The 54,128-nt window shown below is 73.1% G+C and carries 58 protein-coding genes (2 of these 58 running past the window's edge); 27 read left to right on the top strand and 31 right to left on the bottom strand.

Features of this window, described 5'->3' with window-relative positions:
• Together AB0424_RS24945 and AB0424_RS24950 are read left to right on the top strand one after the other, a co-directional pair.
• Window positions 1-368 carry the 3' portion of a GNAT family N-acetyltransferase gene (locus tag AB0424_RS24945; protein ID WP_366308750.1) on the top strand. The gene continues 166 nt to the left of window position 1, outside the view, so only the last 368 of its 534 coding nucleotides appear in the window; its start codon lies off the left edge, out of view; it ends in the stop codon at window positions 366-368.
• 85 nt (window positions 369-453) lie between these two features.
• Entirely contained in the window at window positions 454-1,320 is an 867-nt protein-coding gene (locus AB0424_RS24950; protein ID WP_366308751.1) for an AraC family transcriptional regulator, read from the top strand.
• Window positions 1,321-1,402: 82 nt separating this feature from the next.
• Here AB0424_RS24950 and mqnE read toward each other — a convergent pair whose 3' ends face one another.
• Entirely contained in the window at window positions 1,403-2,566 is a 1,164-nt protein-coding gene (gene mqnE, locus AB0424_RS24955; protein ID WP_366308752.1) for an aminofutalosine synthase MqnE, read from the bottom strand.
• Between the two features lie 90 nt (window positions 2,567-2,656).
• A complete protein-coding gene (locus tag AB0424_RS24960) occupies window positions 2,657-3,112 on the bottom strand; it encodes an Lrp/AsnC family transcriptional regulator (RefSeq protein WP_366308753.1) in 456 nt (151 codons plus the stop codon).
• A gap of 112 nt (window positions 3,113-3,224) precedes the next feature.
• Here AB0424_RS24960 and AB0424_RS24965 point away from each other — a divergent pair, with 112 nt between their 5' ends.
• Window positions 3,225-3,362, top strand: a complete 138-nt coding sequence (locus tag AB0424_RS24965; RefSeq protein ID WP_366308754.1) for a hypothetical protein — start codon at window positions 3,225-3,227, stop codon at window positions 3,360-3,362.
• On the opposite strand, the gene AB0424_RS24970 is transcribed toward AB0424_RS24965, so the two are convergent.
• A complete protein-coding gene (locus tag AB0424_RS24970; RefSeq protein WP_366308815.1) occupies window positions 3,363-4,055 on the bottom strand; it encodes a UbiX family flavin prenyltransferase in 693 nt (230 codons plus the stop codon).
• A 94-nt stretch (window positions 4,056-4,149) separates the two neighbouring features.
• Window positions 4,150-5,397 carry an ATP-grasp domain-containing protein gene (locus tag AB0424_RS24975; RefSeq protein ID WP_366308755.1) on the bottom strand — a complete coding sequence of 416 codons (1,248 nt, stop codon included), beginning with the start codon at window positions 5,395-5,397 and terminating at the stop codon, window positions 4,150-4,152.
• A gap of 499 nt (window positions 5,398-5,896) precedes the next feature.
• On the opposite strand from AB0424_RS24975, the gene AB0424_RS24980 reads away from it, so the two are divergent.
• From AB0424_RS24980 to AB0424_RS24995, 4 genes are read left to right on the top strand one after another with little or no spacing between them, the layout of a single operon-like run.
• Window positions 5,897-7,609, top strand: a complete 1,713-nt coding sequence (locus AB0424_RS24980) for a glycosyltransferase (RefSeq protein ID WP_366308756.1) — start codon at window positions 5,897-5,899, stop codon at window positions 7,607-7,609.
• Window positions 7,606-8,022, top strand: a complete 417-nt coding sequence (locus tag AB0424_RS24985; protein ID WP_366308757.1) for a hypothetical protein — start codon at window positions 7,606-7,608, stop codon at window positions 8,020-8,022. The genes AB0424_RS24980 and AB0424_RS24985 overlap by 4 nt, the downstream gene beginning before the upstream one ends.
• A 32-nt stretch (window positions 8,023-8,054) precedes the next feature.
• On the top strand, window positions 8,055-9,305 hold the full coding sequence (locus tag AB0424_RS24990) for an NAD(P)-binding domain-containing protein (protein ID WP_366308758.1): 1,251 nt from the start codon (window positions 8,055-8,057) through the stop codon (window positions 9,303-9,305).
• Window positions 9,302-10,168, top strand: coding sequence for a glycoside hydrolase family 16 protein (locus tag AB0424_RS24995; RefSeq protein WP_366308759.1), 867 nt, complete (start codon window positions 9,302-9,304; stop codon window positions 10,166-10,168). The genes AB0424_RS24990 and AB0424_RS24995 overlap by 4 nt, the downstream gene beginning before the upstream one ends.
• Window positions 10,169-10,205: 37 nt before the next feature.
• On the opposite strand, the gene AB0424_RS25000 is transcribed toward AB0424_RS24995, so the two are convergent.
• Genes AB0424_RS25000 through AB0424_RS25020 form a run of 5 tightly spaced genes read right to left on the bottom strand, consistent with a single transcriptional unit; the run spans window position 10,206 to window position 15,604 of the window.
• The gene (locus tag AB0424_RS25000) at window positions 10,206-11,033 is read right to left on the bottom strand and encodes a polysaccharide deacetylase family protein (protein ID WP_366308760.1); all 828 of its coding nucleotides are present in this window, start codon (window positions 11,031-11,033) and stop codon (window positions 10,206-10,208) included.
• Complete coding sequence (locus AB0424_RS25005) at window positions 11,030-12,034, bottom strand: glycosyltransferase family 2 protein (protein WP_366308761.1); 1,005 nt, start codon at window positions 12,032-12,034, stop codon at window positions 11,030-11,032. The genes AB0424_RS25000 and AB0424_RS25005 overlap by 4 nt, the downstream gene beginning before the upstream one ends.
• A complete protein-coding gene (locus AB0424_RS25010; protein WP_366308762.1) occupies window positions 12,031-13,416 on the bottom strand; it encodes a teichoic acid transporter in 1,386 nt (461 codons plus the stop codon). Before AB0424_RS25010 ends, AB0424_RS25005 begins: the two co-directional genes overlap by 4 nt.
• Before the next feature lie 29 nt (window positions 13,417-13,445).
• Entirely contained in the window at window positions 13,446-14,777 is a 1,332-nt protein-coding gene (locus AB0424_RS25015; RefSeq protein ID WP_366308763.1) for a glycosyltransferase, read from the bottom strand.
• Window positions 14,774-15,604 carry a glycosyltransferase family 2 protein gene (locus tag AB0424_RS25020; protein WP_366308764.1) on the bottom strand — a complete coding sequence of 277 codons (831 nt, stop codon included), beginning with the start codon at window positions 15,602-15,604 and terminating at the stop codon, window positions 14,774-14,776. The genes AB0424_RS25015 and AB0424_RS25020 overlap by 4 nt, the downstream gene beginning before the upstream one ends.
• 157 nt (window positions 15,605-15,761) lie before the next feature.
• Between AB0424_RS25020 and AB0424_RS25025 the strand changes: the two genes are divergently transcribed.
• Window positions 15,762-16,484, top strand: coding sequence for a TetR/AcrR family transcriptional regulator C-terminal domain-containing protein (locus AB0424_RS25025; protein ID WP_366308765.1), 723 nt, complete (start codon window positions 15,762-15,764; stop codon window positions 16,482-16,484).
• A gap of 19 nt (window positions 16,485-16,503) precedes the next feature.
• On the opposite strand, the gene mqnP is transcribed toward AB0424_RS25025, so the two are convergent.
• Together mqnP and AB0424_RS25035 are read right to left on the bottom strand one after the other, a co-directional pair.
• Window positions 16,504-17,406, bottom strand: coding sequence for a menaquinone biosynthesis prenyltransferase MqnP (mqnP, locus tag AB0424_RS25030; protein WP_366308766.1), 903 nt, complete (start codon window positions 17,404-17,406; stop codon window positions 16,504-16,506).
• Window positions 17,403-18,860, bottom strand: a complete 1,458-nt coding sequence (locus AB0424_RS25035; RefSeq protein ID WP_366308767.1) for a menaquinone biosynthesis decarboxylase — start codon at window positions 18,858-18,860, stop codon at window positions 17,403-17,405. The genes mqnP and AB0424_RS25035 overlap by 4 nt, the downstream gene beginning before the upstream one ends.
• An 89-nt stretch (window positions 18,861-18,949) precedes the next feature.
• On the opposite strand from AB0424_RS25035, the gene AB0424_RS25040 reads away from it, so the two are divergent.
• Together AB0424_RS25040 and AB0424_RS25045 are read left to right on the top strand one after the other, a co-directional pair.
• The gene (locus AB0424_RS25040) at window positions 18,950-19,360 is read left to right on the top strand and encodes a PLD nuclease N-terminal domain-containing protein (protein ID WP_366308768.1); all 411 of its coding nucleotides are present in this window, start codon (window positions 18,950-18,952) and stop codon (window positions 19,358-19,360) included.
• Window positions 19,360-20,244 (top strand): LysR family transcriptional regulator, encoded by an 885-nt coding sequence (locus AB0424_RS25045; RefSeq protein WP_366308769.1) that lies wholly within the window; start codon window positions 19,360-19,362, stop codon window positions 20,242-20,244. The genes AB0424_RS25040 and AB0424_RS25045 overlap by 1 nt, the downstream gene beginning before the upstream one ends.
• On the opposite strand, the gene AB0424_RS25050 is transcribed toward AB0424_RS25045, so the two are convergent.
• Window positions 20,147-21,076: a DMT family transporter gene (locus AB0424_RS25050; RefSeq protein WP_366308770.1), complete on the bottom strand. Its 930-nt coding sequence runs from the start codon at window positions 21,074-21,076 to the stop codon at window positions 20,147-20,149. The genes AB0424_RS25045 and AB0424_RS25050 overlap by 98 nt on opposite strands.
• A gap of 188 nt (window positions 21,077-21,264) precedes the next feature.
• Between AB0424_RS25050 and AB0424_RS25055 the strand changes: the two genes are divergently transcribed.
• Window positions 21,265-21,894 (top strand): NAD(P)H-dependent oxidoreductase, encoded by a 630-nt coding sequence (locus tag AB0424_RS25055; protein WP_366308771.1) that lies wholly within the window; start codon window positions 21,265-21,267, stop codon window positions 21,892-21,894.
• Window positions 21,895-21,954: 60 nt separating this feature from the next.
• Here AB0424_RS25055 and AB0424_RS25060 read toward each other — a convergent pair whose 3' ends face one another.
• From AB0424_RS25060 to AB0424_RS25070, 3 genes are all read right to left on the bottom strand, one after another.
• A complete protein-coding gene (locus AB0424_RS25060; RefSeq protein ID WP_366308772.1) occupies window positions 21,955-22,146 on the bottom strand; it encodes a hypothetical protein in 192 nt (63 codons plus the stop codon).
• 170 nt (window positions 22,147-22,316) lie between these two features.
• Window positions 22,317-22,652, bottom strand: coding sequence for a hypothetical protein (locus AB0424_RS25065; protein WP_366308773.1), 336 nt, complete (start codon window positions 22,650-22,652; stop codon window positions 22,317-22,319).
• A gap of 23 nt (window positions 22,653-22,675) precedes the next feature.
• Window positions 22,676-23,038: a hypothetical protein gene (locus AB0424_RS25070; RefSeq protein WP_366308774.1), complete on the bottom strand. Its 363-nt coding sequence runs from the start codon at window positions 23,036-23,038 to the stop codon at window positions 22,676-22,678.
• A 163-nt stretch (window positions 23,039-23,201) separates the two neighbouring features.
• Here AB0424_RS25070 and AB0424_RS25075 point away from each other — a divergent pair, with 163 nt between their 5' ends.
• The 4 genes from AB0424_RS25075 (at window position 23,202) to AB0424_RS25090 (ending at window position 27,713) form a co-directional block, all read left to right on the top strand.
• A complete protein-coding gene (locus AB0424_RS25075) occupies window positions 23,202-23,465 on the top strand; it encodes a winged helix-turn-helix domain-containing protein (protein ID WP_366308775.1) in 264 nt (87 codons plus the stop codon).
• Between the two features lie 31 nt (window positions 23,466-23,496).
• On the top strand, window positions 23,497-23,949 hold the full coding sequence (locus AB0424_RS25080; protein WP_366308776.1) for a nucleoside deaminase: 453 nt from the start codon (window positions 23,497-23,499) through the stop codon (window positions 23,947-23,949).
• A gap of 148 nt (window positions 23,950-24,097) precedes the next feature.
• Window positions 24,098-26,161: a hypothetical protein gene (locus AB0424_RS25085; protein ID WP_366308777.1), complete on the top strand. Its 2,064-nt coding sequence runs from the start codon at window positions 24,098-24,100 to the stop codon at window positions 26,159-26,161.
• Between the two features lie 4 nt (window positions 26,162-26,165).
• Entirely contained in the window at window positions 26,166-27,713 is a 1,548-nt protein-coding gene (locus tag AB0424_RS25090; RefSeq protein ID WP_366308778.1) for a hypothetical protein, read from the top strand.
• Between the two features lie 10 nt (window positions 27,714-27,723).
• Here the strand turns inward: AB0424_RS25090 and AB0424_RS25095 are convergent, their stop codons facing one another.
• The 8 genes from AB0424_RS25095 to hemL all read right to left on the bottom strand — a co-directional run bounded on the left by AB0424_RS25095 (window position 27,724) and on the right by hemL (window position 36,092).
• Entirely contained in the window at window positions 27,724-28,254 is a 531-nt protein-coding gene (locus AB0424_RS25095; RefSeq protein WP_366308779.1) for an SRPBCC domain-containing protein, read from the bottom strand.
• Between the two features lie 45 nt (window positions 28,255-28,299).
• The gene (gene ccsB / locus AB0424_RS25100; protein ID WP_366308780.1) at window positions 28,300-29,382 is read right to left on the bottom strand and encodes a c-type cytochrome biogenesis protein CcsB; all 1,083 of its coding nucleotides are present in this window, start codon (window positions 29,380-29,382) and stop codon (window positions 28,300-28,302) included.
• A complete protein-coding gene (locus tag AB0424_RS25105) occupies window positions 29,379-31,121 on the bottom strand; it encodes a cytochrome c biogenesis protein ResB (RefSeq protein WP_366308781.1) in 1,743 nt (580 codons plus the stop codon). The genes ccsB and AB0424_RS25105 overlap by 4 nt, the downstream gene beginning before the upstream one ends.
• Window positions 31,122-31,126: 5 nt before the next feature.
• A complete protein-coding gene (locus tag AB0424_RS25110) occupies window positions 31,127-31,864 on the bottom strand; it encodes a cytochrome c biogenesis protein CcdA (protein WP_366308782.1) in 738 nt (245 codons plus the stop codon).
• A 4-nt stretch (window positions 31,865-31,868) separates the two neighbouring features.
• Complete coding sequence (locus AB0424_RS25115; RefSeq protein ID WP_366308783.1) at window positions 31,869-32,474, bottom strand: TlpA disulfide reductase family protein; 606 nt, start codon at window positions 32,472-32,474, stop codon at window positions 31,869-31,871.
• Between the two features lie 77 nt (window positions 32,475-32,551).
• The gene (locus tag AB0424_RS25120) at window positions 32,552-33,802 is read right to left on the bottom strand and encodes a hypothetical protein (RefSeq protein WP_366308816.1); all 1,251 of its coding nucleotides are present in this window, start codon (window positions 33,800-33,802) and stop codon (window positions 32,552-32,554) included.
• Between the two features lie 242 nt (window positions 33,803-34,044).
• Entirely contained in the window at window positions 34,045-34,749 is a 705-nt protein-coding gene (locus AB0424_RS25125) for a histidine phosphatase family protein (protein ID WP_366308784.1), read from the bottom strand.
• Window positions 34,746-36,092, bottom strand: a complete 1,347-nt coding sequence (hemL, locus tag AB0424_RS25130; protein WP_366308785.1) for a glutamate-1-semialdehyde 2,1-aminomutase — start codon at window positions 36,090-36,092, stop codon at window positions 34,746-34,748. The genes AB0424_RS25125 and hemL overlap by 4 nt, the downstream gene beginning before the upstream one ends.
• Before the next feature lie 230 nt (window positions 36,093-36,322).
• On the opposite strand from hemL, the gene AB0424_RS25135 reads away from it, so the two are divergent.
• The 3 genes from AB0424_RS25135 to AB0424_RS25145 all read left to right on the top strand — a co-directional run bounded on the left by AB0424_RS25135 (window position 36,323) and on the right by AB0424_RS25145 (window position 39,471).
• A complete protein-coding gene (locus AB0424_RS25135; RefSeq protein ID WP_366308786.1) occupies window positions 36,323-36,925 on the top strand; it encodes a hypothetical protein in 603 nt (200 codons plus the stop codon).
• 103 nt (window positions 36,926-37,028) lie between these two features.
• Complete coding sequence (locus AB0424_RS25140; RefSeq protein ID WP_366308787.1) at window positions 37,029-38,183, top strand: helix-turn-helix domain-containing protein; 1,155 nt, start codon at window positions 37,029-37,031, stop codon at window positions 38,181-38,183.
• Window positions 38,184-38,304: 121 nt separating this feature from the next.
• Window positions 38,305-39,471: an alpha-hydroxy-acid oxidizing protein gene (locus AB0424_RS25145; RefSeq protein ID WP_366308788.1), complete on the top strand. Its 1,167-nt coding sequence runs from the start codon at window positions 38,305-38,307 to the stop codon at window positions 39,469-39,471.
• Window positions 39,472-39,489: 18 nt separating this feature from the next.
• On the opposite strand, the gene AB0424_RS25150 is transcribed toward AB0424_RS25145, so the two are convergent.
• Window positions 39,490-41,499: an APC family permease gene (locus AB0424_RS25150; protein ID WP_366308789.1), complete on the bottom strand. Its 2,010-nt coding sequence runs from the start codon at window positions 41,497-41,499 to the stop codon at window positions 39,490-39,492.
• Window positions 41,500-41,596: 97 nt separating this feature from the next.
• Between AB0424_RS25150 and AB0424_RS25155 the strand changes: the two genes are divergently transcribed.
• Window positions 41,597-42,013, top strand: a complete 417-nt coding sequence (locus tag AB0424_RS25155; RefSeq protein ID WP_366308817.1) for a MerR family transcriptional regulator — start codon at window positions 41,597-41,599, stop codon at window positions 42,011-42,013.
• Between the two features lie 18 nt (window positions 42,014-42,031).
• On the opposite strand, the gene AB0424_RS25160 is transcribed toward AB0424_RS25155, so the two are convergent.
• Window positions 42,032-42,859, bottom strand: a complete 828-nt coding sequence (locus AB0424_RS25160) for an ABC transporter substrate-binding protein (protein WP_366308790.1) — start codon at window positions 42,857-42,859, stop codon at window positions 42,032-42,034.
• A gap of 267 nt (window positions 42,860-43,126) precedes the next feature.
• Between AB0424_RS25160 and AB0424_RS25165 the strand changes: the two genes are divergently transcribed.
• The gene (locus tag AB0424_RS25165) at window positions 43,127-43,375 is read left to right on the top strand and encodes a hypothetical protein (RefSeq protein WP_366308791.1); all 249 of its coding nucleotides are present in this window, start codon (window positions 43,127-43,129) and stop codon (window positions 43,373-43,375) included.
• 124 nt (window positions 43,376-43,499) lie between these two features.
• Here AB0424_RS25165 and AB0424_RS25170 read toward each other — a convergent pair whose 3' ends face one another.
• Window positions 43,500-44,081 (bottom strand): TIGR03086 family metal-binding protein, encoded by a 582-nt coding sequence (locus tag AB0424_RS25170; RefSeq protein ID WP_366308792.1) that lies wholly within the window; start codon window positions 44,079-44,081, stop codon window positions 43,500-43,502.
• A gap of 118 nt (window positions 44,082-44,199) precedes the next feature.
• Between AB0424_RS25170 and AB0424_RS25175 the strand changes: the two genes are divergently transcribed.
• Together AB0424_RS25175 and AB0424_RS25180 are read left to right on the top strand one after the other, a co-directional pair.
• Window positions 44,200-45,063 carry a helix-turn-helix domain-containing protein gene (locus tag AB0424_RS25175; protein WP_366308793.1) on the top strand — a complete coding sequence of 288 codons (864 nt, stop codon included), beginning with the start codon at window positions 44,200-44,202 and terminating at the stop codon, window positions 45,061-45,063.
• A 14-nt stretch (window positions 45,064-45,077) separates the two neighbouring features.
• Complete coding sequence (locus AB0424_RS25180) at window positions 45,078-45,602, top strand: GNAT family N-acetyltransferase (RefSeq protein WP_366308794.1); 525 nt, start codon at window positions 45,078-45,080, stop codon at window positions 45,600-45,602.
• Here the strand turns inward: AB0424_RS25180 and AB0424_RS25185 are convergent.
• On the bottom strand, window positions 45,599-46,048 hold the full coding sequence (locus AB0424_RS25185) for a GNAT family N-acetyltransferase (RefSeq protein ID WP_366308795.1): 450 nt from the start codon (window positions 46,046-46,048) through the stop codon (window positions 45,599-45,601). The genes AB0424_RS25180 and AB0424_RS25185 overlap by 4 nt on opposite strands.
• A 123-nt stretch (window positions 46,049-46,171) precedes the next feature.
• Here AB0424_RS25185 and AB0424_RS25190 point away from each other — a divergent pair, with 123 nt between their 5' ends.
• Window positions 46,172-47,023, top strand: coding sequence for an NAD(P)H-binding protein (locus AB0424_RS25190; RefSeq protein ID WP_366308796.1), 852 nt, complete (start codon window positions 46,172-46,174; stop codon window positions 47,021-47,023).
• An 82-nt stretch (window positions 47,024-47,105) separates the two neighbouring features.
• Window positions 47,106-47,843, top strand: a complete 738-nt coding sequence (locus AB0424_RS25195; protein WP_366308797.1) for a Mut7-C RNAse domain-containing protein — start codon at window positions 47,106-47,108, stop codon at window positions 47,841-47,843.
• A 35-nt stretch (window positions 47,844-47,878) separates the two neighbouring features.
• Here the strand turns inward: AB0424_RS25195 and AB0424_RS25200 are convergent, their stop codons facing one another.
• Together AB0424_RS25200 and AB0424_RS25205 are read right to left on the bottom strand one after the other, a co-directional pair.
• Complete coding sequence (locus AB0424_RS25200; RefSeq protein ID WP_366308798.1) at window positions 47,879-48,364, bottom strand: MarR family transcriptional regulator; 486 nt, start codon at window positions 48,362-48,364, stop codon at window positions 47,879-47,881.
• 32 nt (window positions 48,365-48,396) lie between these two features.
• Window positions 48,397-48,957 (bottom strand): TetR family transcriptional regulator, encoded by a 561-nt coding sequence (locus tag AB0424_RS25205; protein ID WP_366308799.1) that lies wholly within the window; start codon window positions 48,955-48,957, stop codon window positions 48,397-48,399.
• 115 nt (window positions 48,958-49,072) lie between these two features.
• On the opposite strand from AB0424_RS25205, the gene AB0424_RS25210 reads away from it, so the two are divergent.
• Entirely contained in the window at window positions 49,073-50,488 is a 1,416-nt protein-coding gene (locus AB0424_RS25210) for an FAD-dependent monooxygenase (protein ID WP_366308800.1), read from the top strand.
• 17 nt (window positions 50,489-50,505) lie between these two features.
• On the opposite strand, the gene AB0424_RS25215 is transcribed toward AB0424_RS25210, so the two are convergent.
• Window positions 50,506-50,988 carry a hypothetical protein gene (locus AB0424_RS25215; RefSeq protein ID WP_366308801.1) on the bottom strand — a complete coding sequence of 161 codons (483 nt, stop codon included), beginning with the start codon at window positions 50,986-50,988 and terminating at the stop codon, window positions 50,506-50,508.
• Between the two features lie 164 nt (window positions 50,989-51,152).
• On the opposite strand from AB0424_RS25215, the gene AB0424_RS25220 reads away from it, so the two are divergent.
• Both AB0424_RS25220 and AB0424_RS25225 read left to right on the top strand, forming a co-directional pair.
• Window positions 51,153-51,917 (top strand): SDR family NAD(P)-dependent oxidoreductase, encoded by a 765-nt coding sequence (locus tag AB0424_RS25220; protein WP_366308802.1) that lies wholly within the window; start codon window positions 51,153-51,155, stop codon window positions 51,915-51,917.
• Between the two features lie 141 nt (window positions 51,918-52,058).
• Window positions 52,059-52,928 (top strand): LAGLIDADG family homing endonuclease, encoded by an 870-nt coding sequence (locus AB0424_RS25225; RefSeq protein ID WP_366308803.1) that lies wholly within the window; start codon window positions 52,059-52,061, stop codon window positions 52,926-52,928.
• A 62-nt stretch (window positions 52,929-52,990) separates the two neighbouring features.
• On the opposite strand, the gene AB0424_RS25230 is transcribed toward AB0424_RS25225, so the two are convergent.
• A protein-coding gene (locus AB0424_RS25230) for an RtcB family protein (protein WP_366308804.1) crosses the window boundary here: on the bottom strand, window positions 52,991-54,128 show its 3' portion. The gene runs 56 nt beyond the window's last position; 1,138 of the gene's 1,194 nt are visible here — the last part of the coding sequence; its start codon lies beyond the right edge, outside the window; it ends in the stop codon at window positions 52,991-52,993.

A 54,128-nucleotide genomic window follows, 5' to 3' on the forward strand; every position in this document is an offset into this window, starting at 1 on the left:
CCCGGGGCGACACCCGTCTGCTCGTCGGCCGCGACGAGGAGGGTGCGGTCGCCGCCACCGCGTTCTTCACCTTCAACGACCACCCCCTCATGACGCACTGGGTGTGGCTCTACACCGTCATGGTCCACCCCTCCCACCAGGGCAAGGGGTACGGCGCCGACCTGATGGCCGCCGTCGAGCACACCGCCCGCACCGCCGACGGCTTCTCCGCGATCGAGGCCGTCCGGCTGACCTGCCGCGGCGGCACCGGCGTCGACGCCTTCTACGCCAAGTGCGGCTACAAGGAGGTCGGCCGCGTCCCCGACGCCATCCGCGTCGCCCCCGGCGACGACCGTGACGACATCATCATGCTGCTGCCGCTGCGGTGACCCGACCGGAACGGGCACGGATTGCCGGGTCCGCGGGGCACCGGCCTTCCTACGGTGAGGACACGGAACAGGAAGGACGGACCACGTGCTGGAGCGGCTGAACGAGGCACTCGACCATGTCGAGGAGCACCTCCGCGGCGACCTCGACCCGGCCGTGCTCGCCCGGATCGCGACCACCTCGGAGTACCACTTCCGGCGGCTGTTCTCGGCGCTGGCGGGGATGCCCCTGTCGGAGTACGTCCGGCGCCGGCGGCTGACCGTCGCGGGCGCCGAGGTGCTCGCCGGGGAGCGGACGCTGCTGGAGATCGCGGTCCGCTACGGCTACGGCTCCGGGGAGGCGTTCGCCCGCGCGTTCCGCGCGGTGCACGGCGTCGGCCCCGGGGAGGCCCGCCGCACTGGTGCGGCGCTGCGCTCCCAGCCGCGGATGTCCTTCCGCCTCGTCGTCGAAGGGAACAGCACCATGCGGTACAGGGTCGTGGAGAAGGAAGCCTTCCGGATCGTCGGGCGCGGGGCCAGGGTCCCCCTGGTCCACGAGGGGGAGAACCCGGCGATCGCCGCGCACATCCGGTCCATCGGGCAGGAGGCCCTGGACCGCCTCGCCCTCCTCTCGGACGGGCGGCCGGCCGGGGTGATCTCGGCGGTCACGCACCTCACGGAGAGCCGGGAGGAGGGGGCCGAGCTGGACTACTGGCACGGGGCCGTCAGCGCCGCCCCGGTCCCGGCGGAGTTCGACGCGCTCGACGTGCCGGCCGGCACGTGGGCCGTCTTCGAGGACGACGGGCCGTTCCCGCAGTCGCTCCAGTACCTCTGGCGGGACGTCTTCACCCAGTGGTTCCCGTCCAACCCGTACGCGAGCCGGCCGGGCCCGGAGCTGTTGAGCGTCCTGCCCTCGGCGGACTGGACGACGGCGCGGGCGGAGCTCTGGATCCCGGTCGAGCGCACGGAGTCGTGAGGGGCTCCCCGGGGCGCGGCCGGGGGGCGGACACGGCGAAGGGCCGGCGGGGGGTGTCCCCGCCGGCCCTTCGCCGTACGTCTCAGAACCGCATGAGCTGCGGCGACTCGCGCCGCTCCGGGTCGGGGCCCGGGTACTCGCGGATGATCTCGTAGCGCGTGTTGCGCTCGACGGGCCGGAAGCCGGCGTCGCGGATGAGTTCGAGCAGGTCCTCACGGCCGAGCTTGTTCGGGGTGCCGTAGTTGTCGGCGTCGTGAGTGATCTTGTACTCGACGACCGAGCCGTCCATGTCGTCGGCGCCGTGCTGGAGCGCGAGCTGCGCCGTCTGGACGCCGTGCATGACCCAGAAGACCTTGACGTGCGGGACGTTGTCGAAGAGCAGCCGGGAGACCGCGAAGGTCTTCAGCGCCTCGGCTCCGGTCGCCATCGTGGTGCGCGCCTGGAGCTTGTTGCGGACCTTGCCGTCCTGCATGTCGACGAAGTCGTGCTGGTAGCGCAGGGGGATGAAGACCTGGAAGCCGCCGGTCTCGTCCTGGAGCTCGCGCAGCCGCAGCACGTGGTCCACGCGGTGGCGCGGCTCCTCGATGTGCCCGTACAGCATGGTCGAGGGGGTCTTGAGCCCCTTCGCGTGCGCGAGGCGGTGGATCCGGGACCAGTCCTCCCAGTGGGTGCGGTGGTCCACGATGTGCTGGCGGACCTCCCAGTCGAAGATCTCGGCGCCGCCGCCGGTCAGGGACTCCAGACCGGCCTCGATGAGCTCGTCGAGGATGTCGGAGGCGGACATCCCGGAGATCGTCTCGAAGTGGTGGATCTCGGTGGCCGTGAACGCCTTGAGGGAGACGTTCGGCAGGGCCTTCTTGAGCTCGGAGAGGGAGCGGGGGTAGTAGCGCCAGGGCAGGTTGGGGTGGAGCCCGTTGACGATGTGGAGCTCGGTGAGGTTCTCGTTCTCCATCGCCTTCGCGAGGCGCACGGCCTCTTCGATGCGCATGGTGTACGCGTCCTTCTCGCCCGGCTTGCGCTGGAAGGAGCAGTAGGCGCAGGAGGCGGTGCAGACGTTGGTCATGTTCAGATGCCGGTTGACATTGAAGTGCACCACGTCGCCGTTCTTGCGGGTCCGGACCTCGTGGGCCAGACCGCCGAGCCAGGCGAGGTCGTCGGACTCGTACAGCGCGACGCCGTCCTCACGGCTCAGCCGCTCACCGTCCCGGACCTTCTGCTCAAGTTCGCGCTTGAGTCCCGCGTCCATGTACGGCCGCCTCCCTTTATCTCCGAATTCAGGCTTGACCACCGTACTCCCCACCCTCCGGGCGGGAGGTACCCCCATCGCCGCTGCGCGTCACTCCTCCTCGGGCAGCTCCCCGACGCGGTTCTCCCACTTGGTGGAGAGCACGATCGTCGTGCGGGTGCGGGAGACGCCCTTGGTGCCGGAGAGCCGGCGGATCGTCTTCTCCAGGCCGTCGACGTCGTTGACGCGGACCTTGAGCATGAAGGAGTCGTCGCCGGCGATGAACCAGCAGTCCTCGATCTCGGCCAGGTCCTTGAGCCGGCGGGCCACGTCCTCGTGGTCGGCGGCGTCGGAGAGGGAGATGCCGATCAGCGCCGTGACGCCGAGGCCGAGCGAGGCGGCGTCGACGGTGGCGCGGTAGCCGGTGATGACTCCGGCCGCCTCAAGGCGGTTGATGCGGTCGGTGACCGAGGGGCCGGAGAGCCCCACGAGGCGGCCGAGCTCGGCGTACGAGGCACGGCCGTTCTCGCGCAGGGCCTGGATGAGCTGCCTGTCCACGGCGTCCATAGGGAAGAACCTTCCATTGTCCAGCGATACCGCGAGTTTAGGTATAGAATCTAAGGTACACAGGGAAGACGCCCTGTGAATCTTTCAGCAGATCAAAGACGATCTTTCAGGAGTGGTGTTCACCGTGTACACGATCGAGATGGCCTACGCACGCATGCGCGAGCTTCAGGACCTGGCCAACCGCTCGCGTGCCCACCTGCCGTCCGCCGCCTCGAAGCGCGCCGCGAAGAAGCACGCCAAGAAGCGCTGATCACGACCGGGAGCCCCCCTCGGTCCGCTGGGAAGCACTCCCACGACCGAGCTCTCCCTCCCAACGGCGGTACAGCCGGTGCGGCACCCCTGCCGCGTCCAGCACCCGCCCGGCGACGAAGTCCACCAGATCCTGGATGTGCGTCGCCCCCGCGTAGAACGCCGGAGAGGCGGGCAGCACCACGGCGCCCGCCTCGTCCAGCGCCACCATGTGCTTGAGCGTCTGACCGTTCAGCGGGGTCTCCCGCACGGCGACCACCAGCGGCCGCCGCTCCTTCAGCGTCACGCTCGCCACCCGCTGGAGCAGGTCCTTCGAGAGTCCGAGCGCCACACCCGCCACCGCGGCGGTCGAGGCCGGGACCACCAGCATCCCCTTCGCCGGGTACGAACCCGAGGACGGCCCCGCGGCCAGGTCGCCGGCCGCCCAGTACCGCACGTCGTCGAGCGCGCCGGAGAGATCGAAGGCGTCCGGCTTCCCGTCGGCGCCCCGCGCCAGCCAGGCCGCCAGGTCCTCGCGCCAGTGGGCGTCACGGAAGGCGATCCCCGTCTCGTCCAGCAGCGTGAGCCGCGAGGCCCGCGACACGACGAGATCGACGCTCTCCCCCGCGTCGAGCAACCCCCTCAGCACGGCGGCGGCGTACGGCGTACCCGACGCCCCCGAAACCCCCACCACCCAGGGCCGACGACTCTTCATCTCCTGCGACTCCACGATGGTGAGCCTATCCGGCCGGGGAATGCCAGGCCGGGGCAAGGGCGGACGACCGGCTCCCCCGAGCCCGCCGGACCCGTCAGACCCGGCCTCCCACCGCCTTGCTCCGCACGTCCCGGCCGACCCGGCGGGCGACCGTGCCGAGGAAGCGGAACGCCTCGGCCACGGCCGGCAGCGGGTCGTCGCCACTGAGCCAGGCGCGCTCGGTCCCCGCCGACGGCAGCAGCCCCGTCGGCACCCGGTGCTCCTCGCGCAGGGAGGCCAGCGCCGACGGCAGGTCGAGCTGTCCGGCCACGAACACCCGCCCGTCGGCCTGGGGGCCCGCGGGCACGTCACGGCCTGTCAGGTCGAGGTGCAGGGCCTGGACGACGTCCACCGCGTGCACGTTCTCGAACAGCCGGAACTGGGCTCCGGTCCGCGGGTTGAAGTCCACCAGCTTGTAGCGCCGGTCTCGGCCGTCGTAACGCCAGTCGAGGTCCGCCACGCCGCAGTAGCCGATCCGGCGGCAGAGATCCGCGGCGAGGGCCCCGAGGGCGGGGTTGTCCATGGCCACGGCCCGGGTCGTGACCCCGGCGTGCGGCGGCCAGGACCGCAGTTTCAGGCCGGTGAAGACGACCCGGGGCGCGCCGCCCGCGCCGCAGTAGAGGTGGGTGATCCAGTCCTCGGCGTCCTCGCGGGGGATGTACTCCTGCACCAGGACGGGCGGCAGGGCGCCCGGCGGGAACCGGGCCAGGAGCGTGCGCTCGTCACGGATCGCGGTGGTGGCGCCCACGGCGGGGGTGCGCAGCCTGGTCCACGCGTCGCGGTTCTTGAGGACGACGGGGAAGCCCAGCTCCCGGCCCGCGTCGAGAAGTTCGTCGCGGTCGGCGGGTGCCCGGCTTCGGGGCGAGCCGACACCCAGCTCCTCGCAGATGGCGTGCAGGGTCGCCTTCCCGGCCAGGCGCCGCGGGAGCCCGGGGGGCACGGGAGGGAGCAGGAAGCATTCGGAGAGGACGTCGGCGTGCTCGGCGAACAGGATCGCGGCCTCGTCGTCGGTGGGCACCGGGACGCAGGGGGCGGCGACGGAGCGGCCGATGGCGAGCAGGACGGCGACGAGCGCGTCGGGTTCCTCAAGGCCGGTGGTCGGCCGGACGAACGCGCGGGACAGGTGGCGGGAGAGCGCCACCGGGGTGAGTCGGTCCTCGACGACCGCGTGCACGGTGACCCCCGACCGGCCGAGGGTGCGTACGACTCCCAGCCCGCCGTGGTGCTGCGGGTACCGGCCGACCTTGGCGAGCAGCGCGGGTACCGCCGGGTCGAGAGGCATTCCGTCCGAGACGTGTCCCACGGTTCTCCCTTCGCCCGCACGCGCGGGCGGGCCGCGGGCCGACGACCCCCCTTCGCCATACATATTGTCCCATAAGGCGGCGAAATAGAGGGTGTTCTAAAGTTGGTACCGCTATGTCCGTCTTGTGGAGAGTCGACGAGCACGCTCCCGCCCAACAGGCCGCGAGCGCCACGCACCCTGCGGAGCATTGGGGCACCGACAGCCCTCGCCGGCCGCGCCACACGCCGGAAATCCCGCGCGGGACCCGGAAGTTCGGCCGGACCCACCGCCGGCCGCACGTCACCGTCGCACCCGCGCCGTGCGCGACCGCCCGATGTCCGGGCGTGCCATGACGGGCATGCGGGACGGGCCGCGCGACGGCACCGGGGTGACCGCCGGCCACGACCGGGATCGCGACGACGCCCGGGCGGCGGCCGCCCCGGGAGGAACACGCGATCGCACCGGGGCGAGGGCCGGGCCGTCGCCGGGCGACCGCTCCCGCGCGGCCCGACACTGGGCCGTGCGCGGCCTGCTCCCCCTCGCCCTCGTCCTGTGGCTGCTGTCCCTGCGCTCGGTCCCGCTCGACGAGATGCGCGACCTCGGGCTCCTCCAGGTACTGCCCGCGCTCTTCTGGGTCGCGCTCCTCCTGCTCACCCTGGGCTTCTGCCTCGCACTGAGCGACCGCCGCACGCACGGCGCCTGGCTGACCGGGTACCTGCTCGGTCTGATCGCCCTGATCCACGCCACCCCCACGCTGCTGTACCCGACGCTGCGCTATTCCTGGGCCTGGAAACACCTGGCGGTCGTCGACGCGATGATGCGCCACGGCGGCGAGGTGCCGAACGCGAACAAGTTCTCCGTCTACAACGACTGGCCGGGCTTCTTCCAGCTCAACGCGCTGTTCCTGCGGGCCACCGGCCTGGATTCGGCCGTCGGCTACGCCGCCTGGACGCCCGCGTTCGCCAACGCCCTGCTGCTCGCCCCGCTGCTCCTGCTGTACCGGTGCGTGACCCGCGACCGGAGGCTCGTGTGGGGCGCGGCCTGGATCTTCTACAGCTGCTCCTGGGTGGGCCAGGACTACTTCGCGCCGCAGACCTTCGCCTTCCTGCTCTTCCTGGCCGTGATCGCCCTGGTCTTCCGACAGCTGCCGTCGTCGGCCCTTCCCCGGCCCGACCCACGCCGCCGGGGCGGCTGGCCGCCGACGCTGCTCGCGGCCGTCGTGGTGCTCGTTGCCGCGGTCGTGGTCTCCCATCCCCTCACCCCGCTGATGCTGATCAGTGCCCTGGTGGCGCTGTCGTTCCCGCGCCGGAACCGCCCCGTGGTGCTGCCCCTGCTCGGCGCCACGGTCGCCCTCACCGCCGTCTGGGACACCACCGTGGCCCGCTCGTACATCTCCGAGCACATCGGCAATCTGACGCAGTCCCTCGTCCAGCCCGACCGGAACGTCACGGCCGGGCTGGCCCCGCTGGGGGACGCCGCGCCGGGGCAGATCCTGCTCTCCTGGATCGACCGCGGGCTGTCCGCGACGGTCGTCGTCCTGGCCGTGGCGGGATTCCTGGTCCGCCCCTGGACCCGACGCACGGGCCTGCCGCTGCTGGCCGTCGCCCCGATCCCGCTGCTCGCCGTCAACGCCTACGGCGGCGAGATGCTCTTCCGGGCCTACCTGTTCGCGCTGCCCGCCGCGGCGTTCCTGGTGGCGGCCCTCCTGCTGCCGTCGGACGGGCGGCGGTTCGCCCCGCGCACGCTCGTCGTCTACCCCGTGTTCCTGGCCCTGCTCGGCGGCCTGGTCTTCGGCTACTACGGCAAGGAGGCCGTGAACCGCTTCACTCCCGGCGAGGTGGCCGCCGCCCGCTACGTGACCGAACACGCCCCGCCGGACTCGACGATCATCATGCTCACCTCGGACGTCCCCGGCATCGACATGGGCTACGACCGGCACCCCAGGATCGAGCTGGCCTACCAGGACCCCCACGACACCCGGAGGCTGGTGGACCACCCGGTGGCCGGAGTGACCGCCTTCGCCTACGGCGCCACCGAGGAGCGGCCCGCGTATCTCATCCTCAGCCGGGCCCAGGACATGAACGGCTACCTCACCGGCTCCTTGCCGGCCGACACCTCGGAGCGGCTGAAGTCCGCACTCGCGGACGCGCCGGGCTTCACCCGGGTCTTCGCCGACGAGGACGCCGTCGTCTACCGCTATGTGACCCCACGGTCCGCCGGAGGCGTGCCGTGACCGGGACGGCCCCCCGCCCGGGGCCTCCCGCGACCGGGGAACTCCCCCGGTGGGGGCTGGCCGCCTCGGGATGGCTCGCCCTGATCGCCACCCTGCTGCCGGAAGGGTCGCCGGTGCGGGTGACGGCCGTGACCGCGTTCCTGCTCGTCTGCCCCGGACTCGCGGCCGTCCTCGCCCTGCGCCCCGCCGCCGCGGGGCGCGACGCCCGCCGGTACGCGCTCCTGGAGGCCGCCCTGCTCGCCGTGACGCTCGGCCTCGCCCTGGCCACCCTCGTGGCCGTGGGCCTGTTCCTCGTGGAGCTCTTCACCGCCACTCGGGCCCTGCTCGTGCTGGCCGGGCTGACCTCCGTGCTGGCACTGCTGCCCCTCGGTTCCCGCGCGCGGGATCGGGACGACGCGGTGCAATCTGGTTGAGGGGGACGCAGGGGGGCGAGAGGAGTTCTGAGATGGCCCCGGAGCCTGGCAGCACCGGCCGCGGGCGGCTGCCCGCAGTCGTCGTCGGAGCCGGTCCCTACGGACTCGCCACGGCCGCCTGGCTGGGAGCGGCCGGCGTCCCCACACGGGTCTTCGGCGAGCCGATGAAGAGCTGGGAGGCACACATGCCCGACGGCATGTACCTCAAGTCCGTCCCGACTGCTTCGTCGATCTCCGCCCCCGAGAAGAACCACCGGTTCGCCGACTTCCGCGCCGTCCACGGCAGGCCGCCGGTGGGCGACACGTACCCGATCCCGGTCGACGAGTTCGTCGCGTACGGCCGCTGGTTCCAGGAGTGCCGGGTGCCTGCGGTGGAGCGCACGACGGTCCGCGACGTACGGGCCGTGGACGGCGCGTTCGGCGTCACCCTGGACTCCGGTGAGCAGATCACCGCGGGCTCCGTGGTGGTGGCCAGCGGTCTCGTCCCGTACGCCCACCGGCCCGCCGGGCTGGCCCCGCTCTTCCCCGCGGGCCTCGCGTCCCATCCGTGCGAGCACGGCGACCTCGCCCGGTTCGCCGGCCGCCGGGTCGTGGTCGTGGGGGCCGGCCAGTCCGCGCTGGAGAGCGCGGCGCTGCTGTACGAGGCGGGGGCCCGGCCCACGGTGATCGCGCGTACCGGGTCACTCCTGTTCGGCACGCCGCCGGAGACGGACCTGCCGTCGTCCCGCCCCCGGTCGACCCGGCTGCTCAAACCGGCCTCCCCGCTGGGCCCCGGCTGGTCCCACGCCGCCGTCAGCCGCGCCGCGGGTCCCTACCGCCGCCTGCCGCTCCCCGTGCGCAACCACTTCCTGCGGACCGTTCTCGGACCCTCGGGCGCCTGGTGGCTGCGGGACCGGGTGGACGGCCGTTTCCCCGTGATGTGCGGCCACCGGGTCGTCTCGGCCCGGGCCCGGGGTCAGGAGGACGACGGGACGGTCCGGCTGGAGCTGGCGGACCGCGCTGGAGCGACCGAGGTCGTGGACGCCGACCACGTCCTGGCGGCCACGGGCTACCGCGTGGACGTGGACCGGCTCGCCCTCCTGGAGCCGTCCCTGCGGCGGTCGGTGCGCACCCTGCCCGGCGGCGCGCCCGTGCTGTCGGCGGGGTTCGAGTCGTCCGTACCCGGCCTGTACTTCACCAGCCTGGCGGCGGCCCCCACCTTCGGTCCCCTCATGCGCTTCGTCTGCGGTACGGACTTCGCGGCCCGCCGGGTCGCCGGGTCCGTCGCGGGCAGAGCGCGGTGACCGGGGGCCACACGCCCCGGTCCCGCCGGCGGACGGCGGCGCTGGCCCTGGCCTCCGCCCTGCTGGCGCTCAGCGCCTGCAACGGCCCGGCGGGCAGCGGGGAGGGCGCCGCCACCCCGCTGCCCGTCGCGTCCGAACCGGTGCCCCTCGGGCCCTGGAGGCTCGTGCTGGACGAGGAGTTCGACGGCACGGCTCTGGACACCTCGCGGTGGGCCACCTGCTACGACTGGAACCGGGACGGCTGCACCAACAGCGGCAACAACGAGCTCCAGTGGTACCTGCCGCAGCAGGTCTCCGTCCGGGGCGGCGAGCTCACCCTCACCGCGCAGCGCCACGACACGCGCGGGAGCGACGGCAAGACCTACCCCTGGCGGTCCGGCATGGTCTCCACCGGGCGGGACCAGTGGTACGGCGAGCCCCGCCGGACCTTCACCTACGGGTACGTCGAGGCATCGGTCCGCATCCCGGCCGAGGCGGGCATGTTCCCGGCGTTCTGGATGATGCCGGCATCCCGCTTCACCCCGCCGGAGATCGACATCATGGAGTTCCTCGGCTCCACGAGCACGGTCCACATGTACGTGCACTGGATCGAGCCCGACGGCGAACGGGCCCGGCAGCGGGGCACGTTCGGCCCCGCCGACTTCTCGGGACGGTTCCACGTCTACGGAGTGCTGTGGGAGCCCTACGCGCTGGTCTGGTACGTCGACGGCGTCGAGCGGCTCCGCGTGACGAATCCGGAGCGGATCCCGGACGTTCCGATGGAGGTGCTGCTCAACCTGGCGGTCGGCGTGCCCGAGGCACCGCCCGCGGCGGTCGACGAGGCCCGGATGCAGGTGGACTGGGTACGGGTGTGGCAGCACTGACCCTCCGGGCACGGCGGTGGCCCGACGGGTCCGACTCTCAGGACAGGGCCTGATAGGGCACGTTGAGCCGGGCCCGCAGCCGCCGGTAGGCGCGCCAGCCCCGGGTCCGGGCGCTCTCGGGGAACGGCGCGACCGGCGCCGCGTCCCCTCGGGTCCACCGCAGGAACCGGTCCCGGTCGGTGTCGGCGCGGACCATCAGCCGGGCGATGCGCAGCGGGTCGTCGTCCGCCGAGCTGAACGCGTCGCGCACGGCCGCCGCCGAGGTCCACCCCGCCTCGCGCACCTGGGCCCGCACCGCGCGGCTGGAGTAGCCGTGGGGGTAGGCGAAGGCGTCCACCGGATGCCCCAGGAGGTCCTCCAGGTGGCGTCCGCATCCCCGCACCTCGTCCCGCAGCCGGCCGGCCGGGAGGGTGTCGAGCTGCGGGTGGGTGCGGGTGTGGCCGCCGATCTCCACGCCGAGCGCGTCCAGTTCGCCGAGCTGGGCCCGGCTCAGCATCCGCGACCCCGACGGGAAGGGACCCTGGTCCGTGTCGTCCAGCACGCCGGTGGTGACGTAGAGGGTGGAGGGCAGGCCCAGGGAGGCCAGCAGCGGGAGGACGGTCGCGCGGAAGTCGGCGAAGCCGTCGTCGAAGGTGAGGACCGCCGACCGGGCCGGCAGCGGCGGGCCTCCGCGCTGCGCGGCGACGAGCCGCCGCAGGGGCACGACCCGCAGTCCGCTGTCGGCGATCACGGCCAGCTGCTCGGCGAAGGTCCGGGGAGTCACGGTGAACGGCGCGATCCAGGACGGCGGGTCGTCCGCCACCGAGTGGTAGAGGAAGACGGGGACGGGGCTGCGCGCGACGTCCGCCGCCGGGCCGGCGCTCACGGTCGTCCTCCTCCGGCCGCCGGGGCCGGCCGGCCGACGGCCGGCGCGTCCGTCCCGGTGGCGGGGCCCGTGCGGGGCGCGGGGGCGAGGCGCCGGGCGCGGCCCCTCGCGTACCCCGCGACCGTCACCCCGACGCCGCCCGCGAGGGCGCCTGCCGTGCGCAGGCCGGCCGGGCGGCCGGGCCGCAGGGCGCGGGCGAAGGCGCGGGGGACCGTCGACCGCAGGTAGGCGCGCTCGCTGGCCAGGGCGGCGTGGCTGCCGCCGAGCCGGGCGACCTGCGCCTTGGACAGGCCCTCCGCGTAGCAGCGGGAGACGAAGTAGGCCCAGGTGGCGCGGGCGGCGGGGACCCGGTGGCGGACCGCCGCGGCGGGCTCGTGGAGCAGGACGGCGTCCGGGCGGCGGGCCGCGATGCGCAGGCAGAGCTCGGTCTCCTCGCAGCCGAGCGGGCGGGTGCCGACCCGTCCGAGGTCGGCGCGGAACCCTCCGGCGGCGAGCACGTCGGAGCGGCGGAAGGACATGTTGGCGCCGATGAAGTTCCTTACCGGGGCGAGGTGTTCGGGCAGGCCGTGGTACGAGCAGCCGACCACCCAGTCGAACTCGGGCGGGAACCAGGCGGGCCGCCGGGTGGTCCACCGCGGCCGGACGAGGCCGCCGACCCCGGCGACGTCGGGGCCGGTGTAGTGGGCGAGCAGCCGGGCGGACCAGTCGGGTTCGGCGGCCGCGTCGTCGTCGAGGAAGGCGACGACCTCGCAACGGGCGGCCTGGACTCCGGTGTTGCGGGCTCCGGAGAGTCCGCGGCGTCCGGTGTTCGTGAGGATCCGGATGCCGTCGAAGGTGGCGGTGGCCCGCGCGTGCAGCTCGGGGCAGTGGTCGACGACGAGGACGATCTCGTCCACGGGGTGCCGCTGGGCGTGCAGGGACCCGATCGCCGCCCGGATGTCGTCCCACCGGTCCAGGGTGTAGGCGCAGACGACGACGGTGACGCTCGGCAGGGTGTTCACGAGGACCTCCGGGTTCCGGCCGTGAGCCAGTGCGTGCGGCAGATCAGCAGCAGTGCGGCGAGCAGGGACGTGGTCGCCAGCCAGGCGACGCCGGCCCCGGTGATCCCCATGACCGGCAGCAGCAGCTTGGTGAGTCCGAGCACCAGCACGCACTCCGCGATCTGCAGTCCGACGGCCCAGCGCAGCCTGCGGCGGGCCCGCGACACGTCGATGGCGATGCTGACGACGATGTTCGGCAGCGCGGACAGGGCCAGCAGCCGCAGCAGGGTGGTGGCCTCCTCGGCGTAGGCGGTCCCGAAGACGGAGAGGATCAGGGGCGCCAGGGCGAGCACGAGGACGACGCCCGCCCCGAGGAGGAGGCCCGTGTGGCGCAGGACCCTCCTCGCGTGGTCGACCAGGTGCGCCGGGTCCCGCACGGCTTCCACCACCAGGGAGCTGCCCAGGTTGCGGGTGACCAGGTAGAGGACGTAGCCGACGACCCAGGTGAGGGAGAAGTAGGCGCTCTGGTCGGCGCCCAGGTTGTTCAGGACGATCAGCGGGACGAGGGTGTACGCCGCCATCCGGAACAGCGAGCCGGTGTAGTCGGCGGCCGCGTACCGCAGGGCCCGCTCGGGGCGCTGGGCCACCGTCGACGTCCGTACGTGGTCGGGCACGGCCCGGCGCAGCAGCAGGTAGTTGGTGACGAGGAGGGAGACGGCGAGCGCCCCCGCCCAGGAGAGCAGGATGCCGGACTCGAAGGCCAGCACCGCGCCCATGCCGAGCAGCCCGATCTTCACGACGGCGAAGACCGTGTTCTCGGCGACCACCCAGCCGGGTCGGCGCACCGCGGTGAGCGCGCCGTCCTGCATCACGAAGACGGCGTATCCGGCGGTGGCGGCGACGAACCACACGGCGGCCACGGGGTTGAGCAGGAAGTCCAGGTCGGGGGCGACGGTGGGCACGAGCAGCAGGAAGACGGAGGCCGCCAGGGCGCTGACGCCGGCGCTCACGGCGTAGCAGGTGAGGATCAGCCGGCGGGTGTGGTGGCCGGCGGAGGGGACGAAGCGGATGAGGAAGTCGTTCAGGTTGAGCTGTCCGACGCCGGCGAGCAGCAGTGCCATGGAGAGCGCGGAGAAGCTGACGCCCACCACCTCGTCCTCGTACCAGCGCGTGGCGAGGACCCAGAAGACCGATCCGAGACCGGCGTTGACGAGGGAGCTGATCGCGAGGAGGTGTCCGTTGCGCAGCAGCGGGTCGCGGGAGAACACCGAGCGGACGCCGGACCTGACCGTCGCGCCGAGGGCGCCGCGCGGGGCCGGGGGCGGCCCGTCGCCGGTGGGCGCGGGGGACGTCCGGGCGTGCCGCGCGGGGTGGGGGGTGGGGGCGGCGTGGAAGGCGGACACGGAGGGTCCCCGCCGGGGTGACTGGTCGGTCATCGTGCTGCGCCCCGCCTCCGGGTGTCGGGGTGGGCGCGGCCGCCGGGGCGGTGCGCGGACCGCCGCTGCAGCCGCCGTTCCTCGCGGCGGCTGCGCAGGTAGCCCACCGGGCCGTAGAGCAGGCCGCGGAGCTCCAGGCGGGCGATCCGCGTCGACGGCTCGCCGGTGGGGGCGTCCGCTCCGGCGCGTTCCCGGCTCCTGGCCAGGGCGTACCGGACCCCGCCGGGCAGCCGTCGCAGCAGCGCGGGCAGCATGCGGGGTTCGTGGACGAGCGCCCCGGCCAGGTAGGCGCCGAGGCCCGCGCCGTAGCCGAACGCCTGCGCCTCCAGGGCCTCGGGGGTCCTCCGGTGCCGGTGCCAGACGATCGCGCCGGGCTCGTAGGCGAGGGAGCGGCCGCGGGCCAGCACCCGGAAGAACGACAGCAGGTCGTCTCCGCCGCGTGCGGGGGTGCCGACGCCGGTGGCGGGGTCGAATCCGCCGAGCTCGCGCAGGAGCCGTGTGCGGAACGCCATGTTCGCGCCGGAGCCGAACCGGCCCGCGGTGAAGGGGAAGAGGGGGTCGGCGGGCGGGGCCCGCAGCGACCAGGTCCTCGGGGTGTATCCCTTGGCGAACGCGCCGTGCCGCTCCAGCGCGACCTGCGCCTCGGTGTCCAGTTCGGCCGGGACGATGAGACCGGTGACGCACCCGGTCCTGGGGTCGGACAGGAAGGGCTCGGCGAGCGCGGTCAGCCAGCGCGGGTCGACGAGCGTGTCGTCGTCGGTGAAGGCGACGATCGGGCCGCGGGCGGCGGCGAGCCCGCGGTTGTGGGCGCGGGCCAGCCCGGGCACGGGCTCGTGCAGGTAGCGGACGGCGGGGCCGTCGGACCGGCCGGACGCGGCGTACCGACGGCCGACCAGGTCGCGGGCGGACGTGTCCGCCGGGGCGTTGTCCACCACGAGGATCTCGAACCGCGGGTACTCCAGCGCCAGCAGCGAGTCCAGGCAGTCGCGCAGCATTCCCGCCCGGTTCCGCGTCGCGACGACGACGCTGATCTCGGGTGCTCCGCCGCGCACGGGGGGTCCGTCGCCGGGCCGGGGGCGGTGGCCGCGGGCGGCGTCGGGGAACTCGCGCAGCGCCGCCGTCTCGAAGGCCCGCCACAGCTCCGCGGGTTCGAGGCCGGACGCCTCGGTCATGCCCAGCGGGCGTCCGTGGAGCCGTACGAGGCCCAGCGCGCGGCCGGTCGGCGCGTTCCGGGTCCGGCCGCCGGGGCGCCGGAAGGCTCCGGGCTCGGCGAGGTCGATGTCCACGACGGGCATCGGCGCGGCCGGCCCGGGCGGCACCGGGGTCACGGCGTGCTCCCCTCCCGCGGGGCGGCCGCGGCCATGGCGCCGGGGCGCTCGGACAGCAGCGTCCGGAGCACCCGGCGGCCGTCGGAGATCGCGTGCAGGTTGGAGCGGCCGTTGCGCCGGGGCAGTTCGAGGCTGGGGACCTCGGCGATCCGCAGCCCGGAGCGCAGTGCGTGCACGATCATCTCGGCCTCGATCTCGAACCCGGTGGCGTGCAGGTCGAGTTGGTCGAGGAAGGTGCGGCGGAAGGCGCAGAAGCCGTAGCAGAGGTCGGTGAGCGAGGCGTCGTAGAGCCGATTCACCAGGGCGAGCAGGGCGTGGTTGCCGAGCCGGCGGAAGCGGGTGATGTCGAGGGAGCCGCCGCCTTCGACGAAGCGGGAGCCCTTGACGAAGTCGTACCCGTTCTCCAGGAAGTGCACGAAGTGCGGGATCTCGGCGGGGGACATGCTGCCGTCGGCGTCGATCATGACGACGTAGTCGCCGCGGGCTTCCAGGAAGCCGGTGCGCAGGGCGTTGCCCTTGCCCTTGCCCTGCTGCTTGATGCTGCGGACGGTGGGCAGGATCTGGGTCGCCACGCGGACGGTGGCGTCGTGGGAGTCGCCGTCGACCAGGAGGACCTCGCCGACGCAGTCCGGGATCTGTTCGAAGACCCAGGGGATGTTGCGCGCCTCGTTGAGGGCCGGGACCACCAGGCTGACGGCGGGCCGGGTCGGCACCTTGTCGCCGGCGCGTCGCATCGGGTGCGGCGGCGGGTCGGTGGAGCGGCGTACGGGGTGGTCGTCGACGGGCCGGGAGTCGGTGCTCGGCGACAGGGTCGGGTGCGTGGTCATGATGGCTCCGGATCGAATCGGTGCACGGTTCGGTGTCCGTGCTGCGGAGGCCGTCCGCCGGAACGCGGTGCGAGGCGGTTCGCCTGTCGGATGCACCGTACGTTTACGACGTATATGTACACTTTATCCCTGGATGGTCTCCGGTCAAGGCGGGCACATGGCGAGCGAGAAGGAGCCCCCGCAGGGGCGCAGGGCGCCGGGTCGGCGCGCCGGCGACCACGGGCGCTACGGCAGGCTGAGCCGCGAGAAGGTGCTGGCCGCCGCCCTGGCCCTGGTCGACCGCGAGGGGCTGTCCGCGCTGAGCATGCGCCGGACCGGCGCCGAGCTCGGGGTGGAGGCCATGGCGCTGTACCGGTACGCCGCCGGGAAGGACGCGCTGCTCGACGGCCTGGTCGAGGCGCTCTGCGCCGAACTGGAGGAACGGCTCGCGGCCTCCCCGGAGGCACCCGGATGGCGGGAAGAGCTTCACCGGGTCGCCCGGGAGACCTACCGGGTCGCGTTCGCACACCCCCACGTGGCCCCGCTGCTGGCCACCCGCATGCTGGCGGTGCCGCTCGCCCGCCGCGCCCCGGCCGTCCTCCGGGCCCACGAGCGGCTCCTGGCCCTGCTCGGCCGGGCCGGGCTGGACGAGGAGCCCACGGTGATGGCCTTCCGGGCCGTGAGCAGCTGGGTCCTCGGCTACGTCCTGGGGGACCTGCGGGCCATGGTCGACAATCCCGACGAGCCCGACCCCGCGTTCCGGCTCGGTCTGCACCGCATGCCGGCCGACGAGTTCCCCCGCCTGCGGGCCGCGGCGCCGACGCTCGCCCGGCACGGCGGCCCCGAGGGCCTGGCGGCCGGTCTCGACGCGCTCCTGGACAGCTTCACCGGCGGGGCCTGACGGCCCCGCGGTCCGCCCGTCAGACCGACAGCCCGCGGACCAGCAGGTCCAGCAGGGCGCAGACGAACAGGCTGATGCCGATGAAGCCGTTCGTCGTGAAGAACGCCCGGTTGAGCCGGGACAGGTCGTGCGGCGTGACGATCGTGTGCTCGTAGCAGAAGGCGGCCACGACGATCACCAGGCCGACCCAGAAGAAGAGCCCGGCGTCCGTCGCCACCGCGTACCAGACGAGCAGCGCGGTGGTGACGACCGCGGAGACGCGGGCGCCCCACAGCGCGGCCGGCACGCCGAAGCGGGCCGGTACGGACATCACGCCGTGCGCCCGGTCGGCCTGGACGTCCTGGCAGGCGAAGATCAGGTCGAAGCCGCCGATCCAGACGCCGACCGCGAGGCCGAGGATCACCGCCTCCCAGGACCACTCGCCGGTCACCGCGAGCCAGGCCCCGATGGGCCCGATCGCCTGGGCGAGTCCCAGGATGGCGTGCGGGAAGTTCGTGAACCGCTTGCCGTAGGGGTAGACGACCATGGGGATCACGGCGAGCGGCGCGAGGGCCAGGCACAGCGGGTTGAGCAGGGCCGCGGCGCCGAGGAAGACGACGACGGCGATGCCGGCCCCGGTCCACGCCGACCGCACCGAGACCGCGCCGGTGACCAGCTCGCGCTGGGCGGTGCGCGGATTGCGGGCGTCGATCTCGCGGTCGATGATCCGGTTGCAGGCCATGGCGAAGGTGCGCAGGCCCACCATGCAGACGGTGACGAGGAAGAGCGTCCACCAGTGGATGTTCCGGTCGAGCCGGAACATCGCGGTGAGGGACGCGATGTAGGCGAAGGGCAGCGCGAAGACCGAGTGCTCGATCATCACGAGGCGCAGGAACGACTTCGTGCGCCCCGGTGTGGCGCCCGGTACGGCGGCCGTGGTCACAGCCCGTACTCCTTCCAGCGGCGGTCCACCAGGGCCGCCGTCGCGGGGTCCGACTCCACCATGTCCGGCCAGCCGCCGTCCCGGGTGTAGCCCTCCTCGGGCAGCTTCTTCGTGGCGTCGATGCCCGCCTTGCCGCCCCAGAACTGCTGGTAGGAGGCGTGGTCGAGGTGGTCGACGGGACCCTCGACGACCGTGAGGTCGCGGGCGTAGTCGGTGTTGCCGAGGGCCCGCCAGGACACCTCGTGCAGGTCGTGGACGTCGCAGTCCTTGTCGACCACGATGATCAGCTTGGTCAGCGACATCATGTGCGCGCCCCAGATGGCGTGCATGACCTTCTGCGCGTGCTTCGGGTACTTCTTGTCGATCGAGACGATCGCGCAGTTGTGGAAGCCGCCCGACTCCGGCAGGTGGTAGTCGACGATGTCCGGCACGATGATCTTGAGCAGGGGGAGGAAGAACCGCTCCGTCGCCCGCCCCAGCGGCCCGTCCTCGGTCGGCGGCCGGCCGACGACGATCGACTGGAGCAGCGGACGCTTCCGCATGGTGATGCAGTCGATCGTCAGGGCGGGGAAGGGCTCCTGCGGCGTGTAGAAGCCGGTGTGGTCGCCGAAGGGGCCCTCCGGGAGCATCTCGCCCGGCTCCAGCCAGCCCTCGACGACGACCTCGGCGTTGGCCGGGACCTGGAGGGGGACGGTCTTGCAGTCGACCATCTCGATCCGCTTGCCCTGCACGAAGCCGGCGAAGAGGTACTCGTCGATGTCGCCCGGCAGCGGGGCCGTCGAGGCGTACGTGACGGCCGGCGGGCAGCCGAAGGCGATCGCGACCGGCAGCCGCTCGCCCTTCGCCGCCGCCACCGCGTAGTGGTTGCGGCTGTCCTTGTGGATCTGCCAGTGCATGCCGATGGTGCGCTTGTCGTGCCGCTGGAGGCGGTAGAGGCCGAGGTTCCGCACACCCGTCTCGGGGTGCTTGGTGTGGGTGAGCCCCAGGTTGAAGAAGGAGCCGCCGTCCTTCGGCCAGGTGAACAGCGCCGGGAGCAGGTCCAGGTCGACGTCGTCGCCGGTGAGCACGACCTCGTGCACGGGCGCCCCGTCGGACTTCACCTTCTTCGGCGGCACGTGGACCATCGAGCCGAGCTTGCCGAACGCCTCCCGGACGCCGACGAAGCCGTGCGGGAGCTCGGGCTTGAGCAGCCCGCCGATCTTCTCGCTGATCTCGCCGTACGACTTCAGGCCGAGCGCCTTGAGCAGGCGGCGGTCCGTCCCGAAGACGTTCATCGCGAGCGGCATGGCGGAGCCCTTGACGTTCTCGAAGAGCAGCGCCGGGCCCCCCGCCTTGTTCACCCGGTCGACGATCTCCCCGACCTCCAGGTACGGGTCGACTTCGGCCTTGATGCGCTTGAGGTCGCCTTCGCGCTCCAGGGCCCTGAGCAGCGAGCGGAGATCGTCGTAAGCCATAGGGGCCAGTATCCGCCACCGGCTAGGCTTGACTCGTCACCGGGGCCGTCGAACCGGCCTCCGCCGTTGCTTCCAGGGGGCTCTCCCACATGCTCAGGGCACTGATGTACATCCTGCCGCTGGCGCTGACGATCTACGCCTTCATCGACTGCCTCAACACCCCCGAGGACGAGGTCAAGCACCTGCCCAAGGTCGTCTGGGTCATCATCGTCCTGCTCTTCTGGATCGTCGGCCCGATCGTCTGGCTCGTCGCGGGCAAGCAGCGCCGCGCCCGCGCCGGCGGCCGTGCGTCCTCCGGGTGGGTCGCCCCCGACGACAACCCCGAGTTCCTGAAGTCCCTCCGCGAGGAGGGCGCCGCCGACCGGAAGCCGGCCGCCGACGATTCCCGCCTGGAGGACTGGGAGGCGGACCTGCGCCGCCGCGAGGAGGAGCTGAGGAAGCGGGAGCGCGGCGACGACACCGACCGCGGCAAGGCGCGCGGCGAGGAGACCGAGAGCTGATGGAGCTGCGGCTCCTCGCCACCTTCGAGAAGGTGGCCGACGTCCTCTCCTTCACCCGGGCCGCCGCAGACCTCGGGTACGCGCAGTCCAGCGTCACCGGGCAGATCCGCACCCTGGAGTCCTCGCTCGGCGTGGAGCTCTTCGAGCGGCTCGGCAGCCGCATCCGGCTGACCGAGGCCGGGGAGCGCCTCCTGCCGTACGCCCGCGGCATGGCCGAGCTGGCGGAGGAGGCCCGGACGGCCGTCGCGGCCTCGGCGGAGCCCTCCGGCCCGATCGCCGTCGGCACCATGGAGTCGCTCACCTCCTACCGGCTGCCGCCGCTCCTGGAGTACTTCCACCACCGCTATCCGAAGGTCCGGCTGACCCTGCGGCCCACCCTCGGCGACGAGACCCGCCAGGCCCTGCGGCAGGGCACGTACGACGTCGGCTTCCTGATGGAGCCGGAGACGGAGCACGAGGGCCTGGAGTCGGAGGTCCTCGCGCCCGAGCCGCTGGTCCTGGTGGCCGGCCCGGACCACCCGCTGGCCGGCCGTACCGGGCTGACCGGCGCCGACCTCGCCGGGGCGCAGCTGGTGGGCACCGAGCCGGGCTGCCCGTACCGCGACCTCTTCGAGCGGGAGCTGCGGGAGTGGGCCCCGCCGTTCATGGAGTTCGGCACGATCGAGGCGACCAAGCGCGGCGTGGCCTCGGGCCTCGGGGTCGCCCTGCTGCCCCGGGTCGCCGTCTCCGGGGAGCTGGCGTCCGGGGCGCTGGTCGCGCTGGACTGGGAGGCGCCCTTCACGCTCTTCACGCAGCTCGCGTGGCGACGGGGGAAGCGGCTTCCGGCGCACGTCCGGCTGTTCGTGGAGCAGGCGCGTCGCCTCGTGTCCGAGCAGCGAGGGTGACCCTCAGGCTCGCCAGGACGATCAGCGGGACCCCGAGCGCCTGCACGAGCCCGATGTGGTGGCCGTAGACCGCCCAGTCGACCCCCATGGCGACCGCCGGGTAGGTGAAGGCCAGGACGGCGATCTTGGCGGTCGGCAGCTTGGCGTAGGCCGCGTACATCAGCACGTACATGAGCCCGGTGTGGATCAGTCCGAGCCCGACGAGCCAGGCCCACCCGGCGCCCAGCCCCGCGGTCGCCCCCAGGTCGGTGAAGGGCAGCAGCAGCGGGATGCCGACGAGCACCTGGACGAGCGCGATCAGATGGGGCCGTACGCCGGTGATGCGCTTGGTGACGAAGGTCGACAGGGCGTAGAGCACGGCCGCGGCGAGCGCGAACCCGAGCCCCTTCAGCGACGCGGTGTCCCCCGGCCGCACCCCCGACACCAGCACGAGCCCGGCGAAGGCGACGGCCAGCCAGCCCAGCTTCCCGGCGGAGATCCGCTCCCTCGTGAGGACCGCTCCCAGCAGCACCAGGAAGAACGGCTGCGTGTGGTAGACGACGGTCGCGAGGGAGATCGAGCTGGCCTCGTACGCCTCGAAGAGGAACACCCAGTTGAAGACGATGAACACCCCGCCGAGCGCGGCGAGCCCCAGCTTCCCCGGAGTGAACCCGTGGCCGGTGAAGAAGCCCCGCGCCAGGCTGTACGCGCCGAGGGCCGCGGCCCCGAAGAGGCACCGGAAGAACACCACCTCGAAGGGCGAGGCGCCCGACTCGACGACGAAGACGCCGAGGGTGCCCGAGAGCACCATGGCGAGGGTGAGTTCGACGGTTCCCCTGGTCTCGTTTCTCATGCCGACGACGCTACGAGCGGGACCGCGGGCCGGTCCACGGGCCAGTGGGGGGTCCTGCCGATGGGGGCGATCGGCGCAGCCGATGGGCGCCCCGCCCGCGGCCGGCGTCCGATGTGACGCGTACGCGGAATACCCTCGGGCGAGGCGTAGTTGGCACCCGGTACCCGACGAGACCGGAGCAGACAGACATGACCTTCGACGCCGCGCCCGCAGCGGACCGCACCGACCGCTCGTTCCTCTTCGTCCTCGGCAGCTCCCGCTCCGACGGCAACTCCGAGATCCTGGCCCGCGCCGCCGCCGCGCACCTGCCCGCCGACGTCCCGCAGCGCTGGGTGGACCTCAACCGGCTGACGCTCCCCGACTTCCAGGACGGGCGGCACGAGGTCGCCGGCCGGGAGCCCGGGGAGACCGAGGAACTGCTGCGCCGGGCGACCGTGGAGGCCACCGACGTCGTCATCGTCTCGCCCCTGTACTGGTACAGCCTCTCGGCGCAGACCAAGCGCTACCTGGATTACTGGTCGGGCTGGCTGAACGTGCCGGGCTCGGACTTCAAGGAGCGGATGGCCGGCGGCACCCTGTGGGGCGTCTCGGTCATGGCCGACGACGACCACCGGGTCGCGGACGGCCTGGGGACCACTCTGAACCACTCCGCCGCCTACCTGCGGATGCGGTTCGGCGGCGTCCTCACCGGCACCGGCTCCCGCGCCGGCCGGGTCCGCGCCGACGAGGGGGCGATGCTCCGCGCCCGGACCTTCTTCGAGGGCGCCACGCCGCTGGCCCTGTTCCCCTACGAGGAGGCGGCCGGCGCGGTCGCCTGACGCCCCCGGTCGGGCGCCCCGGGGAGCGGCTCCCCGGGGCGCGGTGACGGACCCGAGCGGTCAGTTGTCGGAGCCGACCGTGTTGTCGTGGCCGGCGTTGAACACGTCGTCCTTGGCGAACTGGAGCCAGTCGCCGAAGACGACCGTGTACGAGCCCTCCGGCTCGACGTCGACGTTCACGTCGGCACTCGCGACGCCGGCGGCGCCGAGGACGAAGACACCCGTGGCGAGGGCGGTCAGCAGGGAACGCATGGCGGGACCTCTCGGTGGAACGGCGGAGCACCCCGCGGAACGGCGGAGCGCTCCGCCAGCCAACACCGGCCGCCGCCCGCCGTCCCCGCACCTGGCCGGTGCGGCCTTGCGCCTCAGCCGATCGGCGGCGAGGTGGACCGGTTCGGCCGGTACCGACCACCGGGCGGCGATCACCCCTTCGGCGGAACCCCGCATCCCGGCGGCGCCGGATGACAGGGGCACCCGCACACGAGGGGGACGACTCCCTCCACGCCGCTGTCCCGGCGCACATGGTCCCGGCAGCGGTCGTGGCGGCCGACGACGCAGCGCGGCGAGGTGAACTCCGGCGGCTCGGCCACGGCGCCGAGCCCGTGGCTCAGCAGCGACAGACTCACCGCGTCGGCGATCTCCGGCGTCACCCACCAGCCGTCACCCGCCCGATCGCGGTGGTGCCCGTCGTGCCCCACGGCGAGCACGCAGACCGAACCGCCCCACACCGCCCTCACCACCTCCGCAACGGCGAACACGGACCTCCGCGCCCCGCAGCGGCTCATCGGGCACTCCCGGCGTGGATGTTCCGCTGGTCGACGTCGACCCCGACCGTCGCCAACCACAGCGCCCGCCGTCGCCGTCGCTGCTCGTCCCGCGGCGATGCCGCCGCGAGGTAGGGCCGCTCCAGGGGCGACCGGGCACCGTCCAGGAGCATCGCCTGCTCCCGGGCGTAGGGGGATCGCCGGGCCGGGAGACGGTGGCGGGGCCCGGGGGCCGCGGAGCGGCGGGGCCGGGGCGAGCGGTGGGCGACCGGCCGAGTCCGGGGCCGGTGCCGGCCGGTGGGCGGCAGGGTGAGCATCAGCAGCCAGAGGAGGAGCGGGATCCAGGCCCGCCCCAGGACCCGCGCGATAGGGTTCCGCACGTCATCAACTCCGTTGGTAGTTGGTGGCCATGCCCCGGGGCCGGTAGGACGGTCGCCGGGGTCTTCCGTTGGCGCCCACCGTAGTCCGTGATGCACAGTGCTACATCACTCTGTAGCTAGAGTCAGCCAAACGTGTCTTTGTATGACTATCTAGCCTGGAAGCATGAGCCTTGATCCGCAGTCGGGACGCCCGCTGTACATGCAGCTGGCCGACGTGATCGCAGCGAAGATCGCGTCCGGGGAGTTCGCCCCTGACCGCATGATCCCGACACCGGGACGCCTCTCCGAGGAGCACGGCATCGCCGTACTCACCGCCCGCCGGGCCATGCGTGAACTCCGCGAGCGTGGCCTGATCGTCACCGTGCCCGGCAAGGGCTCCTACGTCACCCCGGCCGCCGGAAAGAGCAGCCCTCCCCCGGAGGCGTGAGGTCGACGGCCCGGCGGGGAAGGCTCCCCGCATGGACCAGGAACAAGCCCACCGGTGGCTCGCCACCGCCCTCGCCGAGGCCCGGGCGGGAGGGGACGAGGGCGGGATCCCGATCGGGGCCGCGCTGTACGGCGCGGACGGCGCACTGCTCGGGCGCGGGCACAACCGCCGCGTACAGGACGGGGACCCGTCGACGCACGCGGAGACCGCCGCCTTCCGGGCCGCCGGCCGGCAGCGCTCGTACCGGGGCACGACGATGGTGACGACCCTCTCGCCCTGCTGGTACTGCTCCGGACTGGTGCGGCAGTTCGGGATCTCGCGGGTGGTCGTCGGGGAAGCGGAGACGTTCCACGGCGGGCACGACTGGCTGGCGGAGCACGGGGTCGAGGTCCTGGTGCTCGACGATCCCGAATGCACCGCGCTGATGCGGAGGTTCGTCGCCGAGCGGCCGGAGCTGTGGAACGAGGACATCGGCGACGAGTGAGCCGGCCCTCCCGGCGGACGCCCTCGCCACGGAGCGGCGACGTCCCGGCGACAACCCGGCAACAGAGTGGAAAGCCGTGGCGAAAGCCCGAGGCTTTCCCAACACCCCGTCGATATCCTTGAGTTGACTGTGACGGGGGTGACGGGGCGTGGACAGGGAACTGTACGGCCGCGAGGCGGTCCTGGACGACGGCGGGCTGGTGGCACGGCTCTGCGGGGTCACCCGGTACGGGGCGGCCCGGGTGGCGTACGAGCACGGGGACGACCCGCCGGTCGCGGTCTTCACCGGCGGGCGCGGCATGGGGAAGACCGCCCTGCTCAAGGAGGTCCGCAACCGCTACAAGGGGTACACGCCGCTGGCCCTGCTCGACTGCGCCCACATCGAGCCGCCCGCCGACCACGGACCCGGCTGGACGCCGGTCACCGGCGCGCTCGCCGAGCTCGCCGTCCAGATGTCCCCCAAGGTGCTCGGCGCCCGCCCCGTGCGCTTCCCCCGGCTCTCCTTGGGGCTGGTGGCCGTCGCCTCCCTCGGCTGGTCCCGGGAGGACGACGAGCGGGCCCGCCACGACCTCCAGCGGCTCGGGCCGCTGCTCGCCACCGTCGACGCGACCCGGGGCGCCGCCACGAACTGGGTCGGCAAGGTCCTCGCCAAACTCGCCGCGACCTTCGCCGAGGCCACCGTCCCGCTCGCCGGACTCCTCGCCGAGGCGACCGTGGAGACCGTCCTGGAGGAGGTCTTCGGCCGCCTCCAGCGCGCCTCCGAGAGCTGGTACGGCAGCTACCGCAACGCGGGCGGCCGAGGCAAGGCCGGTCTCCAGCAGCTCGCCGTCGACTTCGAGCAGGGCGGCCGACGGCGCCGCGAGGCCGAGGACTTCCTCGTCGGCGCCCTCACCGAGGACCTCGTCCACGCCTACACCGGAATCCGGCGCGGCAGCCGCCTCGGCCGGCCCCTGCTCCTCCTCGACAACGCCCACGAGCCGCTCGGCCGGCAGCTCGTCGAACCGATCCTGCGCGCCCGCTCCGCCGAGGGCCGCCGCGACCGGGTCGTCGTCCTCGCCACCTCCCGCGTCCACGACCACGAAGGGCTGCGGCAGGCCACCAGGACCCGGCTGCCGGAGACCGCCCACCGGGCGCCCTGCCCGCGCGGCGCGAGCGTCGGCTCCGGCATCCTCGCCGTCGCCCTCACCCCGCTCTCCCCCGCCCAGACCCGCACCGCCTTCGACCGCCACGACCCGGCCGGCCGCGCCCCCTCCGAACTCGCCCGCGCCGTGCACCGGCTGACCGGCGGCCGCCCGCTCGGCGTGGCCCTCCTGGGCCGGGCCGCCGGCGAGGCGCCCGCCGCCGTCCGCGCCCGGCTGACCCCGGGCGCCCTGCTCGACCTGACCGTGGAGCTCCGCGAGGACACCCCGCCGGTGCCCGTCGCCCCCGCCCTCCTCGGAGAGCTGCTCCCGGTGCGCAGACCCGGGCCGTACGCCGTGCTCGCCGCCACCCACGACGAGGAGTCCGCCCGGATGCTCGCCCACGCCCGGCTCCAGGGCGAGTCCCTCGACGGGGACGTGGCGCTGCGCGTCCGCGACACGCTGCGCTCCGAGGACTGGCCCGAGGGCCCCGGCCACTTCGTCGCCGACCCCCTGCTGCGCGCCCTGCTCCTGCACCGGCTCCGCTTCGAGGACGGCGACCACCCGCGCTACGCCGCCTGGCACGCCGTCCACGAGACCCTGCACCGGCACTACGGGCCCGAGCCCGGCCCGTACCGCCTCCACCACGACCTGGCGCTCGGCCGCACCGAGGAGGCCGTCGCCCACCTGCGGGCCACCTTCCCGGAGCAGGACGTCCTCGGCTGGCTCGGGCGGCTGCGGTTCGTCGCCGCCGCCCCCTACCCGCGCGAACGGGACCGGCCGGGCCCCGACCCGCGCCGGGCCGTCGCGCTCGGCCAGGACCCGGTCGACGCCCTGCCGACCGGCCTCGACGCCGACGGCGTCGAACTCCACCTCTCCGTACGGCGGCTGCTGCACGCCGTATGGCTGCTCACCGATCCGCTCGCGCTGCCCGACGACGAGGTGGCCGACCGGCTGGCGCACGAGCTGCGCCGGCTCTCCGGCCGCCATCTGACGGGCAGCGGTTCGCTCTGGGACGCGGCCACCCACTGGCCGCGCGACATCCTTGCCTGGCGGGAGCCCTCGCTCCCGCCGGGCCGCGAGGACGGAGTCTGACGCCATGCCCGACCGTCTGACCGACCGGCTGCGCCGCCGCGTCCGCACACCCCGCCAGAGGCTCGTCGCCTCCCTCGTCACCGCCGCCGTCGTCCTCGGCCTCGGCGGATACGGCCTCGCCCGCCTCACCGCCCCGGAGGACCGGTCCTGCGCGGCGGGCGTCGACCGCCCGGCCGGCAGCACCGAGTGCGTCGGCGTCAACGGCGACGGCCATGACTTCGGCATCGCCGAACTCGCCGACGCCGCCCGGGCCATCGGCCGGGAGAACGCCACCCTCAAGGCCGGCGAGTACGTGACCGTGGCCGTGCTCCTGCCCCTGACCTCCACCGACGGCGGCATGCGGGCCAAGGTCGTGCACGAGGTGCAGGGCGCGTACGCCTACCAGGTCAGGGCCAACCAGCGGTCCAACGGACAGCGGCCCACGATCCGGCTCGTCCTCGCCAACACCGGCCGGGGCAACGCCCACTGGCGCGCCACCGTGGACCGGCTCGTCGCGATGGCCGACGGCCCCGAGCGGCTGCGGGCCGTCTCCGGCATCGCGACCTCCTCCACCGAGATGCGCGAGGCGGTCACCGCCCTGACGAAGGCCAGGATCGCCGTCGTCGGCACGACCATCACCGCCGACGACATCGCCAACGGCCCCGGCCGCAAGCCCTTCCCCGGGCTCGCCCGCGTCTCCCCCACCAACAGCGACGAGGCCAGGGCGCTGGCGAACTTCGGCCGGGTCGACGCCGCCAAGGCGCTCCTCGTCCAGGACACCCGCGGCGGCGACCACTACGTCGACACCCTGAAGGCCGCCTTCGCCGCGTCCCTGAAGAAGGCGCCGCTGGAGCCGCAGGAGTTCACCTCCTCCGCCGACCCCACCCAGGAGGGCACCACCGCCAACACCTTCCGCAACATCACCCACCTGATCTGCGACACCCGCACCGAGACCGTCTTCTTCGCCGGGCGCCACACCCAGCTGCGCCAGTTCATCAACGCGCTCGGCGACCGCGGCTGCGTCGACCGCGCCTTCACCGTCCTGACCGGCGACGAGGGCTCGTACCTGGGAGCGGACGAGAAGCTGGACCGGAACGCCCTGAAGACGAGGCTGACCGTGCGGTACGCGGCGCTCGCCCACCCCGACGCCTGGCAGCCGGCACCCGGCCGCAGGCTCCCCGCGACCGGCGGCTCCCCGCGGGCGTACGCGGACTTCGTCACGGACATCGCCCGGGCTGCCCCGAAGGACCGGCCGGTGGCGCTCGCGGACGGCCAGGCGATCATCGCCTACGACGCGATGGCGACGGCGGTCCACGCGATCCGCCAGGCGACCCCGGAGGGCGCGACCTACCCGGCGAAGGAGGACGTCGGGACCCAGTGGCCGCAGGTCAAGGGCTCGCTGCGGGTGGAGGGCGCGAGCGGCTGGATCTGCCTCGACAACCACGGCAACCCCTACAACAAGGCGGTCCCCATCGTGGAACTCGCCCAGGACGGCACCCAGCGCTTCGTCCAGACGGCGTGGCCGGAGGGCGGGCCCCCGACGGCGGCCTGCCTGCCGCCGAAGCGGGACTGAGCCCGTCAGGTCACGGCACCCACTTCGGCCAGGGCTCGTCGTCCCGCGCGTACAGCTCGCGCAGATGGCGCCACCGCTCGGGCGTCCAGTCCCGCCAGTCCGTGGGGCGCCCGTCCAGCGCGGCGGCGAGCCGTTCGAAGTGGTCGTGCCAGCCGGCGAGGCAGTCGAGGCGGTACCCGCGGGAGCCCTGGAACTCGTTGGTGAAACGCAGCACGGTCGCCCCGGCGCCCCCGGGCCCGGGTTCCAGATGGAACCGGATCCGGCCGTGCGTCGGTTCGACCGTGTACTCGGCGACGCAGTCGGGGTCCCAGGCGGTCACCCGCCCCGAGACCTCGGTGTCGCCGTTCAGCCAGCGGAGCGTGACCCTCCCGCCCAGCCGCGGTTCCAGCGGATCCGCCTCGCAGAGCCACCCCGGCAGGCCCTCGGGCGAGGCGACGGCCGCCCAGACCACCGGCACCGGGTGCGGGAGGTCCATCACGAACCGCACCAGATGGGTGTCGCCGTCCTGCGTCTCGCACCTGCCCCGGGTTATCTCGCTCATGACTCCAGCGTGGCCCCGGGGCCCGCCACCCGCTAGCGCAGCCGGTCAGACGCCCGCGTAGGAGTGCTTGCTGCTGACGAAGATGTTGACGCCGTAGTAGTTGAAGAGGAAGCAGGCGAAGGCGATGAGCGCGATGTACGCGGCCTTGCGCCCCTTCCACCCGGCCGTCGCGCGCGCGTGCAGGTACGCCGCGTAACCGACCCAGGTGATGAAGGACCAGACCTCCTTGGCGTCCCAGCCCCAGTAGCGGCCCCAGGCGTCGCCGGCCCAGATCGCGCCCGCGATGATCGTGAAGGTCCACAGCGGGAAGACGGCCGCGTTGACCCGGTAGGAGAACTTGTCCAGGGAGGCGGCGGAGGGCAGCCGCTCCATGACCGAGCGGGCGAAGGCGCCCGGGTTGCCGCCGGTCGCGAGCTTGTTCTCGTACGAGTCGCGGAAGAGGTAGAGCAGGGTCCCGACGGCGCCGATGTAGAAGACGGCGCCGCAGAAGATCGCGGTGGAGACGTGGATCCACAGCCAGTACGAGTCCAGCGCCGGGACCAGCTGGTCGCTGGGGGTCTTCAGCCAGGTGGTGGCCATGCCCAGGTCCAGCAGGACGGTCGTCACCAGGGGCAGGCCCATCCAGCGGATGTTCTTCTTCGCGAGGAGGAAGCCGAGGTAGGCGCCGACCGCCACCGTGGAGAAGGTGGTGGAGAACTCGTACATGTTGCCCCAGGGGGCACGCTGCACGGAGAGCGCGCGGGCGACCACGCCCGCGGCCTCGACCGCGAAGGCGAGGACGGTGAGCGAGACGGCGATCCGGCCGTACAGGTCGCCCTTGGCCGTGCCGCCGGCCGCGCCGGGGCCGTCCGGGACGTCCCGGGTGCCGGCCGACGAGCGGGTGACGACCTTCGGCTTGTCGAGCACGGCGGTACCGCCGGCCTGCTTGACCTGGACGGTCACGGCCGCGGCGGCGGCCTGGCCCCGCTGCGTGAGGGCGGCGGCGGTGCGGCCGACCTTGCTGCGGCTGCCGAACACCCACTCGGCGATGTGGGCGAAGAACGCGAGGGTGTAGACGGCCATCGAGGAGTAGATGAGCAGGTCGCTCATCCGCGCCAGGCTCTCGTTGGTCGTGGCGGCGAGGATCACTTGTCGGCCTCTCCAGACGGGGCAGGGTCGTCCGCGGGTTCGCCCGCGGATTCCGGTACGGCTTCCGGATCGGCCTCCGGATCGGCTTGCGGTGCGGCGTCCGCCGTCGGCGGCGCCTGGGCCGTGAGGGCGACGGCGAGGTCGGCCAGCTCCTCCGGCAGCTTCGCGGACTCGCTGCGGCCGAGCCCGGCCATCTCCACGACGGTGACGCCGTCCTCACCGCGGACGGCGCGGACCCAGACCCGGCGGCGCTGGATGAAGAGCGAGCCGGTCAGACCGGCGATCGCGGCGACCGCGCCCGCGAGGGCGAGACCGTTCCCCGGCTGCTGCGAGATCTGGAAGCTCGCCCACTCCTTGATGTCCTTCTCGAAGGTGATCGAGCCGGCCCCGTCGGGGAGCGTCATCGTCTCGCCGGGCAGCATGCGCTGGGCGACGCCGGTCCCCTTGTCGACCTTGAACTGGGTCATCTTGGAGGTGTTCAGCTGGTACACGTTCTGCGGCAGACCGGAGTTGACGCGCAGGTCCCCGTGGTAGCCGCTGAGCGCGAGGACCGGGAAGTCCAGCGCCGGGAACTGCGAGAACATCGTGCCCTTGCCGGCGCCCGCGAAGGTCGGCACGAACAGGGCCGTGAAGCCGAGCTGCTCCTTCTTGCCGTTCTTGTCGCGGTAGCCGTCCATGACCTTGATCGCGCCGGTCGACGTGATGTTGTTGTCGATGGGCAGCATCGGCACGGCGCCGTGGAAGACGACCTTGCCGCGGCCGTCCTTGACGGTGACGACCGGCGCGTAGCCGTGGGCGATCAGGTAGACCTTGGAGTCGCCGACCTTCAGCGGCTCGTTGACCCGGATGACCGCCTTCTTCTCCGCGCCGCCCCGCGAGTAGCTGACGTCCGCCTCGAAGGTGCGCGGGGTGCCGCGCTGCGGGCCGCCCTTCTCGTAGGTGCCGGTGAAGGAGTTCAGGGTGAAGCCGAAGGGCTCCAGCTCGTCGGTGCCGAACTGGGAGCCGGACTTGAAGTCGTCGTACTGGGTGAGCGTGTTGGAGAACCCGTCGCCCTCGACGATCAGCTTGCCGCCCTCGGACTTGAAGAGCTGGCCCCAGGCGAAGGCGACGAGCATGACGATGAGGGCCACGTGGAAGGCCAGGTTCCCGGCCTCGCGCAGATAGCCCTTCTCGGCGGCGACCGCGTCGCCCGCCTCGTGGGCGCGGAACCGGCGTCCCCGCAGGACGGAGAGGGCGGCCTCGTGGACCTGCTCGGGCTCGGCCTCGGTGCGCCAGGTGGTGTACGCGGGGAGCCGGGTCAGGCGCCGGGGGGCGCCCGGCGGGCGGCTGCGGAGCTGGCCGACGAACTGCCAGGTCCGCGGCACGATGCAGCCGATGAGGGAGACGAACAGCAGGATGTAGATCGCGGAGAACCACACCGAGCTGTAGACGTCGAAGAACTGGAGCTTCTCGTAGAGCGGCGTCAGGGTGGGGTGGGCCGCCTTGAACGTCTGCACCTTGAGCTCGTCCGCGCTGGTCTGCGGGACGAGGGAGCCGGGGACGGCGCCCAGGGAGAGCATGAAGAGGAGGATCAGCGCGACCCGCATGGAGGTCAGCTGCCGCCAGAACCAGCGGACCCAGCCGACGACCCCGAGGGTGGGTCCGCCGACGGCGGTCTCCTCCACGGGGGCGGTCGACAGCTGGGCGCCGGCGGCCTCGTCGCCGGCCCGCTCGGTCTCCGTCGTATCGGTCTTGCTCATGGAACTCAGATCCCCACCGTGAAACCGCTGGACCAGCCCTGCATCGTGGCGACCATGGTGTCCCACGCACCCGTGAGGAGCAGGACACCGGTGACGATCATCATGCCGCCGCCGATCCGCATGACCCAGGCGTAGTGCTTCTTGACCCATCCGAACGTGCCGAGCGCCTTGCGGAACGCGATGGCCGCGAGCACGAACGGTACGCCGAGGCCGACGCAGTACGCGAAGGCGAGTATCGCGCCGCGCCCCGCGCTGGCCTCCTGGAAGGCGAGCGCCTGGACCGAGGCGAGCGTCGGGCCGATGCACGGGGTCCAGCCGATGCCGAAGAGCGCGCCGAGCAGCGGGGCGCCGACCAGACCGGCGACGGGCTTCCTGTGGAAGCGGAACTCGCGCTGCGTCATCCAGGGCATCAGGCCCATGAAGAACACGCCCATGAGGATCATGAGCACGCCGAGGACCGTGGTGAGCGTCTCGCGGTACTCCTGGAGCGTCGCGCCGAAGTAGCCGAAGAGCGCGCCGCCGGAGACGAAGACGGCGGTGAAGCCGGCGACGAAGAGGACGGCGCCGGCGGTCATCCGGCCGCGGCGGCTCTCCGCGAGGTCGGTGCCGGTGACGCCGGTGACGTACGAGAGGTAGCCCGGGACGAGCGGGAGCACGCACGGCGAGAAGAAGGAGACCAGTCCGCCGAGGACCGCGATGGGGAGGGCGAGCAGCAGGGCTCCGCTGGTGACCGTCTCGTTCACCGGCTCACTTCTCCTTGAGGAGCGGCTCGATCATCGACCGGAGCTTCTTCTCGTCGAGCGCCATGAGGGAACGGGCGGCGATCTTGCCCTCCTTGTCGAGGACGACGGTGGAGGGGATGCCCTGGAGGCTGAGGGTGCCCTTGGGGAAGCCGAAGAGGATCAGCTTGCCCTGCGGGTCGTAGAGGCTCGGGTAGGGAACCCCGTAGTCCTCCTCGAAGGCGAGGGCGGGCTGCTTGTTGGGGTCGCGGGTGTTGAGGCCGACGAACTCGACGCCCTGGTCCTTGAGGTCCGCGGCGACCTTCGCGAAGTGGGGGGCCTCGGCGCGGCACGGGCCGCACCAGGAGCCCCAGGCGTTGAGGACGACGACCTTGCCCTTGAAGTCGGCGACGTCGAGCTGCTTGCCGTCGAGGGTCTCGCCCGCGAGCTTCCCGGTGGCCGCGCGCTCGCCCTTGGCGGCGGTGGAGATGCCACCGGTGTTGGTCACGAAGTTGGTGTTGCCGCCGCCGCCGGACTTGCCGCTGTCGTCGCCACTGCAGGCCGAGAGCGTGAGGGCGGCGGTCAGCGCTCCGACGGCGAGCAGGGCGCGGCGAGGGGCACGGCTAAGGCTCATGTGAAAAGTTTCGCATGGGCGTTTGGGGGATCTTGGGCACCCCCCTACGTGCCCGTAAAGCCCCTTGTCAAGACTGCTTAAGCGGCCTTGAGGTAGGTGTTCCAGCCGCCTGTGGGCTTCTGTCCCACTTCGAGCGAGCGCAGCTTGTCGAGGATCAGCGGGTCCTGGACGTCGAGCCAGTCCACGAACTGCCGGAAGGAGACCAGCCTGACGTCCTTCTTCCCGGCCATCCCCTTGAGCGCGTCCTCGACGGCGTCCATGTAGATGCCGCCGTTCCACTGCTCGAAGTGGTTGCCGATGAAGAAGGGCGCCCGGTTCGACTCGTACGCGCGCGTGAAGCCGCCGAGGAGCGCCTCGGTGGCCTGCCTGCGCCAGCCCGGGTAGCGGGAGGGCATGCCCTTGGTCGTGTTGTTCGACTGGTTGGCGAGCATGTTGTAGTCCATCGAGAGGACTTCGAAGCTGTGGCCGGGGAAGGGCACGGCCTGGAGCGGCAGGTCCCAGATGCCCTGGCGCTTGTCGGGCCAGGTCTGCCGGCCGCCGGGCGAGCTGGCGTCGTAGCGCCAGCCGAGCCGCTTGGCGGTGGGCAGCAGGTTGTCCTGGCCGAGGAGGCAGGGGGTGCGGCCGCCGACGAGCTCCTTGGAGTAGTCGAAGGGCAGCGGGTCGAGGTCGGTCCAGCCGCTGTTCGTCTTCCACTCGGTGACGAACTTCACGGCCTGGTCGATCTCGCTCTGCCACTGGGCCGGGGTCCAGTTGCCGACGGACCCGGAGCCGCCGCAGAAGTGCCCGTTGAAGTGGGTGCCGATCTCGTGGCCGTCCAGCCACGCCTGCCGGACGTACTTCAGGGTGTCCTTGATGTGGGCGTCGGTGAGGTAGCCGATGTCGGAGGCGCCGACGCGGTTGTTCGGCGGGCGGTAGAGGTCCTTCTTCGATTCGGGCAGGAGGTAGATCCCGGAGAGGAAGAAGGTCATCGCCGCGTCGTGGTTCCTGGCGAGTTCCAGGAAGCGGGGGAAGAGACCGTTGCCGACCTCTCCGGCGCCGTCCCAGGAGAAGATCACGAACTGCGGCGGTGTCTGGCCGGGTTCGAGCGGCACGGGCGTGTCGGGCTGGTGCGGCTGCTTGCCGGTGTCGGCGGTGGAACCGTCGCCGATGGGCCTTGCGTCGTCCTTGGTCGGGGTGGGCGCGGTCGGGTCCGTCGTGACGTCGCCCCCCTTGCCTGGTCCGGAACGCCCCGGCTTGTCCTGGTTGTTGGTACCGCACCCGGCGATGCCGACTGCCGCCGCAGCCCCGACACCCGCCCCGAGCAGCCTCCTTCGACTGATACCGCTGATCCCGCGCATGACATCCCCATTCGCGCTGACGTATGAACTGAACGTCATCCAAACCGACAATGAGTGAGATGCAGGGAGGAACACGGAGGTTCCGGGAAATAGCACAAAAATTTAAGGACGTTCGGATGACATGAACATCATCGAACGCCCTGAACTGTGGACCTTCACCCGCGCGCTGTCCAGTGAAGCGGCGCACGCACGCGAAAGGCGCCCCGGAGAACCGGGGCGCCTCCTTCCGGGAACTACGCCCCGAACGCCTTCGACTTCCCCTTGACCGGCTTCGCGCCCGCCAGGAGATGCGCCGGGACCAGGTCCCGGGCCGGCTCGCTGTACCCGACCGAGACGATCTCGTCGCCCCGGTAGGTGAACGAGGTCAGCGAGGCCAGCGTGCACTGCCGGCGCCGCGGGTCGTGCCACAGCCGCCGCTTCTCCACGAAGCTGCGGACGATCCAGATCGGCAGCTGGTGGCTGACGCAGACCGCCTCGTGGCCCCGGGCCGCGTCCTTCGCCGCGTCGAGCGCGCCCATCATCCGCACGACCTGCTCGATGTACGGCTCGCCCCACGACGGCTGGAACGGGTTGGTGAGGTGCTTCCAGTTCGCCGGCTTGCGCAGCGCCCCGTCGCCGACCCCGAAGGTCTTGCCCTCGAAGACGTTCGCCGCCTCGATCAGACGCCCGTCGGTGGCCAGGTCCAGGCCGTGGGCCTTGGCGACCGGCGTCGCCGTCTCCTGCGCCCGCTCCAGCGGGGAGGCGACGACATGGGTGATGTCGCGGTCGGCCAGGTGCTCGGCGACCCGGTCGGCCATCTGCCGGCCCAGCTCGGAGAGGTGGTAGCCGGCGCGGCGCCCGTAGAGCACGCCGTCCGGGTTGTGCACCTCGCCGTGGCGCATCAGGTGGACGACGGTGATGTCCTGGTCGCTCTTCGGAAGGCTCGTGGCGTCGCTCATGCCGTCGCCTCCGCGGCGGCGCGGGCGGCGGCCGGCAGGGCGGCGGCGACGCGCTCGATCGCCCGCTCGTCGTGCGCGGTCGACACGAACCAGGACTCGAACGCGGACGGCGGCAGGTACACGCCGTCGGCGAGCATCGAGTGGAAGAAGGCGTTGAACCGGAACGCCTCCTGCTTCCGGGCGTCGTCGTAGTTCGTCACCTCGTCCTCCGTGAAGAACACCGAGAACATGTTGGACGCGGTCTGCAGCCGGTGCGCCACGCCCTCCTTCGCCAGCGCGCCGGTCACCAGACCCCGGATCTCCGCCGAGACGGCGTCGACCTTCTCGTACGCCGGCTCGTCGAGCAGCCGCAGCTGCGCGAGGCCGGCGGCGGTCGCGACCGGGTTACCGGAGAGGGTGCCCGCCTGGTAGACCGGTCCGGCCGGGGCCAGGTGCCCCATGACGTCGGCGCGGCCGCCGAACGCGGCGGCCGGGAAGCCGCCGCCCATGACCTTGCCGAAGGTCATCAGGTCGGGCTTCACGCCGTCGACGCCGTACCAGCCGGCCCGGCTCGTACGGAAACCGGTCATCACCTCGTCGGAGATGTACAGCGCGCCGTTCTCCCGGCACAGGTCCGCCAGGCCCTGGTTGAAGCCGGCCGCCGGCGGGACGACGCCCATGTTGCCGGGCGATGCCTCGGTGATGACGCAGGCGATCTCGCCCGGGTGGGCCGCGAACGCCTCCCGCACCGCCGCCAGGTCGTTGTAGGGCAGCACGATGGTGTCGCCGGCCTGGGCGCCGGTCACACCGGGCGTGTCGGGGAGGCCGAGGGTCGCCACACCGGAACCGGCGGCGGCCAGCAGCGCGTCCACGTGGCCGTGGTAGCAGCCCGCGAACTTGACGACCTTGGCGCGCCCGGTGAACCCGCGGGCGAGCCGGATCGCGGACATCGTCGCCTCCGTACCGGAGGAGACCAGACGCACCTGCTCGACCGGCTCGATCCGCGCGACGATCTCCTCGCCGAGCGCGACCTCGCCCTCGCCGGGCGTGCCGAACGAGGTGCCGCGGGCCACGGCGGCCTGCACCGCGGCGGTGACCTCCGGGTGCGCGTGGCCGAGAATCATCGGCCCCCACGAGCAGACCAGGTCGACGTACTCACGACCGTCCGCGTCGGTGAGGTACGGACCGGAACCGGACACCATGAACCGGGGCGTTCCGCCCACGGCCCGGAAGGCACGCACCGGTGAGTTCACGCCGCCGGGCGTCACGAGGGAAGCGCGGTCGAAAAGCGTCTGTGAGACTGGGGCTTCGTATGAATACGGCACTGTGATCCTGACCTGCGAGAACGACTTCGGGCACGACATCGGGAACGGAGGGACGGCGTGGACATCCTGGGTACGACGCCGGGGCGCCCGCCTTCTACGTCTGCGAAACTGGGGCGTCATAGGGATGACTCACGGAATCCATGGTGTCAGAGGCCACGGCGTTCTTGCGGACAGGTGTTTCACCGTACGAACGCGGGGGAGGTCACTGACACGATGATCGGGTTGCGCGGCACCGTCGTGTTGCCGAGAAAAAGCAGTCGGGTGGAGATATGCATCGCGGTGGCGGACCGGGCGAGGGGACGGACGACCTGGGTCCGGAGTCTGCCCGGCGGGGGAGGCACCGGCGCCGGCGGCGGGAGGATCCGGCCGGGTCGGAGGGCCGGGCGACCCCGGAACCCGCTGCGGAACCGCCCCCTGTCGGCGGGAGCCGGAGCTTGGGGGTGACGTACAAGTACTTCGGCGCGCCCAACAGCGCGACGGCGGCCCAGGTCCCCATCTCGATGCGCCCCGAGGAGCTCGGCGGCGACGAACTCGGCATGGGCGGCATGTTCACCAAGATCAAGCCCGAGACCATAGCGGCCATGGTCCTGACCGGCATCCAGGGCATGCCCCTGAACAAGGTGCCCCCGCTGGAGCTGGTCGTGCTCCACCCCGACTACGCCGTGGTGAAGCTGCCCATGACCGTCGTCGACCCGCTGCGCGGCATCGGCGAGGAGTCGGTCGGCGCCGCCGCCTTCATCTGGTCGACGGTCCCCGACCGCGGCGGGCCGCGCGACGCCTTCGACGTGTACCAGCTGCTCCACGAGTGGCAGGACTTCTCCGTCCGCCTCCACGAGGCCGGTCACCAGCCGTACTGCCTGGTCTGGCCCTGACCCGCCGAGAGACGCCTCACCGCGTCCGGCGGACCCCGGGCACGGGGACCGGGACGCCGGCCCCGGTGGCCCCGCCGGAGGGGAGACCGGAAGAATCGACCCCGTGAGTGTGGCGCACGCACAGCGGCTGGCCCTCCTCGACCGGTTCCCGGCGGCGGAGGTCGCCGCCGAGTCCGCCGCCTGGCTGGTGCGCAGGGCCCCGGCCTACGCCGACCGCGACGAGGACTCCCTGCGCCGCGAGCTGCTCGCCGTCATCGGACCCGCGCTGACCGCCCTCCGCGCGGGCACGGAGCTGTCGGCGTCGGAGATCGGCCGGTGCGAGGAGTTCGGCGCCCTCCGCGCGGCGCAGGGCATCGCCCTGGAACCCCTCCTCGAAGCCTTCCGGGCGACGACCAGACGGGCCTTCGACGCGCTGTACGCGACCGTGCGGGGAGAGGGCGGCGCCACCGGACCGGCGGGGCCCGCCGACGCCGTCGTCGCCCTGGAGCTGACCAGCGCGTTCTGGGCGTGCTGCGACACCGTGTCCCTCGCCGTGGTGCGCGGCCACCGCGCCCACGAGGCGGAACGGGTGAGGGCCGACCAGGAGCACCGGACGCTGCTGCTGCGGCAGCTGCTCCACGGCGAGCTCTCCGCCGACTGGGTGCCGACCGCGGCCACCGTCCTCGGGCTCGACCTGCGGGCCGAGTACCGCGTCTGTTACGCGGTGCCCGCCCCCGGCCGGGACGTCGCCGAGCTGGAGCGCGCCCTCCGGCCCCACCTCGTCGCCCATCTGACCGAGCCGGGCGCGCAGCGGCTCGTCGGGCTGGCCGCGGCCCCTCCCCGGGACACGGCCGGCCTCCCGGTGGGGGTCGGCCCGCCCCGTCCGCCGGGCCGCCTCCACGAGTCGCTGGCCGCCGCCCGGCGAGGCAGCGAGCTGGCCGTCGCCTTCGGCCTTGCCCGCCCCGTCTCCGGTGACGAACTCCCGCTGCACAGCGCGGTGCTGGGCCGGCCGGAGACCGGGGCGGTGCTCGCGGCACGCTGCTTCGGCCACACCGAGGGCGCCCGCCGCACCACCCTGATGACCACCCTGGACGCCTACCTCGCGGCCGACGGCAACGCCGAGGAGGCCGCCGCCGCCCTCTTCGTCCACCCCAACACCCTCCGCTACCGCCTCCGTTCCTTCACGGCGGCCACCGGCCTCGACCCGTCCCGCACCGAGGACCTGGTGACGGTCTGGTGGGCGCTGCGCCACGCGGAGGCGACGGGCGGCCCGACATGACGGTGCGCCTTGTCGGCCCCGACAAGGCGCACCGGCCGGAACCTGTCGGCCGTTCCATGGTCCGGCCCGCCCCCGGGCGGCACCCTGGTCCCCGGTGCCACGACCGAGAAGGAGCAGCACAGTGACCCAGCAGTTCGGGGAGTACCAGAACGAGATCTACTTCGACGGCCTCTTCGGCGTGCAGCCGAAGTACCCGATGGCGTTCGCGGAGCTGGAGTCGACGGCCCGGGCCGCCCTCCCGCCGTCCGTCTGGTCGTACGTCGCGGGCGGTGCGGGCGACGAGCACACCCAGCGGGCCAACGTCCGGGCGTTCGAGCGCTGGGGCCTCGTCCCCCGGATGATGGTCGGCGCCGCGCGGCGCGACCTCTCCGTCGAGCTCTTCGGGCTCACGCTGCCCTCCCCGCTCTTCATGGCGCCCGTCGGCGTGATCGGCCTGTGCGCGCAGGACGGCCACGGCGACCTGGCCACCGCTCGCGCCGCGGCCCGTACCGGAGTGCCGATGGTGGCGTCCACGCTCTCCGTCGACCCCCTGGAGGAGGTGGCGGGCGGGTTCGGCACGACGCCCGGCTTCTTCCAGCTCTACACGCCGACCGACCGCGAGCTGGCCGCGAGCCTCGTGCGGCGCGCCGAGGCCGCCGGATTCCGCGGCATCGTCGTCACCCTCGACACCTGGATCACCGGATGGCGGCCGCGGGACCTGAGCACCGGCAACTTCCCGCAGCTGCGCGGCCACGCGCTGGCCAACTACACCTCCGACCCGGTCTTCCGGGCCCGGCTCGCGAAGGCGCCCGAGGAGGATCCGGGGGCGGTGGTACGCGAGTGGACGCAGATCTTCGGGAACCCGCTGACCTGGGAGGACCTCCCGTGGCTGCGCTCGCTCACCGATCTTCCGCTGATCCTCAAGGGCATCTGCCACCCGGAGGACGTCCGCCGGGCCAGGGACGGCGGCGTGGACGCCGTGTACTGCTCCAACCACGGCGGACGGCAGGCCAACGGCGGCCTCGCCGCCCTGGACGCGCTCCCCGGCGTCGTCGAGGCCGCCGAGGGCCTGCCGGTGCTCTTCGACTCCGGGGTGCGCGGCGGCGCGGACGTGGTGAAGGCGCTGGCGCTCGGCGCGACGGCGGTGGGCGTCGGACGCCCGTACGCCTACGGACTCGCGGCCGGCGGCGAGGACGGCGTGGTCCACGTCCTGCGGTCCCTGCTCGCCGAGGCCGATCTGATCATGGCGGTGGACGGCTATCCCTCCCTCGCCGACCTGCGGGCGGACGGCGCGCTCGTCAGGGTCTGACCGCGCACGCCGCCGGGCTCAGCGCACGCCGCGACCGTCCCCGCCGGCCCCCGGCCCGTCCCCGCCGCCCTGCGCGGGCTGTGCGCTCGCCGCCGCCTTCGCGGCCGCGGCGAGCTCGCGGGCGGAGGCGAGCCGGTAGGGCACGTCGATGACCACGACGTTCTTCATGAACAGCAGCCGGCTCTTGAGCCGCAGCGCGCTCTGGTTGTGCAGCGGCTGCTCCCACCAGTGCCCCACCACGTACTCGGGGATCACCACCGAGACGACCGCGTCCGCCTTCCGCTCGGGCGCCTCCCGGACGTGCCGCAGCACCGGCTGGACGATCGAGCGGTACGGCGAGTGGAGCACCCGCAGCGGTACGTCGATGCCGTGCGCCTCCCAGGAGGCGCGGAGCACCTCCGCCTCCGCCGGGTCCTCGGCGACGGTGACCGCCGAGAGCGAGGCCGGGCGCAGCGTCTTCGCGTACGACAGCGCCCGCAGGCTCGGCGCGTTGACGGAGGCCACCAGGACCAGGACGTGGTTCTCGGCGAGGGCGTGCGGCCGCTCCCCCGGGCCGACGGCGACCTCGGCGGCGACCGCCTCGTAGTGCCGCCGCACCCCCTTCATCCCGGCGTACAGCACCGGCATCGCGAGGACGACGATCCAGGCCCCGTGGGTGAACTTGGTGATGAGCACGATGACGAGGACGACCGCCGTGAGGCAGGCGCCGAAGGCGTTGATCGCGAGCCGGCGCCGGATGCCGTGGCGGTCGGCGGCGCCGGCGGGGGTGGCGAGCTCCCGCCGCCAGTGCTTGACCATCCCGGCCTGGGACAGGGTGAAGGAGACGAAGACGCCGATGATGTAGAGCTGGATGAGGCGGGTCAGCTGGGCGTCGAAGGCGACGATGAGGACGATCGCGGCGAGTGCGAGGAGGACGATGCCGTTCGAGTAGACGAGCCGGTCGCCGCGGTGGAAGAGCTGGCGCGGCGCGTAGCGGTCGCGGCCGAGGACCGAGGCGAGCATCGGGAAGCCGTTGAAGGCGGTGTTGGCCGCCAGGATCAGGACGCCCGCGGTGACGGCCTGGAGCGCGTAGAAGAGGAAGTGCCAGTCGCCGAAGGTGGCCCGTCCGATCTGGGCGAGCGCGGTGGACATCGGGGTGCCGGGCGGGAGGCCGAGCTCGGTGGGGTCCTCGGCGACGTGGACCTCGTAGACCATGGCGAGCACGGTGATCCCGGAGAACATGGCCGCGGAGAGCACCCCCATGATCGCGAGCGTCATGGCCGCGTTGCGGCTCTTGGGCTTGGCGAAGGCGGGCACGCCGTTGCTGACGGCCTCGACACCGGTCAGCGCGGTGCAGCCGGAGGCGAAGGCGCGCAGGCCGAGCAGGACGAGCGCGAGCCCCGAGTAGACGGAGACCTCCTCCACCGGCAGCGCGGCGGACTCGGCGCGGATCGTCGCCCCCGTCGCCATGCGCACCGCCGCCACGGCGAACATCAGGAAGACGACGGCGATGAACGCGTACGTGGGGATGGCGAACCAGCGGCCCGACTCGCGCACCCCGCGCAGGTTCATCCAGGCCAGCACCACGACGAAGAACACCGACAGCGCCACGGCGTGCCCGTCGAGCGAGGGGACGGCCGAGGTGATGGCGGCGACCCCGGAGACGACGGAGACCGCGACGGTCATCACGTAGTCGATGAGCAGGGCCGAGGCCGCGGTGAGCGCCGCGCGCTGACCGAGGTTCTCGGCGGAGACCACGTAGGCCCCGCCGCCGCCCGGGTAGGCGTAGCAGGTCTGCCGGTAGGAGGCGACGACGACGAGCAGCAGGATCACGATGCCGACCGCCGCGTACCAGGCCAGATGGAGCACGGCGAGCCCGCCCAGGGCGAGGATCAGCAGGATCTCCTCGGTGGCGTAGGCGACCGAGGAGAGGGGGTCGCTGCAGAAGACCGGCAGGGCCACCCGCTTCGGCAGCAGCGTCTCGCCGAGCCGACCGCTGTCCAACGGACGACCGACCAGCAGGCGTTTCGCCGCACTTCCAGCTCTCATAAGTGATGAAGTTAGGACGAATGGGATGTAATGCGCGGAAGCCGCGCCCTGGGGCAGCCCCGTACGAGGAAGGACCTGACGCGTGAGCGGAGTACGAATGGCCGGCGGACCCATGCAGATCGGCGAGGTCGCCGCACGGACCGAACTGTCCCTGCGGACCATCCGCCAGTACGAGGACAGCGGCCTGGTCGTACCGTCCGCCGCCTCCCCCGGCGGCTTCCCCCTCTACACCGACGCGGACGTCTCCCGGCTGATGGTCGTCCGCCGCATGAAGCCGCTCGGCTTCACCCTCGACGAGACCCGGGAACTCCTCACCGCCGTCGACCGCCTCGCCGCCGACCGCGCCGACACGGCCGACGCACTCGAACCCGACGAGCGTGCCGCCCTCACCGCCCGCGTCCGCCGGTACGAGCAGGCCGCGGCGGAACGCGTCGCCGAACTCCGGGCGCAGCTCGCCCGCGCCGAGGAGTTCGCCGACTCGCTGCGCACCCGTCTCACGACCACCCGGGCCTGACCGGCGCGGCCCGCGCCCTCAGCCGGTCAGCGCCTCGGCGAGCTCGCGGAAGAAGCGGGCGTACGCGGCGGGGCTGGGCGGCGTCTCCGGGTTCCACGGGGCGAGCCGGGCTCCGGACGGGACCTCGTGCGGCGGCGTGGCGTGCTCCCGGCTGTCGAAGAGGACCAGGCCGGGGCGGAGCTCGGCGGCGCGGTCCCAGTCGGCGGTGAGCCAGTTGGCCCCGGGCCCCGGGCCGGGATCGAGCAGCCGGACCCCGAGCTCCGCGAGCCGCGCCAGCTCGGGCCACGCCGACGGGCGGGCCAGATGCACCTGCTCCGGCCCGGCGCCCGAGAGGGCCAGCACCCCGAGCCCGGTCCGGGCCGCGGCCTCCCGGAGCGCGGCCTCCGCGGCGCCCAGCCCGGCCGGCTCCGGCGGGGCGGCCCCCAGGGAGACGGCCAGCGCGCCGAAGCGGTCCAGGATCGCCGGCAGCGTGAGCTCGTTGCCGACGGAGAGCGCGGCGAGGGGCACCCCGAGCGCCTCGGGCAGCGCCTCGTCCAGCGCGTACGGGCTCTTGCCGTCATAGGTGACGTCCACGACCACGTCCGGCCGCAGCTCCCGCAGCAGCCCCTCGTCCAGCGCCCGCCCCGGCCCGACGTAGGGGACCCCCACGGCCGCGAGTCCGCCCGCCTTCGCCGGGTCGAGCACCTCGCCGTCGTGCCCGGAGCCGTAGACCCCGACCGGCGTGACCCCCAGGTCGTGGAGGGCCGCACCGGCCCGTACGTACGCGACCACCCTGCGCGGCACGCCCTCCGCGCCCAGCTCCGCGCCCCTGTCGTCCGTGAATCCCCATGCCTGTGCTCCGGACATGCGGCTGCTCCCTCCCCGGCCGGAATCTCCCTCTTCGCCACCTTGGAACGGTTCCCCGGCCCGCACAAGAGGGCCTGCCTCCCCCCGGCGGACGCCCAGGGGAGCCCGCCGGGACTTTGGTCCCGGACCCCCTGCCGAAAGTCCCCCAGGGTGGTGTTAACTGAACAGGTCGGGAGGAAGCAGTAGGAATCACCAGCGCCGACGCGCACGCGCGCCACCTGCCGGGGCGCGCCGGGCGCGGGCGGCCCGCACGTCCTGGAGCCAGCCATGTCCTTGCCCGGCCAGTTGTCCGACCCCCGTGTCCTCACACTCTTCGGCCTCCTCGCCGTCTCGACGGTGGTGTGGCTGACCGCGGGCCTGCGGGCCCGCGCCCGTGACCGCCGCTACCGGGCGGGCATCCCGCTGGAGCGCGTCTGGCACCCGCAGGAGTCCGTGGCCCTGACCCCGGCCGAGGAGCACGCCTTCGGCCAGGTCGTCTCCCGGCTCACCCCCGGCTCACCCGGCCGCCTGCGCTGAACCCTCGGGCGCCGGGGACACCGGGGCGCGGGTCGCGGCCCTGTCCCCGCGCCCGTGCGCGCGGGTCCTGCCCGTCAGTCCGGGGCGGCGCCGACGGCGCAGGCGCCCTCAGGCCCTCAAGTCCTCAGGCCCAGGCGCGCGGGTCGCGGCCCGTCGTCGCGAGGAGGCGGTCGAAGGCGGTGGCCCGCCCGGACAGCTCGACGGCCTCGCCGAAGACGCTCATCTTCCGTGCCGTCGGCGCCATCCGCGCCACCTCCTCCGCAAGCCCCTCGACCACGGCCGGGTCCGGTTCGAAGGTCCGCCCGGTGGCGCGCGCCAGGTCCCAGGCGTGCACGGTCAGGTCGAGCAGCACCATGGAGCCGACGGTCCGCGCGGGCAGCCCCATCGCGCCGGTGGTGCCCTCGTCGGCGCCGGGCGCCGCCCAGGCCGCGACGAGTTCCCCGGTCTCCGCGCCGAAGCGGGCGCGCCAGCCGGCCTCCCCCACCCGGTCGGGGGTCTCGGAGAAGTCGGCCGGCCGCTTGGCCGCGAGGGCCTGGAAGTTCACGACGACCGCGAACAGGTGGTTCAGGAGGGCGCGCACGTCGTAGTCGGCGCAGGGGGTGGGCGCACCGAGCGCGGCGTCGTCGACGCCCTCGACCAGGGGGACGGCCTGCGCGGCGGCGGTCTGCAGCAGGTCGGCGATGCGGGGCGGGGCCTGGTTCGTCATGGCACCGACGCTACGGAGCCGGCCCGCCCCGGGTCTTGAAGAAACACGCCAGGAACGCCCCGCCGACCACGCGCCGCGAGCCCGGCCTGACCGGCAGGGCAGCCCCTAGCATCGGAGCATGGCTGCCTCCGCTCCCCGCCGGGACACCCGAGGGATCGTCGACCCCGCCGAGCTGCTCTCCCGTGTGCGCTTCCGGCGGCACAGCCCGGCGCCGGAGCTGCGGCCCTACCTGGAGCACTACTGGCTGATCGACTGGGAGCTGCCGGAGCCGTACGCGTCGCACGTCGTCCCGCACCCCTCGGTGAACGTCGTCTTCCAGCGGTACGGTCCGCTCGACGGGCCGGAGGAGGCCGCCGAGTCGTCCGCCGAGGTCGCCGGGGTCGGCCTCGGCCTCTTCACCCGGAAGCTGGCCGGCACGGGCCGGGTCTGCGGCGTCCAGTTCCGGCCCGGCGGCTTCCGGCCCTTCGCGCCCGCGTGGCCGGTGTCGGAGTGGACGGGCCGCCGCGTCCCCCTCGCCGAGGTGTTCCCGCAGGAGCCGGCGGACGCCGCCGACCCCCTCTCCGCCGTGCTGTCCCCGGAGCCGGACCACGCGCGCGTGGCGGCGCTCGACGCCTTCCTGCTGGCCCGCGGACCGGCGCCCGACCCGGCCGCCGCGCAGGCCATGGAGCTGGTGGAGCTGGCCCGTGGGGACCGGGCGGTCCGCACGGTGGCGCGGCTGGCCGCCGCCTCGGGCCTCTCCGCCCGCTCGCTGCAGCGGCTGTTCTCCTCGCACGTGGGCGTGGGCCCGAAGTGGGTGATCCTGCGCTACCGGATCCACGAGGCCCTGGAGCGGGCCGAGTCGGCGGGGGCCGCGGGCACCCCGGACTGGGCCGCCCTGGCGGCCGAGCTGGGCTACAGCGACCAGGCCCATCTCGTACGGGACTTCACGGCGACGATCGGGGTGCCCCCGACGGCGTACGCCCGCGGACTGTCAGTGCCCTGACCTAGCGTACGAAGATGGACGACACCACACGCGTACGCCTGGAGCCCTGGTCCGAGGAGGACGCCGATCTTCTGCGCGCCCTCAACACGCCGGAGGCGATGCACCACCTCGGGGGTCCTGAGACCGAGGAGCAGCTGGTCCGGCGCCACCGCCGGTACGTGGACATGAGTTCCGGCGACACGGGCGCGGGGCGGATGTTCCGGATCGTGCTGCTGCCCGAGGCGGTCGTGGCCGGCAGCATCGGCTACTGGGCGCAGACCTGGGACGGGGAGCCGGTGTACGAGACGGGGTGGTCCGTCCTGCCGGGCTTCCAGGGCCGCGGCGCGGCGACGTCCGCCACGCGCGCGGTGGCGCGTCAGGCCCGGGAGGCGGGAGGCCGGCGCCATCTGCACGCGTTCCCCTCCACGGACAACGCCGCGTCGAACGCGGTCTGCCGCAAGGCGGGGTTCGAGCTGCTCGGCGAGCGTGACTTCGAGTACCCCCCGGGGCGGCCGATGCGCTGCAACGACTGGCGGCTCGACCTGGGGGACACCCCCTAGGAGGCATCCTCCGGCGCGGACAGCGGCCGGGTGAAGTGGAAGGCCACGATGTCGAAGCGCTCGCGCAGGTAGAAGCGGTGGGCTCCGGTGCGGTGGGTGCCGGAGTCCAGGTTGAGCTCGTGACAGCCGGCCGCGCGGGCGTGGGTCTCCAGGTGGGCGACGAGCGCGTGGCCGACGCCGGTCGAGCGCTCGGCGGCGGCGGTCACCAGGTCGTCGACGTAGAGCTTGCGCAGGGAGCTGGTGTTGTCGATGATCCGCCAGCCGGCCGCGCCGACGCACCGGCCGTCGTCGGCGTAGGCGGCGCTGAACCGCAGCCCCTGGGGGTGCCCGGCCTCGTACACCTCGCGGAAGAGGTCCGGGGTGAGGTGCGGGCGGAGCTCGGCAAGGACCGGAAGAAGGTCGCTCTCCAGCCGCGGGTCGCCGGGTTCGAGGTCGGTGATCTTCATGCCGGGACGGTACCCCAGGATGTGTCGGGGTTGACGGGAGTGGCACCCTCGCGGATATTTATCTGCACAACGCAGATGATGCGCGGCGCAGTCATGCTGCGCCGCCCTCCGGAAGGACACCCCATGACCGTTCTCGTCACCGGCAGCCGCGGCCGCGTCGCCTCCGCCCTCCTCGGCCTGCTCGACGCCGCGGGCATCGAGGCCAGGGCCGCCTCCAAGGACCCCGCCGGCCTCTCCCCACCCCGCGGCATGGACACCGTGCGCTGCGACCTCGCCGACCCGGCCACCTTCGACACCGCCCTGGACGGCGTCGACGCCGTCTTCCTCTACGCCGAGGCCGCGCACACCGCGGCCTTCGCCGACCGGGCCCGCGCCGCCGGCGTCCGGCACGTCGTCCTGCTCTCCTCCAGCTCCGTCCTCGCCCCCGACGCCGCCGAGAACCCGATCGCCGCCTCCCACCTCGCGGCCGAGCGCGCCCTCTCCGCCGCCGCGGCCGCCGGCGCCTTCGAGGCCACCCACCTGCGGCCCGGCGCCTTCGCCGCCAACGCCCTGCAGTGGGCGCCGGCGCTGCGGACGGGCCGGGGGCCGGCCCTGCCCCACCCCCGGACGCACGGCGACCCGATCCACGAGCGGGACGTCGCCGAGGCCGCCCTCGCGGTGCTGACCCGGCCCCGGCTGCGCGGCTCGTCGTACGTGCTGACCGGCCCCCAGTCGCTGACCTTCACGGAGCAGCTGGCGGTCGTCGCCGAGGTGACCGGCCGACCCGCGCCCCACACCGTCGTCACCCCGGAGCGGTGGAAGGAGTCGGTCGCGGACTTCCTGCCCGAGGCGTTCGCGGACGCCCTGCTCTCCTACTGGGCCGCACACGACGGCCGGCCGGTGCCCCTGACCCCTGACGTCGAGGAGCTGACCGGGCATCCGGCCCGCCCCTTCGCCGCATGGGTCGCCGACCATGCCGAGGCGTTCCGCCCCTGACCGGACCCGTCACGACGCCCCCGCGCGCTCCCCGCCGCGAATTGCCTGGCCGCGGCCCTCGCCCCGGTGCCATCCTGTCCCCGTGAACGGACCGGAGATCCAGATCAGTTTCGCCCCCGGCCTGAGGGTGTTCGTCCCCTCGGAGCGGCGCTCGGGCCGCACCGCGGTGACCACCGACGGCAGCTCCTCGCTCGGCCATGTCGTGGAGTCCCTGGGAGTGCCGCTCACCGAGGCCGGGCGCCTCCTGGTCGGCGGGCGGCCGGTCGACACCTCGTACGTCCCGGCCCAGGGCGACACCGTCGAGGTCGAGGACGTCAGCCGCCCGCAGCCGGTCCCGGGCGCCCCGCTCCGGTTCCTGCTCGACGTCCACCTGGGCACGCTGGCCCGCCGGCTGCGGCTGCTGGGCGTGGACGCGGCGTACGAGAGCGAGGACATCGGCGACCCCGCGCTCGCCACGCTCTCGGCCCGGGAGCAGCGCGTCATGCTCTCGCGGGACCGCGGCCTGCTGCGCCGCCGCGAACTCTGGGCGGGCGCCTACGTCTACAGCGACCGGCCCGACGACCAGCTCCGTGACGTCCTGGAGCGGTTCGCTCCCCCGCTCGCGCCCTGGACCCGCTGCACGGCGTGCAACGGCGAACTGACCGAGGCGGACAAGGACACGGTCCGCGAGCGCCTGGAGCACGGCACCGAGAAGACCTACGACGTGTTCGCCCAGTGCGCCGCCTGCGGCCGGGTCTACTGGCGCGGCGCCCACCACGCCCGCCTGGAGGCGATCGTCTCCGACGCGGTCCGGGAGTTCGGCGGCACGCCGACCGTCTAGGTCGCCTCTTGGACCACGCGCCACGCCCCGGCCTCTCAGTCGAGGTCGCCGCCGCGCAGCCGCTCGATCTGGGTGGCGCTCACCTCGACGGTGCGCCGCATATGGGCGATGAGCAGGCCGAGTTCGGCGTCGCTGTAGACGTCGAACATGGTGCCCCAGGTCCGGTTCAACTTCCGCCACAGGGCGCCGAGCTCCGCGGTCCGGGCGGGCACGAGCGCCACGAGCACCCGCCGCCGGTCCTCGGTGTCGCGCTCGCGCGTCACGTATCCGGAGCGCTCCAGGCGGTCGACGAGCCGGGTCGCCGAGCCCGTGGTGAGCCCGGTCAGCTCGGCGATCCGCCCGGTGGTCACCGGACCCTCCTCCAGGCTGAGCAGGTTCAGGCACTGCACGTCGGTCGGGTGGAGCCCCAGGTGGTCGGCGACGGCCTGGTTGAACAGGGCGTAGGCGGCCATGTAGCGCCGCGCCTCCCCGTACAGCTCGGTCATCAGGGCGTCGCGCCGCACGGAACTCTTCTGCGTCATGCAGGAATAGTACGGTCCGGGGGCCCGCCGGCTCAGGGGGCCTCGGCCGTCAGATAGCGCTGCACGGTCGGGCCCAGCCAGGCGACGATCTCGTCGGTGGTCATCTCCACGGCCGGCGGCAGCCGCAGGACGTAGCGGGTGAGCGCCATCCCGAGGATCTGGGACGCGACGAGCGCCGCCCGGCGCGGGGCCTCCTCCGGATCGGGGCACACGCCGCGCGTGACGGGACCGAGCTGCCGGGCGAAGACCGCCTGCATCCGGGCCGCCCCGGCCTCGTTGGTGACCCCCACCCGCAGCATCCCGGTCAGGACGTCGTCCCGCTCCCAGCGCTCCAGGAAGTGGGTGACGAGGACCGCCCCGATGTGGCGCGCCGGCAGCATCCCGAGCTCGGGCAGGTCGAGCTCGATCTCGGAGGCGGCCGCGAAGAGCCCCTCCTTGTTGCCGTAGTAGCGCATGACCATCGACGGGTCGATCCCGGCGTCGCGGGCGATCGCCCGGATGGTGGCGCGCTCGTACCCGTCGGAGGCGAAGCGCTCGCGGGCGGCCTCCAGGATGGCGGCCCGGGTGACGTCGGAGCGGCGGACGGTCGTCATACCAACGACTGTAGGCCAACAGGTGTTGACATGTCATCCGAGCCACCCCTACCGTGGTCAACGAGCGTTGGCAAACAACCGTTGGCCAACGGGCGTGGGCACCCTGGAGGCCGCCATGAGCACCACCACGGACACGGACGTACTCGTCATCGGCGCGGGCCCCACCGGCCTGCTCCTCGCCGGCGACCTCGCCGCCGCCGGCATCCGCGTCACCCTCGTCGAGCGCCGCGCGCACGACCTCGGCAACCTGACCCGGGCCTTCGGCGTCCACGCCCGCACCCTGGAGCAGCTCGACGCCCGCGGCCTCGCGGACGAGCTCCTCGCCACCGGCACGACCCTCGCCCACGCCAGGCTCTTCGGCCGCCTCGACCTCGACCTGACCCGGCTGCCCACCCGCTTCAACCACCTGCTCGTCACCCCGCAGTACGAGGTGGAGCGCCTCCTGGAGCGCCGGGCCGCGGCCGCCGGCGTCACCTTCCGCCACGACACCGAGCTGCGCGGACTGCGCCAGGACGTCGACTCCGTCACGGCCGACCTCGCCGGCCCCGACGGCCCCCTCACCCTCAGCGCCCGCCACCTGGTCGGCACCGACGGCGTCCGCAGCGCCGTCCGCTCCGCCCTCGGGCTGCCCTTCCCGGGCCGCTCGGCCATCCGCTCCATCGTCCTCGCCGACGTCCGCCTCGCCGAGGAGCCCGCCGAGTCCTTCACCGTCAGCGGTTCCGGGAGCGCCTTCGTGTTCCTCGCGCCCTTCGGCGACGGCTGGTACCGGGCGATGGGCTGGGACCGCACCCGCCAGGTCCCCGACAGCGAGCCCGTCGACCTCGACGAGCTCCGCGGCATCGCCCGCACCGCCCTCGGCACCGACCTCGGCATGCACGACGCCCGCTGGATCTCCCGCTTCCACAGCGACGAGCGCCAGGCCCCCGCCTACCGGGTCGGCCGGGTCTTCCTCGCCGGAGACGCCGCCCACGTCCACTCCCCCGCGGGCGGCCAGGGCATGAACACCGGCCTCCAGGACGCCGCCAACCTCTCCTGGAAGCTCGTCGCCGCCCTCCGCGGCGAGGCACCCGACCCCGAGGCCCTCCTCGACAGCTACCAGTCCGAGCGCCACCCCGTCGGCGCCGCGGTCCTGCGCAGCAGCGGCGCCATCGTCCGCCTCGCCATGGCCCACACCCCGCTCACCCGCGCCGCGCGCTCCCTCGCCGTCCGCCTCCTGAGCGCCGTCCGGCCCGCCGGCCTCCGGGCCATGGGCATGATCAGCGGCATCGGCATCGCGTACGCGCCGGAACCGGGCGCCGGGCGTCCCTCGGGCCGCCGCGCGCCCGACGTCCGCCTGCGCGAAGGCCGGCTCTACGAACTGCTCCGCGCCGGCGAGTTCGTCCTCATCGCCCCGGCCGGCGCACCGCCCGTGCTCCCGAAGACCGCCCCCGTCACCCCGGAGCGCCTCGTCCACGCCACCTGGACCGACCCGGCCCGCCGCGCCACGGTGCTCGTCCGCCCCGACGGCTACGTCTTCCGGGCCGACCGCTGACCGCCCGCCCCCTCACCTCAGAAGACGTACGGGTCCCCCGTGGCGAGCACCAGGACCCGGTGGCGGTCGTTCCCGGGGTTCCGGTCGGCCACCCCGTCCCGCCACGCCGTCGTGACCTCCACCGTCATCTCCTCCGGCAGACCCGCCGTCCGCAGATCGAGCGCCAGCTCCCCGAAGCCCCCCTCGGCCCGCAGCTCGCCGGTCCGGCACGACACCACCCGGTCGCTGCTCCACAGACACGCCGGCGGCAGCTCCCGACCACCCGCCATCGGCTCGGAGAAGGCCAGCCGGACCGTCGCCTGCGACAGGTCGGAAGGCCCGTGGTTCTCGCTCACCAGCCAGACCCCGACCCTCCCGTCCCAGAGGGAGACATGACCGTGATGGGACAGGTCCGCCTCGGGCCCGGCCGACGGCCCCACGGCACCGGCACTCCCGCCCACGCCCATCACCACCACGGCCGCGAGAGCGACCCCGAGCACACCCTTCCGCAATCCACGCATAGCCACAAAATACCGACGGATCATCACATCTTGTGACAACCCATCGGCCCGCGTGTCCCGGCGGCACCCACGGCCGCCCCCGCCCCGCGAAGCCGCCGCGCCCCGCTCCCACCTATCCTGACCGGGCGATCGACGTAATCGACCACCTGCGCGAGGAGCACGTCATGACCGGCCCCGGTACCCCCATCGCCGTCATCACCGGAGCGAGCAGCGGAATCGGCGCCGCCACGGCCAGGCAGCTCGCCGCCGCCGGCTACCGCGTGGTCCTCACCGCCCGCCGCAAGGACCGCATCGAGGCCCTGGCCGCCGAGATCAACGACGCCGGCCACCAGGCCGCGGCCTACGCCCTCGACGTCACCGACCGCGCCGCCGTCGACGAGTTCGCCACCGCCTTCCGCACCCTCGCCGTCCTCGTGAACAACGCCGGCGGCGCCCTCGGCGCCGACCCCGTCGCCACCGGCGACCCCGAGGACTGGCGCCGCATGTACGAGGTCAACGTCCTCGGCACCCTCCACATGACCCAGGCCCTGCTCCCCGCCCTCACCGCGAGCGGCGACGGCACGGTCGTCGTCCTCTCCTCCACCGCGGGCCACTCCACCTACGAGGGCGGCGCGGGCTACGTCGCCGCCAAGAACGGCGCCCGCGTCCTCGCCGAGACCCTCCGCCTGGAGATCGTCGGCACCCCCGTCCGCGTCATCGAGATCGCCCCCGGCATGGTCAAGACCGACGAGTTCGCCACCACCCGCTTCCGCGGCGACACCGACAAGGCCGCCAAGGTCTACGCCGGCGTCGAGGCCCCCCTCACCGCCGACGACGTCGCCGACACCATCACCTGGGCCTGCACCCGCCCCCCGCACGTCAACATCGACCTCCTCGTCGTCCGCCCCCGCGCCCAGGCTTCCAACACCAAGGTCCACCGCGAGCTCTGACACGTCCGGGTGAATCCCCCGACCACCCGCACGTCGATCGAAAGCCCGACCTACTGTCGGCGACAACTGCATACAGAACGGCCCCCGGCAGGGATTGCAGTCCCAGCCGGGGGCCTCACCAGAAGGAAGACAGGACTTCCCATGGCTGAACAGGACCCTAGCGCGCCCGCACTGTTCGACATCAGCGCGCTCACCCCCACCGCGCCCACCTTCATGAACCTCGAAGCACCCGAGTACGCCTACATGTTCGGCTTCCTCCAGGCAGATGGGCACCTGGCACAGGGCAGGGGGCGGAAGGGCAAGTTGAGCCTCGAGCTCAACGCGCGAGACTGCCACATCCTCTACGAGTTCCAGCGGCTGACCCCGTACTACAGCTCCGTCACGGAGCGGGTCCGCGCGACGAACTTCGCCGAACAGCACCACTCGGCCACATGGACGCTGTGCGCCCTCGAAGGCAGAACGGTCGTCAACGAGCTCGGCATCCCCTACGGCAAGAAGTCGCGGACCATCCGGCCACCCCGGGTCGAGTTCTCCAGGCCGGACTACCTCCGCGGCTTGATCGACGCCGACGGCTCGCTCGGCTGGACGGCCGAGGGCCTTCCGTTCCTCTCCCTCACATCGGCCAGCACGGCCGCGGCCGCATACCTGTGTCACTACGCGAAGAAGATCACGGGCGCCGAACGCATCGCCCGCCGCAACACCCGTGACCAGGTCTACGTCATCACCTACTACAAGGAGCAGGCGCAGCACCTCGCCAGGCACCTCTACTACTCCGGCTGCCTGGGCCTGGAGCACAAGAAGGCCAATGCCGCGTCGATCCAGTCCTGGGTACGCCCGGCAGGCATGAGATTCGCCCCGCCCCGCCGACGCTGGACCGCGGTGGACGACCGCGAACTGCTACGGCTCGGCGACCCCGCTGCCGCGGCCACCGCGCTCGGCCGCACCGAGCAGAGCTGCTCCACGCGCCTGTGGCGACTCCGCACCGGCCGGACATCCCTGCCCGCCCAGTAGCCCGGCACGAGACGCGGGACGGGGTGCCGCCCCGACAGCGCCCCCATCCCGTTCTCTCGGGGTCAACCCTTCACGCAGATGACCTGCTTCAGCTTCGCGACGACCTCCACCAGGTCGCGCTGCTGGTCGATGACCTTCTCGATCGGCTTGTAGGCGCCCGGGATCTCGTCGACGACACCGGAGTCCTTGCGGCACTCCACGCCCCGCGTCTGCTCCTCCAGGTCCCGCGTCGAGAAGCGCCGCTTCGCCTCGCTCCGGCTCATCCTCCGGCCGGCACCGTGCGAGGCCGAGTTGAAGGAGGCCGCGTTCCCCAGCCCCTTCACGATGTACGAGCCCGTGCCCATCGAGCCCGGGATGATCCCGAACTCCCCGGAGCCGGCCCGGATCGCGCCCTTGCGGGTGACGAGCATGTCCATGCCCTCGTACCGCTCCTCCGCCACGTAGTTGTGGTGGCAGGAGATGACCGGGTCGAAGGTCACCCGCGCCTTGCGGAACTCCCGGCGGACGACCTCCTGGAACAGGGCCATCATGATCGCGCGGTTGTACTTCGCGTACTCCTGCGCCCAGAACAGGTCGTGCCGGTAGGCCGCCATCTGCGGGGTGTCCGCGACGAAGACCGCGAGGTCGCGGTCGACGAGGCCCTGGTTGTGCGGCAGCTTCTGGGCCACTCCGATGTGGTACTCGGCCAGCTCCTTGCCGATGTTCCGGGACCCGGAGTGCAGCATGAGCCAGACGGCACCGGATGAATCAATACAGAACTCAACAAAATGGTTTCCCTGTCCGAGGGTTCCCATCTGCTGCCCCGCGCGCTCGCGGCGGAACTTCACCGCGTCCGCCACCCCGTCGAACCGTGACCAGAAGTCGTCCCAGCCTGCCGTCGGGAACTGGAAGAGCCGCTTGGGGTCGACGGCCTCGCGGTGGAGGCCCCGGCCCACCGGGATCGCCTGCTCGATCTTCGAGCGGAGCCGGGAGAGGTCGCCGGGCAGGTCGTTCTCGGTGAGGGAGGTCTTGACCGCGGACATGCCGCAGCCGATGTCGACGCCCACGGCGGCGGGGCAGACCGCGTCCTGCATGGCGATCACGGAACCCACCGTGGCGCCCTTGCCGTAGTGGACGTCGGGCATGACGGCGAGGCCCCTGATCCACGGCAGCGTCGCCACGTTGTGCAGCTGCTGCATGGCGCCGCCCTCGACGGTGGAG

This window comes from Streptomyces sp. NPDC051180 (assembly GCF_040689545.1).
Classification (GTDB): domain Bacteria; phylum Actinomycetota; class Actinomycetes; order Streptomycetales; family Streptomycetaceae; genus Streptomyces.

Bases quoted from the DNA above. Each gene is read 5' to 3' on its own strand.
- mqnE (WP_366308752.1), bottom strand. From the start codon at position 2,566: ATGGACGCGGGACTCAAGCGCGAACTTGAGCAGAAGGTCCGGGACGGT.
- AB0424_RS24960 (WP_366308753.1), bottom strand. From the start codon at position 3,112: ATGGACGCCGTGGACAGGCAGCTCATCCAGGCCCTGCGCGAGAACGGC.
- AB0424_RS24970 (WP_366308815.1), bottom strand. From the start codon at position 4,055: ATGAAGAGTCGTCGGCCCTGGGTGGTGGGGGTTTCGGGGGCGTCGGGT.
- AB0424_RS24990 (WP_366308758.1), top strand. From the start codon at position 8,055: ATGGCCCCGGAGCCTGGCAGCACCGGCCGCGGGCGGCTGCCCGCAGTC.
- AB0424_RS25020 (WP_366308764.1), bottom strand. From the start codon at position 15,604: ATGACCACGCACCCGACCCTGTCGCCGAGCACCGACTCCCGGCCCGTC.
- AB0424_RS25025 (WP_366308765.1), top strand. From the start codon at position 15,762: ATGGCGAGCGAGAAGGAGCCCCCGCAGGGGCGCAGGGCGCCGGGTCGG.
- AB0424_RS25035 (WP_366308767.1), bottom strand. From the start codon at position 18,860: ATGGCTTACGACGATCTCCGCTCGCTGCTCAGGGCCCTGGAGCGCGAA.
- AB0424_RS25040 (WP_366308768.1), top strand. From the start codon at position 18,950: ATGCTCAGGGCACTGATGTACATCCTGCCGCTGGCGCTGACGATCTAC.
- AB0424_RS25045 (WP_366308769.1), top strand. From the start codon at position 19,360: ATGGAGCTGCGGCTCCTCGCCACCTTCGAGAAGGTGGCCGACGTCCTC.
- AB0424_RS25050 (WP_366308770.1), bottom strand. From the start codon at position 21,076: ATGAGAAACGAGACCAGGGGAACCGTCGAACTCACCCTCGCCATGGTG.
- AB0424_RS25055 (WP_366308771.1), top strand. From the start codon at position 21,265: ATGACCTTCGACGCCGCGCCCGCAGCGGACCGCACCGACCGCTCGTTC.
- AB0424_RS25060 (WP_366308772.1), bottom strand. From the start codon at position 22,146: ATGCGTTCCCTGCTGACCGCCCTCGCCACGGGTGTCTTCGTCCTCGGC.
- AB0424_RS25075 (WP_366308775.1), top strand. From the start codon at position 23,202: ATGAGCCTTGATCCGCAGTCGGGACGCCCGCTGTACATGCAGCTGGCC.
- AB0424_RS25080 (WP_366308776.1), top strand. From the start codon at position 23,497: ATGGACCAGGAACAAGCCCACCGGTGGCTCGCCACCGCCCTCGCCGAG.
- AB0424_RS25090 (WP_366308778.1), top strand. From the start codon at position 26,166: ATGCCCGACCGTCTGACCGACCGGCTGCGCCGCCGCGTCCGCACACCC.
- AB0424_RS25095 (WP_366308779.1), bottom strand. From the start codon at position 28,254: ATGAGCGAGATAACCCGGGGCAGGTGCGAGACGCAGGACGGCGACACC.
- AB0424_RS25105 (WP_366308781.1), bottom strand. From the start codon at position 31,121: ATGAGCAAGACCGATACGACGGAGACCGAGCGGGCCGGCGACGAGGCC.
- AB0424_RS25115 (WP_366308783.1), bottom strand. From the start codon at position 32,474: ATGAGCCTTAGCCGTGCCCCTCGCCGCGCCCTGCTCGCCGTCGGAGCG.
- AB0424_RS25125 (WP_366308784.1), bottom strand. From the start codon at position 34,749: ATGAGCGACGCCACGAGCCTTCCGAAGAGCGACCAGGACATCACCGTC.
- hemL (WP_366308785.1), bottom strand. From the start codon at position 36,092: ATGTCGTGCCCGAAGTCGTTCTCGCAGGTCAGGATCACAGTGCCGTAT.
- AB0424_RS25135 (WP_366308786.1), top strand. From the start codon at position 36,323: ATGCATCGCGGTGGCGGACCGGGCGAGGGGACGGACGACCTGGGTCCG.
- AB0424_RS25150 (WP_366308789.1), bottom strand. From the start codon at position 41,499: ATGAGAGCTGGAAGTGCGGCGAAACGCCTGCTGGTCGGTCGTCCGTTG.
- AB0424_RS25155 (WP_366308817.1), top strand. From the start codon at position 41,597: ATGGCCGGCGGACCCATGCAGATCGGCGAGGTCGCCGCACGGACCGAA.
- AB0424_RS25160 (WP_366308790.1), bottom strand. From the start codon at position 42,859: ATGTCCGGAGCACAGGCATGGGGATTCACGGACGACAGGGGCGCGGAG.
- AB0424_RS25165 (WP_366308791.1), top strand. From the start codon at position 43,127: ATGTCCTTGCCCGGCCAGTTGTCCGACCCCCGTGTCCTCACACTCTTC.
- AB0424_RS25170 (WP_366308792.1), bottom strand. From the start codon at position 44,081: ATGACGAACCAGGCCCCGCCCCGCATCGCCGACCTGCTGCAGACCGCC.
- AB0424_RS25175 (WP_366308793.1), top strand. From the start codon at position 44,200: ATGGCTGCCTCCGCTCCCCGCCGGGACACCCGAGGGATCGTCGACCCC.
- AB0424_RS25180 (WP_366308794.1), top strand. From the start codon at position 45,078: ATGGACGACACCACACGCGTACGCCTGGAGCCCTGGTCCGAGGAGGAC.
- AB0424_RS25185 (WP_366308795.1), bottom strand. From the start codon at position 46,048: ATGAAGATCACCGACCTCGAACCCGGCGACCCGCGGCTGGAGAGCGAC.
- AB0424_RS25190 (WP_366308796.1), top strand. From the start codon at position 46,172: ATGACCGTTCTCGTCACCGGCAGCCGCGGCCGCGTCGCCTCCGCCCTC.
- AB0424_RS25200 (WP_366308798.1), bottom strand. From the start codon at position 48,364: ATGACGCAGAAGAGTTCCGTGCGGCGCGACGCCCTGATGACCGAGCTG.
- AB0424_RS25205 (WP_366308799.1), bottom strand. From the start codon at position 48,957: ATGACGACCGTCCGCCGCTCCGACGTCACCCGGGCCGCCATCCTGGAG.
- AB0424_RS25210 (WP_366308800.1), top strand. From the start codon at position 49,073: ATGAGCACCACCACGGACACGGACGTACTCGTCATCGGCGCGGGCCCC.
- AB0424_RS25215 (WP_366308801.1), bottom strand. From the start codon at position 50,988: ATGCGTGGATTGCGGAAGGGTGTGCTCGGGGTCGCTCTCGCGGCCGTG.
- AB0424_RS25220 (WP_366308802.1), top strand. From the start codon at position 51,153: ATGACCGGCCCCGGTACCCCCATCGCCGTCATCACCGGAGCGAGCAGC.
- AB0424_RS25225 (WP_366308803.1), top strand. From the start codon at position 52,059: ATGGCTGAACAGGACCCTAGCGCGCCCGCACTGTTCGACATCAGCGCG.